This is a genomic window from Tateyamaria sp. (assembly GCF_039940735.1).
Taxonomy (GTDB): domain Bacteria; phylum Pseudomonadota; class Alphaproteobacteria; order Rhodobacterales; family Rhodobacteraceae; genus Tateyamaria.
On the sequence record NZ_JBDVGB010000061.1, the window covers coordinates 57,088 to 111,934 of the forward strand.

The 54,847-nt window shown below is 55.5% G+C and carries 65 protein-coding genes (2 of these 65 running past the window's edge); 39 read left to right on the plus strand and 26 right to left on the minus strand.

Annotated features, from left to right (window positions below; translation table 11 throughout):
• The 4 genes from rimO to trhA form a co-directional block, all read left to right on the plus strand.
• Nucleotides 1-106, plus strand: the 3' portion of a protein-coding gene (gene rimO / locus ABJF76_RS13315) for a 30S ribosomal protein S12 methylthiotransferase RimO (RefSeq protein WP_413819632.1). It extends 1,292 nt beyond the left edge of the window; 106 of the gene's 1,398 nt are visible here — the last part of the coding sequence; its start codon lies beyond the left edge, outside the window; its stop codon occupies nt 104-106.
• Nucleotides 107-263: 157 nt separating this feature from the next.
• Nucleotides 264-611 (plus strand): hypothetical protein, encoded by a 348-nt coding sequence (locus ABJF76_RS13320; protein ID WP_413819631.1) that lies wholly within the window; start codon nt 264-266, stop codon nt 609-611.
• A gap of 60 nt (nt 612-671) precedes the next feature.
• The gene (locus tag ABJF76_RS13325) at nt 672-1,052 is read left to right on the plus strand and encodes a thiol-disulfide oxidoreductase DCC family protein (RefSeq protein WP_413819630.1); all 381 of its coding nucleotides are present in this window, start codon (nt 672-674) and stop codon (nt 1,050-1,052) included.
• Nucleotides 1,053-1,100: 48 nt separating this feature from the next.
• Complete coding sequence (trhA, locus tag ABJF76_RS13330) at nt 1,101-1,733, plus strand: PAQR family membrane homeostasis protein TrhA (RefSeq protein ID WP_413819629.1); 633 nt, start codon at nt 1,101-1,103, stop codon at nt 1,731-1,733.
• Here the strand turns inward: trhA and ABJF76_RS13335 are convergent.
• The 3 genes from ABJF76_RS13335 to ABJF76_RS13345 all read right to left on the minus strand — a co-directional run bounded on the left by ABJF76_RS13335 (nt 1,716) and on the right by ABJF76_RS13345 (nt 3,234).
• Complete coding sequence (locus tag ABJF76_RS13335) at nt 1,716-1,985, minus strand: DUF6455 family protein (RefSeq protein WP_413819628.1); 270 nt, start codon at nt 1,983-1,985, stop codon at nt 1,716-1,718. The two genes, trhA and ABJF76_RS13335, sit on opposite strands and share 18 nt — an antisense overlap.
• An 83-nt stretch (nt 1,986-2,068) precedes the next feature.
• Nucleotides 2,069-2,419, minus strand: a complete 351-nt coding sequence (locus ABJF76_RS13340) for a YigZ family protein (RefSeq protein ID WP_413819627.1) — start codon at nt 2,417-2,419, stop codon at nt 2,069-2,071.
• 98 nt (nt 2,420-2,517) lie between these two features.
• The gene (locus ABJF76_RS13345) at nt 2,518-3,234 is read right to left on the minus strand and encodes a M48 family metallopeptidase (protein WP_413819626.1); all 717 of its coding nucleotides are present in this window, start codon (nt 3,232-3,234) and stop codon (nt 2,518-2,520) included.
• Nucleotides 3,235-3,397: 163 nt separating this feature from the next.
• Between ABJF76_RS13345 and ABJF76_RS13350 the strand changes: the two genes are divergently transcribed.
• The 13 genes from ABJF76_RS13350 to ABJF76_RS13410 all read left to right on the plus strand — a co-directional run bounded on the left by ABJF76_RS13350 (nt 3,398) and on the right by ABJF76_RS13410 (nt 13,976).
• Entirely contained in the window at nt 3,398-3,652 is a 255-nt protein-coding gene (locus ABJF76_RS13350; RefSeq protein ID WP_413819929.1) for a hypothetical protein, read from the plus strand.
• A 43-nt stretch (nt 3,653-3,695) separates the two neighbouring features.
• Entirely contained in the window at nt 3,696-4,556 is an 861-nt protein-coding gene (locus ABJF76_RS13355) for a branched-chain amino acid aminotransferase (protein ID WP_413819625.1), read from the plus strand.
• A gap of 73 nt (nt 4,557-4,629) precedes the next feature.
• Nucleotides 4,630-5,085 (plus strand): universal stress protein, encoded by a 456-nt coding sequence (locus ABJF76_RS13360; RefSeq protein ID WP_413819624.1) that lies wholly within the window; start codon nt 4,630-4,632, stop codon nt 5,083-5,085.
• A gap of 85 nt (nt 5,086-5,170) precedes the next feature.
• Complete coding sequence (locus ABJF76_RS13365; RefSeq protein ID WP_413819623.1) at nt 5,171-5,734, plus strand: NifU family protein; 564 nt, start codon at nt 5,171-5,173, stop codon at nt 5,732-5,734.
• 15 nt (nt 5,735-5,749) lie between these two features.
• A complete protein-coding gene (gene tsaB / locus ABJF76_RS13370; protein WP_413819622.1) occupies nt 5,750-6,325 on the plus strand; it encodes a tRNA (adenosine(37)-N6)-threonylcarbamoyltransferase complex dimerization subunit type 1 TsaB in 576 nt (191 codons plus the stop codon).
• Nucleotides 6,322-6,732, plus strand: coding sequence for a GNAT family N-acetyltransferase (locus tag ABJF76_RS13375; RefSeq protein ID WP_413819621.1), 411 nt, complete (start codon nt 6,322-6,324; stop codon nt 6,730-6,732). Before tsaB ends, ABJF76_RS13375 begins: the two co-directional genes overlap by 4 nt.
• Before the next feature lie 206 nt (nt 6,733-6,938).
• The gene (locus tag ABJF76_RS13380; protein WP_413819620.1) at nt 6,939-7,943 is read left to right on the plus strand and encodes a BMP family lipoprotein; all 1,005 of its coding nucleotides are present in this window, start codon (nt 6,939-6,941) and stop codon (nt 7,941-7,943) included.
• Between the two features lie 77 nt (nt 7,944-8,020).
• On the plus strand, nt 8,021-9,550 hold the full coding sequence (locus ABJF76_RS13385) for an ABC transporter ATP-binding protein (RefSeq protein ID WP_413819619.1): 1,530 nt from the start codon (nt 8,021-8,023) through the stop codon (nt 9,548-9,550).
• Nucleotides 9,547-10,095: a hypothetical protein gene (locus ABJF76_RS13390; protein WP_413819618.1), complete on the plus strand. Its 549-nt coding sequence runs from the start codon at nt 9,547-9,549 to the stop codon at nt 10,093-10,095. The genes ABJF76_RS13385 and ABJF76_RS13390 overlap by 4 nt, the downstream gene beginning before the upstream one ends.
• Nucleotide 10,096: 1 nt before the next feature.
• A complete protein-coding gene (locus ABJF76_RS13395; RefSeq protein WP_413819617.1) occupies nt 10,097-11,212 on the plus strand; it encodes an ABC transporter permease in 1,116 nt (371 codons plus the stop codon).
• A gap of 5 nt (nt 11,213-11,217) precedes the next feature.
• A complete protein-coding gene (locus ABJF76_RS13400) occupies nt 11,218-12,192 on the plus strand; it encodes an ABC transporter permease (protein ID WP_413819616.1) in 975 nt (324 codons plus the stop codon).
• A gap of 117 nt (nt 12,193-12,309) precedes the next feature.
• Nucleotides 12,310-13,224: a sulfite exporter TauE/SafE family protein gene (locus ABJF76_RS13405; RefSeq protein ID WP_413819615.1), complete on the plus strand. Its 915-nt coding sequence runs from the start codon at nt 12,310-12,312 to the stop codon at nt 13,222-13,224.
• Nucleotides 13,224-13,976, plus strand: coding sequence for a TIGR02186 family protein (locus ABJF76_RS13410; protein WP_413819614.1), 753 nt, complete (start codon nt 13,224-13,226; stop codon nt 13,974-13,976). Before ABJF76_RS13405 ends, ABJF76_RS13410 begins: the two co-directional genes overlap by 1 nt.
• 26 nt (nt 13,977-14,002) lie before the next feature.
• Here ABJF76_RS13410 and ABJF76_RS13415 read toward each other — a convergent pair whose 3' ends face one another.
• The 6 genes from ABJF76_RS13415 to ABJF76_RS13440 form a co-directional block, all read right to left on the minus strand.
• Nucleotides 14,003-15,535, minus strand: coding sequence for an ATP-dependent DNA helicase (locus ABJF76_RS13415; RefSeq protein ID WP_413819613.1), 1,533 nt, complete (start codon nt 15,533-15,535; stop codon nt 14,003-14,005).
• Nucleotides 15,536-15,610: 75 nt separating this feature from the next.
• Nucleotides 15,611-16,246 carry an acyl-homoserine-lactone synthase gene (locus tag ABJF76_RS13420; RefSeq protein ID WP_413819612.1) on the minus strand — a complete coding sequence of 212 codons (636 nt, stop codon included), beginning with the start codon at nt 16,244-16,246 and terminating at the stop codon, nt 15,611-15,613.
• Between the two features lie 113 nt (nt 16,247-16,359).
• On the minus strand, nt 16,360-17,091 hold the full coding sequence (locus ABJF76_RS13425) for a helix-turn-helix transcriptional regulator (protein WP_413819611.1): 732 nt from the start codon (nt 17,089-17,091) through the stop codon (nt 16,360-16,362).
• Nucleotides 17,027-17,233: a hypothetical protein gene (locus tag ABJF76_RS13430; protein ID WP_413819610.1), complete on the minus strand. Its 207-nt coding sequence runs from the start codon at nt 17,231-17,233 to the stop codon at nt 17,027-17,029. The genes ABJF76_RS13425 and ABJF76_RS13430 overlap by 65 nt, the downstream gene beginning before the upstream one ends.
• Before the next feature lie 215 nt (nt 17,234-17,448).
• The gene (ccrA, locus tag ABJF76_RS13435; protein WP_413819609.1) at nt 17,449-18,729 is read right to left on the minus strand and encodes a crotonyl-CoA carboxylase/reductase; all 1,281 of its coding nucleotides are present in this window, start codon (nt 18,727-18,729) and stop codon (nt 17,449-17,451) included.
• 108 nt (nt 18,730-18,837) lie between these two features.
• The gene (locus ABJF76_RS13440; RefSeq protein ID WP_413819608.1) at nt 18,838-20,211 is read right to left on the minus strand and encodes a 1-acyl-sn-glycerol-3-phosphate acyltransferase; all 1,374 of its coding nucleotides are present in this window, start codon (nt 20,209-20,211) and stop codon (nt 18,838-18,840) included.
• A gap of 145 nt (nt 20,212-20,356) precedes the next feature.
• Here ABJF76_RS13440 and ABJF76_RS13445 point away from each other — a divergent pair, with 145 nt between their 5' ends.
• The 4 genes from ABJF76_RS13445 (at nt 20,357) to deoD (ending at nt 24,051) form a co-directional block, all read left to right on the plus strand.
• A complete protein-coding gene (locus ABJF76_RS13445) occupies nt 20,357-20,692 on the plus strand; it encodes a hypothetical protein (protein ID WP_413819607.1) in 336 nt (111 codons plus the stop codon).
• A 70-nt stretch (nt 20,693-20,762) separates the two neighbouring features.
• The gene (locus tag ABJF76_RS13450) at nt 20,763-22,724 is read left to right on the plus strand and encodes a methylmalonyl-CoA mutase family protein (protein WP_413819606.1); all 1,962 of its coding nucleotides are present in this window, start codon (nt 20,763-20,765) and stop codon (nt 22,722-22,724) included.
• Between the two features lie 203 nt (nt 22,725-22,927).
• Nucleotides 22,928-23,251, plus strand: a complete 324-nt coding sequence (locus tag ABJF76_RS13455) for an H-NS family nucleoid-associated regulatory protein (protein WP_413819605.1) — start codon at nt 22,928-22,930, stop codon at nt 23,249-23,251.
• Nucleotides 23,252-23,343: 92 nt separating this feature from the next.
• The gene (gene deoD / locus ABJF76_RS13460) at nt 23,344-24,051 is read left to right on the plus strand and encodes a purine-nucleoside phosphorylase (protein WP_413819604.1); all 708 of its coding nucleotides are present in this window, start codon (nt 23,344-23,346) and stop codon (nt 24,049-24,051) included.
• Between the two features lie 58 nt (nt 24,052-24,109).
• Here the strand turns inward: deoD and ABJF76_RS13465 are convergent, their stop codons facing one another.
• The 10 genes from ABJF76_RS13465 to ABJF76_RS13510 all read right to left on the minus strand — a co-directional run bounded on the left by ABJF76_RS13465 (nt 24,110) and on the right by ABJF76_RS13510 (nt 31,894).
• Nucleotides 24,110-24,952: an urea carboxylase-associated family protein gene (locus ABJF76_RS13465; protein WP_413819603.1), complete on the minus strand. Its 843-nt coding sequence runs from the start codon at nt 24,950-24,952 to the stop codon at nt 24,110-24,112.
• A 113-nt stretch (nt 24,953-25,065) separates the two neighbouring features.
• The gene (aqpZ, locus tag ABJF76_RS13470) at nt 25,066-25,758 is read right to left on the minus strand and encodes an aquaporin Z (protein ID WP_413819602.1); all 693 of its coding nucleotides are present in this window, start codon (nt 25,756-25,758) and stop codon (nt 25,066-25,068) included.
• 149 nt (nt 25,759-25,907) lie between these two features.
• Nucleotides 25,908-26,687 (minus strand): succinate dehydrogenase iron-sulfur subunit, encoded by a 780-nt coding sequence (locus ABJF76_RS13475; protein ID WP_413819601.1) that lies wholly within the window; start codon nt 26,685-26,687, stop codon nt 25,908-25,910.
• A 13-nt stretch (nt 26,688-26,700) separates the two neighbouring features.
• The gene (locus ABJF76_RS13480) at nt 26,701-27,030 is read right to left on the minus strand and encodes a hypothetical protein (RefSeq protein ID WP_413819600.1); all 330 of its coding nucleotides are present in this window, start codon (nt 27,028-27,030) and stop codon (nt 26,701-26,703) included.
• Nucleotides 27,027-27,845: a hypothetical protein gene (locus ABJF76_RS13485; RefSeq protein WP_413819599.1), complete on the minus strand. Its 819-nt coding sequence runs from the start codon at nt 27,843-27,845 to the stop codon at nt 27,027-27,029. The genes ABJF76_RS13480 and ABJF76_RS13485 overlap by 4 nt, the downstream gene beginning before the upstream one ends.
• A gap of 18 nt (nt 27,846-27,863) precedes the next feature.
• The gene (gene sdhA / locus ABJF76_RS13490) at nt 27,864-29,669 is read right to left on the minus strand and encodes a succinate dehydrogenase flavoprotein subunit (RefSeq protein ID WP_413819598.1); all 1,806 of its coding nucleotides are present in this window, start codon (nt 29,667-29,669) and stop codon (nt 27,864-27,866) included.
• Between the two features lie 75 nt (nt 29,670-29,744).
• Nucleotides 29,745-30,116: a succinate dehydrogenase, hydrophobic membrane anchor protein gene (sdhD, locus tag ABJF76_RS13495; RefSeq protein ID WP_413819597.1), complete on the minus strand. Its 372-nt coding sequence runs from the start codon at nt 30,114-30,116 to the stop codon at nt 29,745-29,747.
• 11 nt (nt 30,117-30,127) lie between these two features.
• Nucleotides 30,128-30,511, minus strand: a complete 384-nt coding sequence (gene sdhC, locus ABJF76_RS13500) for a succinate dehydrogenase, cytochrome b556 subunit (protein WP_413819596.1) — start codon at nt 30,509-30,511, stop codon at nt 30,128-30,130.
• A 151-nt stretch (nt 30,512-30,662) separates the two neighbouring features.
• Nucleotides 30,663-31,328 carry a DUF1194 domain-containing protein gene (locus ABJF76_RS13505; protein ID WP_413819595.1) on the minus strand — a complete coding sequence of 222 codons (666 nt, stop codon included), beginning with the start codon at nt 31,326-31,328 and terminating at the stop codon, nt 30,663-30,665.
• Nucleotides 31,329-31,444: 116 nt separating this feature from the next.
• Complete coding sequence (locus tag ABJF76_RS13510; protein ID WP_413819594.1) at nt 31,445-31,894, minus strand: hypothetical protein; 450 nt, start codon at nt 31,892-31,894, stop codon at nt 31,445-31,447.
• 388 nt (nt 31,895-32,282) lie between these two features.
• Between ABJF76_RS13510 and ABJF76_RS13515 the strand changes: the two genes are divergently transcribed.
• From ABJF76_RS13515 to ABJF76_RS13535, 5 genes are read left to right on the plus strand one after another with little or no spacing between them, the layout of a single operon-like run.
• The gene (locus tag ABJF76_RS13515) at nt 32,283-33,413 is read left to right on the plus strand and encodes an ABC transporter substrate-binding protein (protein ID WP_413819593.1); all 1,131 of its coding nucleotides are present in this window, start codon (nt 32,283-32,285) and stop codon (nt 33,411-33,413) included.
• A 51-nt stretch (nt 33,414-33,464) separates the two neighbouring features.
• On the plus strand, nt 33,465-34,385 hold the full coding sequence (locus tag ABJF76_RS13520) for a branched-chain amino acid ABC transporter permease (RefSeq protein WP_413819592.1): 921 nt from the start codon (nt 33,465-33,467) through the stop codon (nt 34,383-34,385).
• Nucleotides 34,382-35,368 (plus strand): branched-chain amino acid ABC transporter permease, encoded by a 987-nt coding sequence (locus ABJF76_RS13525; RefSeq protein ID WP_413819591.1) that lies wholly within the window; start codon nt 34,382-34,384, stop codon nt 35,366-35,368. The genes ABJF76_RS13520 and ABJF76_RS13525 overlap by 4 nt, the downstream gene beginning before the upstream one ends.
• Complete coding sequence (locus ABJF76_RS13530) at nt 35,361-36,110, plus strand: ABC transporter ATP-binding protein (protein WP_413819590.1); 750 nt, start codon at nt 35,361-35,363, stop codon at nt 36,108-36,110. The genes ABJF76_RS13525 and ABJF76_RS13530 overlap by 8 nt, the downstream gene beginning before the upstream one ends.
• Entirely contained in the window at nt 36,107-36,793 is a 687-nt protein-coding gene (locus ABJF76_RS13535; RefSeq protein WP_413819589.1) for an ABC transporter ATP-binding protein, read from the plus strand. Before ABJF76_RS13530 ends, ABJF76_RS13535 begins: the two co-directional genes overlap by 4 nt.
• 146 nt (nt 36,794-36,939) lie before the next feature.
• On the opposite strand, the gene ABJF76_RS13540 is transcribed toward ABJF76_RS13535, so the two are convergent.
• The 4 genes from ABJF76_RS13540 to ABJF76_RS13555 are packed head-to-tail and all read right to left on the minus strand — an operon-like array spanning nt 36,940 to nt 39,605.
• Nucleotides 36,940-37,989, minus strand: a complete 1,050-nt coding sequence (locus tag ABJF76_RS13540; RefSeq protein WP_413819588.1) for a MaoC family dehydratase — start codon at nt 37,987-37,989, stop codon at nt 36,940-36,942.
• Nucleotides 37,989-38,192 carry a DUF1737 domain-containing protein gene (locus ABJF76_RS13545; protein WP_413819587.1) on the minus strand — a complete coding sequence of 68 codons (204 nt, stop codon included), beginning with the start codon at nt 38,190-38,192 and terminating at the stop codon, nt 37,989-37,991. Before ABJF76_RS13545 ends, ABJF76_RS13540 begins: the two co-directional genes overlap by 1 nt.
• A 4-nt stretch (nt 38,193-38,196) precedes the next feature.
• Nucleotides 38,197-38,745: an NnrU family protein gene (locus tag ABJF76_RS13550; RefSeq protein WP_413819586.1), complete on the minus strand. Its 549-nt coding sequence runs from the start codon at nt 38,743-38,745 to the stop codon at nt 38,197-38,199.
• Nucleotides 38,745-39,605 (minus strand): HpcH/HpaI aldolase/citrate lyase family protein, encoded by an 861-nt coding sequence (locus tag ABJF76_RS13555; RefSeq protein ID WP_413819585.1) that lies wholly within the window; start codon nt 39,603-39,605, stop codon nt 38,745-38,747. The genes ABJF76_RS13550 and ABJF76_RS13555 overlap by 1 nt, the downstream gene beginning before the upstream one ends.
• A 343-nt stretch (nt 39,606-39,948) precedes the next feature.
• Here ABJF76_RS13555 and ABJF76_RS13560 point away from each other — a divergent pair, with 343 nt between their 5' ends.
• Nucleotides 39,949-40,281, plus strand: a complete 333-nt coding sequence (locus ABJF76_RS13560; RefSeq protein WP_413819584.1) for a hypothetical protein — start codon at nt 39,949-39,951, stop codon at nt 40,279-40,281.
• A 102-nt stretch (nt 40,282-40,383) separates the two neighbouring features.
• Here ABJF76_RS13560 and ABJF76_RS13565 read toward each other — a convergent pair whose 3' ends face one another.
• The gene (locus ABJF76_RS13565) at nt 40,384-41,139 is read right to left on the minus strand and encodes a sulfite exporter TauE/SafE family protein (RefSeq protein WP_413819583.1); all 756 of its coding nucleotides are present in this window, start codon (nt 41,137-41,139) and stop codon (nt 40,384-40,386) included.
• Nucleotides 41,140-41,305: 166 nt separating this feature from the next.
• Between ABJF76_RS13565 and mdh the strand changes: the two genes are divergently transcribed.
• Together mdh and ABJF76_RS13575 are read left to right on the plus strand one after the other, a co-directional pair.
• Nucleotides 41,306-42,268 carry a malate dehydrogenase gene (gene mdh, locus ABJF76_RS13570; RefSeq protein ID WP_413819582.1) on the plus strand — a complete coding sequence of 321 codons (963 nt, stop codon included), beginning with the start codon at nt 41,306-41,308 and terminating at the stop codon, nt 42,266-42,268.
• A gap of 72 nt (nt 42,269-42,340) precedes the next feature.
• Nucleotides 42,341-43,132, plus strand: a complete 792-nt coding sequence (locus ABJF76_RS13575) for an adenylate/guanylate cyclase domain-containing protein (RefSeq protein ID WP_413819581.1) — start codon at nt 42,341-42,343, stop codon at nt 43,130-43,132.
• A 50-nt stretch (nt 43,133-43,182) separates the two neighbouring features.
• On the opposite strand, the gene ABJF76_RS13580 is transcribed toward ABJF76_RS13575, so the two are convergent.
• Together ABJF76_RS13580 and ABJF76_RS13585 are read right to left on the minus strand one after the other, a co-directional pair.
• Entirely contained in the window at nt 43,183-43,776 is a 594-nt protein-coding gene (locus ABJF76_RS13580; protein ID WP_413819580.1) for a LicD family protein, read from the minus strand.
• On the minus strand, nt 43,770-44,411 hold the full coding sequence (locus ABJF76_RS13585) for a class I SAM-dependent methyltransferase (RefSeq protein ID WP_413819579.1): 642 nt from the start codon (nt 44,409-44,411) through the stop codon (nt 43,770-43,772). The genes ABJF76_RS13580 and ABJF76_RS13585 overlap by 7 nt, the downstream gene beginning before the upstream one ends.
• Before the next feature lie 383 nt (nt 44,412-44,794).
• On the opposite strand from ABJF76_RS13585, the gene sucC reads away from it, so the two are divergent.
• The 10 genes from sucC to ABJF76_RS13635 all read left to right on the plus strand — a co-directional run.
• The gene (gene sucC, locus ABJF76_RS13590) at nt 44,795-45,988 is read left to right on the plus strand and encodes an ADP-forming succinate--CoA ligase subunit beta (protein ID WP_413819578.1); all 1,194 of its coding nucleotides are present in this window, start codon (nt 44,795-44,797) and stop codon (nt 45,986-45,988) included.
• Between the two features lie 5 nt (nt 45,989-45,993).
• Entirely contained in the window at nt 45,994-46,458 is a 465-nt protein-coding gene (locus ABJF76_RS13595) for a hypothetical protein (protein WP_413819577.1), read from the plus strand.
• Nucleotides 46,459-47,163 carry a hypothetical protein gene (locus ABJF76_RS13600; protein ID WP_413819576.1) on the plus strand — a complete coding sequence of 235 codons (705 nt, stop codon included), beginning with the start codon at nt 46,459-46,461 and terminating at the stop codon, nt 47,161-47,163.
• Complete coding sequence (locus tag ABJF76_RS13605; protein ID WP_413819575.1) at nt 47,154-47,639, plus strand: hypothetical protein; 486 nt, start codon at nt 47,154-47,156, stop codon at nt 47,637-47,639. The genes ABJF76_RS13600 and ABJF76_RS13605 overlap by 10 nt, the downstream gene beginning before the upstream one ends.
• A gap of 78 nt (nt 47,640-47,717) precedes the next feature.
• The gene (sucD, locus tag ABJF76_RS13610) at nt 47,718-48,602 is read left to right on the plus strand and encodes a succinate--CoA ligase subunit alpha (protein ID WP_413819574.1); all 885 of its coding nucleotides are present in this window, start codon (nt 47,718-47,720) and stop codon (nt 48,600-48,602) included.
• Nucleotides 48,603-48,780: 178 nt separating this feature from the next.
• The gene (locus ABJF76_RS13615) at nt 48,781-49,449 is read left to right on the plus strand and encodes a hypothetical protein (protein WP_413819573.1); all 669 of its coding nucleotides are present in this window, start codon (nt 48,781-48,783) and stop codon (nt 49,447-49,449) included.
• Between the two features lie 13 nt (nt 49,450-49,462).
• Nucleotides 49,463-52,426, plus strand: coding sequence for a 2-oxoglutarate dehydrogenase E1 component (locus ABJF76_RS13620; protein WP_413819572.1), 2,964 nt, complete (start codon nt 49,463-49,465; stop codon nt 52,424-52,426).
• A gap of 4 nt (nt 52,427-52,430) precedes the next feature.
• Entirely contained in the window at nt 52,431-53,909 is a 1,479-nt protein-coding gene (gene odhB, locus ABJF76_RS13625; RefSeq protein WP_413819571.1) for a 2-oxoglutarate dehydrogenase complex dihydrolipoyllysine-residue succinyltransferase, read from the plus strand.
• A gap of 9 nt (nt 53,910-53,918) precedes the next feature.
• Entirely contained in the window at nt 53,919-54,584 is a 666-nt protein-coding gene (locus ABJF76_RS13630; protein ID WP_413819570.1) for a hypothetical protein, read from the plus strand.
• Nucleotides 54,581-54,847, plus strand: the 5' portion of a protein-coding gene (locus tag ABJF76_RS13635; protein WP_413819569.1) for an MAPEG family protein. It continues 144 nt past the right edge of the window; only the first 267 of its 411 coding nucleotides appear in the window; it begins with the start codon at nt 54,581-54,583; its stop codon lies beyond the right edge, outside the window. Before ABJF76_RS13630 ends, ABJF76_RS13635 begins: the two co-directional genes overlap by 4 nt.

Here is a 54,847-nt window from a genome sequence, read left to right on the forward strand (position 1 = left end):
CAATCTGTTCATCGACGAAGGATTCGAGCACCTGACCCCCGGCGACATCGTCACCGTCAAAGTGGACGAAGCGGGTGAATATGACCTTTGGGGGCAACTGGTCTAGATCACCGCTAAACCTATTTTTGCGGCGGTTGCGTGCTGGGCATGCGCATACCGCAAATGCCTTTCAAAATTCTGATTGGGCCCGAAAATGGCCCTCCCCTTGCATTTTTGCATAAATGTTCTATATTTGTTCTCAAACTTGAGAACGGAGAACATCCATGTCCTATCACGCACACCAACTCGGCCTGTTTGATCCCGCTCAAGGGGCATTGGCCATCGAACCGCCTGCCCCTGCGACGGAAAAGCAAATCGCTTTTGCCCGCGCGTTGGCTGCAAAGACCGGTGAAAAGCTCCCCTCAGGCTTGCTGCGTGACAAGACAGGGTTGTCGGCATGGATTGACCGCGTAAAGCAAGCACCGACAGGTAAGTTTGCCGCCTATCCCAGTGCCAAACAGGTGCAGTTTGCCGAACGCATTGCGCGGCTGAAACGGCGTCAGATTCCGGCAGAGTGTTTTAAGGATAAGGTGATGATGTCGCGTTGGATCGACGGCAATAAACCGCGCTAAAGCCGGGCCTGCGACGCATTGCCACTTTAGCGCGGGCGATGAGCCACATACTTACCCCTTATGCCTGATGAAACTCGCGTCCTTTACAATGCCGACTGTCCCGTATGCAGTTTTGAGATCGATCACTATGTGTCCTATGCAGGGCGCAAAGGTCTGCCCATCCGGTTTGAGGACCTGAACGAAGACATCGCAAATGACTGGGGGCTGACCCAAGATGCTGCCGCGCGCAGGCTTTATGTTCTGAAAGACGGCCAGCTCCATTCCGGTATCCCCGCCTTTATCGTGTTGTGGAAAGACATGCCCCGGTATCGCTGGTTGGCTCGGCTTGTCGCCTTGCCCGGCCTGCACTGGCTATCGAGTTTTGCCTACGATCATATGCTTGCGCCGCTGATTTATCGCTGGCACCTGCGCCGCCGTGGCGCAACGTCAACACAATTGTGAGGGTTTTAGGCCTAGACTGCCCGCAAAATTCAAACCAGCGTGAGACCCATGTCATACCCCTATTCAATACGTGAAACGCTCGCCGACGCATCCATCCATTTGATTGGCATCATCGCAGTCTCCGTCGCGGGGATCGCTTTGATGATCTATGTCATTCAGACGCAAGACGCGCCTCAGATCGCAGCGACAAGCATATACGCAGGCCTGTTGGCACTGTCGCTTGTGATCTCGGCGCTGTACCACATGACGCCGTGGGATCGTTGGCGTCCGGTGTTCCAGCGGTTTGATCATGCGGCGATCTATCTCAAGATTGCGGGCACTTACACGCCACTTGTCGTTCTTATTGGATCCGCTTTCGCCTATGCCGTCTTGGCTGGTGTGTGGCTGGTCGCGCTTTTCGGTGTCGTCGGAAAACTTAGTTTTTGGAGCACGGAATCGCGCCGTTCCTTGCCGGTTTATTTGGGCATGGGATGGGCCAGCGTTCTTTTAATCTGGCCGATGACACAGGCCCTTCCACCCTTATCTGTCGGCCTGATCGTTGGCGGCGGATTGCTTTATACGCTTGGCACGCTGGTCTATCGCTACCCCGACATGCGCTATCAAAACGCTGTCTGGCATGCCTTTGTACTGGCCGCATCAACCTGTTTTTTCTGCGCCGTTTGGTTAGGTATCTCGAGCTGAGGCAACCGCCAAAGCCTTGAAAGCATGCGCATTTCGGCAGTAGTGCGGCGTGTCAGAGGCTGTCCCAACTTGATCCACAAGCCAGTTTTGGCAGGTCTGCGTCTGGGTGCACCCCGCGCAGCGCAATACCAAATCCGAGATCTCATCGGTGCTGATATCCCCGCGCAGCGCGGCCTGTTCAAGGTCGACCCCGCGCGTGTGCGCCATTTGATCGACAATAGCAGCATGCAGTTTCAAACGATTTGTGGTCATCGGCTTGGTGCCTTTTCGGTTGGGATGAGTTGCCCCTACCTTTCCACCTTTCCACCTTTTGCCCGAACGTGCCTTGATCCAGATCAAAGCGCGTCCAAATAACTGCGCACACAGGTCTGTACGTGGCGAAACCGATCTCCGCCCAGATGTTTACCGCCGTACCAACGCGTCACGACAATCAAATGATCGCGCAGCCCTTCGCGTTCTAACATCCGCAGAATAACCATACCGGCACCGGATTCGCCGTCATCGCCTTTGATCAACCCACCATCCGCGAGGTTCGCACCCCACGTATTGTGGGTAGCCTTGGCATAGGCGCGATCTTGTTTCAGCGACTTGAGGGCAGCGTCAATCGCGGCGCGGTCTTTTACAGGGCACCCTGAAACCGCGTATTTTGACCCTTTATCCGTCAGGATTTGCCCAAGCTGCTTCACCCACGCCCCCCTGCCGAAAAGTCGTATCCGTTGACGGCAGCATCGGAAAAGACTGTGTCAGCCGTCCCGCGATTTTTACGCTGCAAAACCAGTGCCAATCAAAGCCCAGCCGCTGTCCGTCGCACAATTTCGATGCGCTGTGCATTGGGGGGATGCGTGCCTAGGAACTGATCCCCGGGATCAGGGATGCGGTTGAAGAATTCAGAACCTCGCACCGGATCATACCCCGCTCGCGCGGTGATCACGGTTCCTAACGCGTCTGCTTCCAGCTCAAAGTCCTTGGAATAGCTGCGCGCACCGACCTGTGCACCGATCCGTTGCGCGGACTCAATCGCGCTGGGGTCACCCCCGGAAATCGACGCCAGCCCGCCAAAAATCACCGCCCCTGCCGCGGCATTCTGCTTTTGGCGCGCGATGTGGCCCGCGACATGGTGCGCAGCTTCATGGCCCATGACAAAAGCAATTTCATCGGCATTTCGCGCCTCTTCCAGAAGCCCAAGGGTGAAAACCAAAAGGGGGCGTTGGTTTTCATCCAATGTTTGGAACGCATTGGCCGGTTGGTTGGGGCGATCATCGATCAGAATGCGGAAGTCGCAATTCACGCCCGATGTCTCTGCGCGGCACACGCGCTCTGCGACCGGTTCCAGACGGGACACAACGGTCGCAAAGGCACGCCCGGTTTGATCTGCTGTGCGCAACTCGTCGGGCACTTCGCCTTGCGCGAGCGGCGGCGCAATCGGTGCAGAATTTGTCGTCACGTCGTCACAGGCCGCTGCGAAAACCATTAGAGCCATGGCAGCCAACATACGGATCATAATTTTTGTTCCTTTTTTCACGTGGCACTCGAAAGCCGCTAATTCCACAACCGTTACAACCCAAGCGTATCATGGGCGCATTCGGCTTACAGCCCCGATCATGCCCAGTTTGAGCCATCACACAGCGCTTCGCGAATCTCCGCTCATGGCCTATTCTAAAGTCATGTTTACGATTGAGCACGAATTCGACGCGACTGTTATAACGCTGGTGGACGAGGGCGCGACCCCTTTGCAAGAAGATGTGATCGTCAATACGTTCGCTGAATGCATCACAGTTGAACAGTTTGATCCCCGCACCGAACGCATGGTGCGCGTTACGCTTTCACTTGAACAGGTGCGCGATCTTGCAGCGGCGCTTGATCTGCCAGAGGGGGCGTATCAACTGGCCCCTGCCGACGGGAAAGGTCTGGACCTGTGACCCACCTATGGTAGCCTGACGCGCGCGCAACAAAGGATACCATATGGCAACCGGCACAAAAATCCGCACCTTCTTCAACGGTGCATGGCATGACGAAGATTTGGCGATCATGCGCGCCGCGGACCATGGGTCGTGGCTTGGGACCACTGTATTTGACGGCGCGCGTTTCTTTGACAACCGCGCCCCTGACCTAGAGGCGCACTGCGCCCGCGTGAACCGTTCCGCCGAGGCCTTGATGATCACCCCAACGATGGCCACGGCCGACATCATCACAGCCGCCCGCGAAGGGTTGAAGGCCTATGGCCCTGAAGACGCTGTGTATATTCGCCCGATGTATTGGGCGCTGGATGGTGACGCGTCTGGCATCGTGCCAAAGGCCGACGCGACCGGATTTGCCATCAGCCTTGAGGCAATCCCGATGGCTGATCAAAACGCGTCGACCACGCTGGGCCGCACACAATTTCGCCGCCCCGTGCTTGAAGATAACGTGGTAAATGCCAAAGCCGGCTGCCTTTATCCCAACAACGCCCGTATGCTGACAGAGGTTCGCAAACGCGGCTTTGGCAACGCATTGGTGGCGGATGCTATGGGCAATGTGGCTGAATCCGCCACCGCGAACGTTTTTATGGTTAAGGACGGCGCGGTCTTTACGCCCATCCCGAACGGTACGTTCCTGGCGGGCATCACGCGAGCACGCCACATATCCAACCTGCGCGCTGACGGCACCGAAGTACATGAAGCCGTGCTAAGCTTCGCGGATTTCGCTGATGCCGACGAGGTCTTTTTGTCAGGAAACATGATGAAGGTGACCCCTGTTACCGTCTTTGAGGACACGCAATATCAGATCGGTCCTGTGACCCGCCGCGTGCGCGAAATGTATTGGGACTGGGCCGCCTCAAGTTAACGGCGCGCAACTTTCGATTGCCAGAGCCTACGCGCGGCGTCATGTTGATCGCGCAGATCACAAGGGGCCTGTCATGCGGAAATTTCTGGTCGTTCTGGACGACAGCCGAGAATGCCTGAACGCGATGCGCTTTGCCGCGATGCGGGCAGCGCGCACCGGGGGCGGTGTTGCGATCGTTTCCATTATCTCTCCGGACGAGTTCAATCACTGGATTGGCGTCGGTGCCGTCATGCGTGAAGAGGCACGTGAACGTATTCAAGCCCACTTCGAAGTCTTCGCCAAATGGATGCGCGACAAACAAAACGTGGACCCCGAGCTGATCATTCGCGAAGGCCAGCCCGTGGATGAAATCATGACCCATGTGCGCGAAGATCCTGAAATCGGCGTTCTGGTTCTGGGTGCAGGCACCCATAAAAAGGGCCCCGGCCCGCTGGTTACGCAATTGACGCGCAATGCGGGTAACCTGCCGATCCCCATCACCATCGTTCCGGGTGATCTTAGTAAAGAACGGTTAGAAGCGATCACGTAACCGTCCACCACTTTAGAATCATTCCAAACCTTGACTTGGCGAACGTGCGGGCGCATATCTTAGTGTAACACTCAGGAGATCGCCAATGTTCATCCAGACCGAATCTACACCCAACCCCGCCACGCTTAAGTTCCTGCCGGGCCAGACAGTGCTTGAAATGGGCACCGCAGATTTTCCGACGGCTGAGGCAGCAGTGAAATCTCCGCTCGCAAATCGAATCTTTGCGGTCGACGGTGTTACGGGTGTGTTTTTTGGCACCGATTTTGTGACTGTGACCAAGGCCGACAACGTCGATTGGGATCACATCAAACCCGCACTCTTGGGCGCGATCATGGAACACTTCCAATCCGGCCAACCGGTCATGGATGAAGGTCACGCCCCCGCATCCGGCCATGCAGACCACAATGGCGAAGACGAAGCCGTGGTTGGTCAAATCAAAGAACTTTTGGACAGCCGCGTGCGACCAGCCGTTGCCCAAGATGGCGGCGACATCACGTTTCACGGCTTTGACCGCGGTGTCGTATATTTGCACATGCAGGGCGCGTGCGCCGGTTGCCCATCGTCAACTTTGACGCTGAAAATGGGCATCGAAAACCTGCTTCGCCACTATATTCCTGAAGTCACCGAAGTCCGCCCTGTCGCGGTCTGATGCGCTGACGCGGACATGAAAAACGATCCGCTGATCTTGGGCTTTGACACCTCTGGTCCATACTGCGCGGCCGCCCTTGTGCGCGGGGGTGATGTGATCGCTTGCGTTGCCGAAGATATGACTCGCGGACAGGCCGAACGACTTATTCTCTTGCTTGAAGAAACGCTAACAAGCCAAGGCGTTACGTGGTCCGACCTTGACGCGCTGGCTGTGGGCACAGGCCCGGGTAATTTTACGGGCATCCGCATCGGGGTCTCTGCCGCGCGTGGAGTCGCCTTGGGCCTTGCGATCCCGGCTTATGGCGTAACAGGGTTCCAATCCCACGCGCGCATCGCTTTGCCCGGCACCACCGTCACCATAGGCGCCCCGCGCGACATGGTTTACATAAGTGATGCACAAGGCCCACGGCTTGTTCCAAAAGACGAGTTGCCAAATCCGGCACCGCAACCGACCCCGTCTGCCTTAGCAAAAGCTATCGCGCAACATGCGGCGTCACTTTGGCCTGCACCCTGCCCGGCCCCTGCCCCTTATTATGTGCGTGCGCCCGATGCCGCCCCAGCCCGAGACGCGCCGCCCAAGGTTTTGTCGTGACACCGGGCGACCTTGCCACCTTGCATCACGCTGCATTCACCGCAGACCGATCATGGAACGCCCAAGAGTTCCGCGACATGCTTGATAGTCCGCATTGCCATCTGACAGGCGCACCACATGGTTTTGCCCTTTGGCGCGCCGTCGCGGGCGAAGCCGAATTGCTTACAATTGCGACCCACCCCGATCACCAAAGGCGCGGGATCGCGACCTGCTTAATGACCCGGTGGATGACGACAGCAAGCGCCTCCGCGCAAACCGCCTTTCTTGAAGTTGCAGCCGACAACGCCCCCGCCATCGCGCTTTATGAACGCCACGGTTTCGACCTGATCGCGCGCAGACCGGGCTACTATTCCAGACCTACGAGCAAAATTGATGCGTTGGTGATGCGCGCGCCCCTGCCCGCTTGAAAATCCACAGCACACAAAGGCGACGCAGAAACCCACGCCTAAGGCTTGAGCGCGGCGCACTATCAGCCCACCTGATGCACCCCGACGCGTTAAAAAGCGGTTGACCCCAACCCGCCCCTGCGGCCTAATCCCGTATGATCACTGCGATCCCGGGCGTGCCGTGCTGCTGGCACCGCCCCAACCATAAACTCGGGAGACCTGAAAACATGACACTCATGCAGAAATTTCTCGGCGCAAGCGCCGCACTGGCATTGTCCGCCGGTGCCGCATTGGCCGACCCTGCCCTGATCTTTGATCTTGGTGGTAAGTTCGACAAATCCTTCAACGAAGCTGCTTTTAATGGTGCCAAACGCTGGGCCGAAGAAACCGGCGGCGAGTTCTTTGAAATCGAACTCCAATCCGAAGCACAACGCGAACAAGCCCTGCGCCGCTTTGCCGAATCCGGCGCAAACCCCGTCATCACGACTGGCTTTGCCTTTGCCGATCCCGTCAGCGTTGTTGCCCCTGACTATCCCGATACAAAATTCGTCAACATTGACGGATGGATGCCCGAAGTGCCGGCCAACGTTCAGTTGATTGGCTTTCAGGAACACCAAGGATCGTATCTGGTCGGTATGATGGCCGCTATGGCGTCAGAATCAGGCACAGTCGGTTTTATCGGCGGCATGGACATCCCGCTGATCCGCCACTTTGGCTGTGGCTTTGCGCAGGGTGTTAAGGCAGTTAACCCCGACGCGACCGTCATTGCCAATATGACCGGCACAACGCCATCTGCTTGGAATGACCCGGTAAAAGGGTCCGAGCTGACCAAAGCGCAAATCAGCCAAGGCGCTGATGTTGTATACGCCGCTGCGGGCGGTACAGGCGTTGGCGTTTTGCAAACGGCCGCTGACGAAGACATCTTGTCGATCGGTGTGGACAGCAACCAAAACTATTTGCACCCCGGTAAGGTTCTAACATCGATGCTGAAACGTGTGGATGTTGCAGTTTATGATTCAATGAAGGCGGGCGCCGCGATGGAAACCGGTGGTTTCACAACGCTGGGTCTGGCGGAAGAAGGCGTGGGTTATGCGCTGGACGAGCACAACGCCTCTTTGGTTTCGGACGACATGAAAACCGCTGTTGACGCAGCGCGCGAACAGATCATTTCGGGCGATCTTGAAGTTGTGGCCTATTACGCCAACGACAGCTGCCCCGCTCTGGACTTCTAAGTCGGCATCACAAACGTTTTGGCCGCGCCGCATTTCCTGTGGCGCGGCTTTTTTGACGAGACGGGAACTACATTCACATGACCGCCCCCGCGATTGAACTCAAAGGCATTTCCAAAGCCTTCGGCCCGGTGCAAGCCAACAAAGACATCTCGATTCGCGTGATGCCCGGCACGATCCATGGCATTATCGGTGAAAATGGCGCTGGCAAATCGACGCTTATGTCGATCTTGTACGGATTTTACAAAGCTGACGCCGGCGAAGTGTTTATTTCTGGCAAAAAGACCGAAATCCCTGACAGCCAAGCCGCGATTTCCGCAGGCATCGGCATGGTGTTCCAGCACTTCAAACTGGTTGAAAATTTCACCGTTCTTGAAAATATCATCCTTGGTGCAGAAGACGGTGGCTTGCTTAAGCCATCCCTCGCCAAGGCCCGTAAATCGCTGATCGAACTGGCCGCTGAATACGAATTGAACGTCGATCCTGACGCCTTGATCGAAGAGATCGGCGTGGGCATGCAACAGCGTGTCGAGATCTTAAAAGCGTTGTATCGCCAAGCCGACATTCTCATTCTCGACGAACCAACCGGCGTGTTGACGCCTGCCGAAGCGGATCAGCTGTTTCGCATCCTTGGCCGTCTGCGCGAAGAAGGCAAAACCATCATCCTGATCACCCACAAGCTGCGCGAGATCATGGACACCACCGACACCGTCAGTGTGATGCGCCGTGGTGAGATGACGGCAACCGTAAAAACGTCTGAGACCTCTCCTGAAGAGCTGGCAGAGTTGATGGTTGGCCGCAAAGTGTTGTTGCGTGTCGACAAGGTGCCAGCCACGCCGGGCGACGTGGTTCTTGATATCAAAGGGCTTCGGGTGGTCGACGAACAGAACGTGGAACGCTTGCGCGGTATCGATTTACAGGTTCGGGCTGGCGAAATTTTGGGAATTGCGGGAGTCGCAGGAAACGGACAGTCCGAATTACTTGAGGTCTTGGGCGGCTATAGCAATGGCGCCGGAACCATCACGCTCAATGGGCAACCGATTGACCTGACAGGCAAACATTCTGACGGTCGATCCCGTCGCGCCCGTGGCATTGCCCACGTTCCCGAAGATCGCCAACGTGAGGGTCTGATTATGGACTTTAGCGCGTGGGAAAACACCGCCTTTGGCTATCACCGTGATCCCAGCTATCTGAAAGGCATTCTAAGCAACAACGCCGCCATCAAAACCGAAACCCAAGCCAAAATGGATCGCTTTGACGTGCGCCCGCCGCATCCGCATTTGGCGGCCAAGAATTTTTCTGGTGGGAACCAGCAAAAGATCGTGCTGGCGCGCGAAATCGAACGTAATCCGGATCTTCTTTTGATCGGACAACCAACGCGTGGCGTCGATATTGGGGCCATCGAATTTATCCACCAACAGATTGTCGCGCTGCGGGATCAAGGCAAAGCCATCTTGTTGGTATCAGTCGAATTGGAAGAAATCCTAAGCCTTGCCGACCGCGTCGCCGTCATGTTTGACGGCCGTATCATGGGTGAACGGGCCCCTGCGGACACGGACGAAAAAGAATTGGGCCTGCTTATGGCTGGCGTCGAAGGAGACGCGGCATGAGACGCCTGTTTTTGACTTGGATGTGCCTGATTTTGCTGCCCATTGCCGCCGCAGCACAAGAGCAGGTCGATCGTTTTGACATCGTCATAAATGTCGAAAACGAAGAGGACAAAGCGGTTGTCTTTAACCTTGGCAACACGTTTGCGATGCTGGCACCGCGCACATCTGGCGTGCGGCGCGCCTCGCGTTTGGATTTCAGGTCTGGCAGCGATCTTGTTCAAAGCGGAGCCCCGACAGACAAGTTGAACACCGCTTTGCCCCAGGCATTGGCTGTGTCTGCGCGGCGCCTTAAGAATATGCGCGATACCTGTGATGTCTCGCGTCACCGGTTCGCGGATACGGATGTGTTGTTGGTCGTGCACAACACCGATACGGCACAGGCACAAGACGCATTGCGCTGTTTTGTTTCTGGGCTATGGATCTATCATGCAGGCGGAAGTGACATCGTGAATACGGACGACTGGCGTGTTCCTTATGCTCGCATCATCAGCTCTGTTGCAGGTGGACGCCCTGCATTCGCCGGCTTTGAAACAAAGGAAAATTGACATGGACGTGATGCCCAAGTGGGCCGAGGTGGTCCTTGTTCCGTTGATATCACTTCTGCTGGCAGCAATCCTGTCGGCCTTGGTGATTTTAGCCATCGGAGAAGACCCGGTCGAAGCCGTCAAGATCATGGTAAGCGGCGCGCTGGGGTCGACGTATGGCTGGGGCTACACGCTTTATTATGCGACGAACTTTATGTTTACCGGCCTTGCCGTGGCGGTCGCCTTTCACGCCGGTCTGTTTAACATCGGCGGCGAAGGCCAAGCGATGCTGGGCGGTCTTGGCGTGGCCCTTGTTTGTCTGTTCATTCCCTGGCCGCACTGGACCATCGCAGTGTTGGCAGCCGTTGTTGCATCCGCGTTGTTCGGGGCCCTTTGGGCTGCGATCCCGGCCTATCTGCAAGCCAAGCGCGGCAGCCATATCGTGATCACCACGATTATGTTCAACTTCATCGGTGCTGCGGTGCTTAACTACATGTTGGTGAACGTTTTACGCCCCGCCGGCGCAATGGACCCTGCCACCGCCCGCTTTCCTGAGGCCGTGCATCTGCCCAATCTAAATGAATTACTTGCGCCGTTTGGTATCGCGTTTTCTAAAAGCGCGCCTGCCAACGTGTCGCTTGTCATCGCGATGATCGCCTGCGTGTTGGTCTGGCTGTTGATCTGGCGCACCCCTCTGGGCCTTGAAATCCGGTCTTATGGCAAATCCCATCGCGCAGCGCGTTATGCTGGCATCGGATCTGTTCGCATCACCATGATCGCGATGCTGATTTCAGGCGGTCTTGCCGGGATGATGGCAATCAACAACGTCATGGGCGAAGCCGAGCGTCTGGTGCTAAACGCCGTCGAAGGTGCCGGTTTCATTGGCATCGCTGTGGCTTTGATGGGCCGTAGTCACCCTTTAGGGGTGTTTCTGGCCGCAATTCTGTTTGGTTTTTTGTACCAAGGCGGGGCCGAATTGGCGCTTTGGACGTCTATCCCACGCGAGTTGATCGTCGTCATTCAAGCGCTGGTGATCCTATTTACTGGGGCTCTCGATAATATGGTTCGTATGCCACTTGAGCGCATATTCTTGGCAGTCCGCCGCGCGCGTACGTCACAATCACAGGCGGCGGAGTAAAGCACATGAGTTTCTTTGCACTCTTTGATCTGTCTGTCCTTGATACAGCTGTTCGTTTTGCCACACCTTTGCTGTTGGCCTGTCTCGCTGGTCTATTCTCAGAACGTGGCGGCATCTTTGACATTGGGCTTGAGGGCAAAATGCTGGCCGCTGCATTTTTCTCGGCTGCGGTGGCGGCTATGACCGGGTCTGTCTGGGTTGGTCTTTTGGCCGGGATTGGTGTGTCACTGGCCCTTGCTTTGTTGCATGGTCTTGCATCGATCACATTCAGAGGCAATCAACTGATTTCAGGCGTTGCGATTAACTTTCTTGCCGCTGGACTGACTGTTTTGATCGCCCAAAGTTGGTTTCAGCAAGGTGGGCGCACACCGTCTTTAGGTGAGGGCGCGCGGTTCGAGGACATCACCCTGCCCTTTGCCGATGCGCTTAGCGCGGTTCCAGTCTTTGGCCCGATTTATTCCGAACTCATCTCGGGGCACTCGATCCTTGTGTACGTCGCACTGCTGTGTGTGCCGGGAACATGGTATGTCCTGTTTCGCACGCGTTTTGGTTTGCGCCTGCGCGCCGTCGGGGAAAACCCTGCCGCTGTAGACACGGCGGGGGTTTCCGTCGTTGGCCTGCGCTTTGCGGCTGTCTGCATTTGTGGCATCTTATGCGGAATTGCAGGAGCTTACCTGGCGACGGGCCTGCAAGCTGGATTTGTCAAAGACATGACAGCCGGGCGCGGTTTCATCGCCTTGGCTGCATTGATTTTTGCCAAGTGGCGACCATGGCATGCACTTTGGGCGACGTTGCTATTTGGGTATTTGCAAGCGATCGCGTTGCGTCCAGACATCATCGAAGGCGCGTTGGGCTTTAAAGTACAGGTGCAATTGCTGGACGCGTTACCTTACATCCTGACGGTCGTGATTCTCGCGGGCTTTGTCGGCAAGGCAATCCCGCCACGGGCCGGCGGTGAACCATATGTTAAAGAACGCTAAGCACAGTGCATGATATGGGCCACGTCTAAGTCCAGATTCTTGTAGCCAACCTAACCAGTTCGTTGCACGGCGGCGTGACACCTTGATTTACAGGCCGACGCGCGCCAAAGAGGATGTATGCAAATCTACCTCCCCATTGCCGAGGTTTCGGTCAACGCCTTCCTGCTTTTGGGGTTGGGCGGAATGGTGGGCATTTTGTCAGGTATGTTTGGCGTGGGCGGCGGCTTTTTGATGACGCCGCTTTTGTTTTTCATCGGCATCCCCCCAGCTGTGGCCGTCGCGACCGAAGCCAATCAGATTGTGGCGTCGTCCTTTTCCGGCGTGCTGGCGCATCTCAAGCGAAAAACGGTCGACCTCAGGATGGGGTGCGTGCTGTTGATCGGGGGCTTGGTTGGCGCGGCACTTGGGGTGGTGTTGTTCAACTACCTTAAGGCGTTGGGCCAAGTCGATCTGCTGGTCAAGCTGTGTTACGTGCTGTTTCTGGGCGTCATCGGCGGGTTGATGTTTGTGGAATCGCTGAACGCTATTCGCAAAACCAAACGCGGCGTTGCACCGACCCGCAAGAAACACAATTGGATCCACAAGTTGCCGTTTAAGATGCGGTTTCGGGTGTCTGGGCTTTATATCTCGGTCATTCCGCCACTGCTGGTGGGTTTGCTTGTGGGTATTTTGGCCGCGATCATGGGTGTGGGCGGTGGATTTATCATGGTCCCTGCCATGATCTATCTGTTGGGAATGCCGACCAAGGTTGTTGTTGGCACATCGCTGTTCCAAATCATTTTTGTCACGGCCTTTACCACCATGTTGCACGCCACCACGAACTTTACCGTCGACATCGTTCTTGCTGTTTTGTTGCTGATTGGCGGCGTGGTTGGTGCACAGATAGGCACCCGCATCGGCGTCAAGATGAAAGCCGAACAATTGCGCATTCTGCTGGCCGTTATGGTATTAGCGGTCTGCGGAAAACTGGCGTTTGATTTATTGGTCACGCCAAGCGAGCTTTACAATGTTGCCGCGGCTGGAGGGCACTGATGCGCTGGCTGCTGCCTTTTTTGTTTCTCGCGCTTCCTGCTTGGGGCGAAAGTGTCGTGCTTGGGTTAAGCCAAGACGAAATTGCGATCACCACCAGCTTTAATGGGTCCGAGATTTTGGTCTTTGGCGCCGTAAAGCGCGAAGAACCCCTGCCTGACGGCCCCGAGCTAGAAGTCATCGTAACCGTTTCGGGCCCATCAGAGCCTGTCACAGTGCGGCGAAAAGATAAGCGGCTGGGCATCTGGGTGAACACGGATGCGGTCGAAGTCGACCATGCGCCCAGTTTTTACGCCGTCGCCACCAGCGGTCTTTTACGCGACGTCCTGCGCGACACTGAAGATTTGCGTTATCGCATATCGGTGCCACGCGCGATCCGCTCTGTGGGCGCGCCCATGTCGATCGCCGATGCGTCTAAATTCACCGACGCGCTGATCCGCATTCGCACGGAAGCAGAACAGTACCAACTGCAGGAAAACCATGTGGTCGTCGACGAACAAACCCTGTTCCGAGGGCGTATAAAATTGCCTGCTGCCTTGAACGAAGGTGCTTATGTTACGCGCATCTTTTTGACCCGCAGTGGCAACGTTGTTGCCGACTACGAAACCACAATCGACGTGCGTAAAGTCGGGTTAGAACGATGGCTCTTTAGCCTGAGCCGGGAACAGCCGTTTCTATATGGGCTGATGTCTTTGGCTATTGCGATTATGGCCGGTTGGGGCGCTTCGGCGGCGTTTTCACTGCTGCGCAATTGACCTATATCTAAAAACGTCGGTCGCGTTCACAGATCAAGGTCTGGCGCATCCAACGTCAAAGGTGCCGCCGGTTTACTGCGCAAATCATCCACCGACAACGGCCCGCTGGGTTTGGCCAACCGGTTGCGGACCACCCAAATCAGGCGTTCTTGCGCGCGCGTAATCGCCACATAGGCCAAGCGTTTCCATAACGGTTGCCCAGCCTCGCTGCGCCCCATGCGAGCGGCGACAAACAGGTCAGGGGCGAACACTTGAACAGCATTCCATTGACTCCCTTGCGCCTTGTGGATCGTGACCGCCGCCCCGTGTAAAAACGTGGCCCCCATGCGGGCGGCAAAGGGGATAAAGGGTTCTTCTTCGTCCGGTTTTTCGATTTTCACAATCGAGGCCGCCGAAATTTGCGGATCTTCGGCACCCATCACATGCAGACGCGAAAAGCCCGGTTTACGGCCCTCGCCCAAATAGATGACTTGCGCCCCTTTGATCAGGCCACGCGCCTCAAGGTCGAGCCGTTTTTTGCGATGCTTTAAGGGCAGTTCCAACCCATCGCAAATCAACGGCTCCCCCTCTAGCAACGCATCTTCGGGCGCGCCGTGCACGTTGCGAAAAGCATTGATCAGCCGAATGCGCGTATTGTTCCGCCACACCAGCACCGGGCTGCGCGCCATCAAATCCACTTCAACCCGCTGGCCCCACACCACGCGTTCGTCGCGTTTGGCGGCCTCTTCAATCATTTTCTCAAACGTGTGGAATTCAAGGTCTGGATCCGCCAGTGCATGCGCCAGATCAAGGATTGGGTTGTCCGCCGCCTGCCGGTGGACGCGGCTAAGGTTAAGAACGCGTGGCGCAGGCAGTTTTTCGAACACCATAGCGCCCGATTGCTTGACCGGGGCCAACTGCGCCGGGTCGCCAAACAGCAAAAGCGTCGGAAAGATTTCCTTGAGGTCTTCGAACTGTTTGTCATCCAGCATCGAGGATTCGTCGATAAAGCCAACATCCAATGGCTCTTCGCGCCGTTTCCAGCCCGTGATAAAATCAGAACCGCGCAAACCCGCAGCCGCAAGCGCGCCGGGAATCGATTTGTTGTTCTGGTAAAATCCAAAAGCACGATCGAGCGCGAGTTCTGTCAGACCTTCGACTTCTGGCCTCTCGCCGTTGCCCGCCAGCCATTCCGCGATGCGTTCGTATTCCGGATCATAAACGGGCGTATACAGGATGCGGTGAATGGTCGTAGCTGGCACGCCACGAAAGCGCAAAACGCTAGCCGCTTTGTTCGTGGGGGCAAGGATTGCAAGAGTGCGCTTGTCACGTCGTTTTTTGGATTCGTAGTCACCCGAAACGATATCGACGCCCGCATTTTCCAAGGCCTTGTACAACTCTGCCAACAGCAGGGTTTTGCCCGATCCCGCCTTGCCCGTGATCGCCATAACGGATGTGGCCGTCGACTTCGGTGGCATCAACAGTGAATCGTCCAGATCAATCCCAGCGCCGCGCAACATCTCTGTCACAGCGTCATAGGCATTGGCCTGATCATCAGAAAGGGAAAGAACTGTCGTCATAGCGCGACCCTACAGGGGGGGCGGGCCGCGGGCCAGCGCGTTTAGCGCTGCGCCCCATGATCTTGTGTCACGTGTTTAGGCGCTGCGGGCGAATTTTTCCTGATGTTCCGCGCCAAATGCGTGATCAAACCATTGACGCGAACGCTCAAGCGGCACACCCGCACGTTCTGCAACTTTGGCAGCCGCCGAAGGATCAAAGTGCCACAACCCCACGCTGATTTGATCGCCGCCTGTTCCGGCGCTGCCCAGAACGTCAGGGGACGAACCAATCATGCGGTAAATCCGCACCATGCGAGCATCAAAGACACCAACAAAATGTTCGACCCCAAAGTTCTGCATAATTTCACCCCCGCCAAGCATCAAAGCCGCAGCGACATGGCTGCCGGCACCTCGGGTAAGGCAAAACCGCGTGCATTCCCAAATGATCGGGCTAGTAATCGGACCAGAGATCATGTCGCCAAAATGTTCATTCACCATTGTCCGGCCCGTCGTCGGCAAAAACCGCATGGATCCACCATGACTGCCATCGGGTTCTTCCCAGATCACATACAAGGGATTCAAATCGTCGTATTCGTCGCGTTCATACCCGTCAGCATCTATCGTCACATCCCATCCAAGGCGGGTTTTGAATTGATCCGCACGATCGCGAAACATAGTGTGTGCAAGTTTCGGGTGATCTTTCAGATCAGAGGCGTAAACGTAACGTAGCATTATAGTTCTCCTTGTCAGACCGCGGCGGGAATGACCGAAACACTACTTATGCGTGCGTTAATGTTCAAACATACACCCGAGCGCTGAGTGCGACACCTGCGCAACGGGCATTGTCAGACGACAATCAATCCGCGACTCATGGCCCGGGCGACGGCATGAGTGGTGTTCATTGCACCAAGCTTGAACCGCGCGCTTTCAATATAGACGCGCAATGTATGTTCCGAGATCGACAACGTATCCGCCACCTGCGCGCGACTGTATCCCATCGCCAACAATGTCATCGCATCGACCTCACGCGGGCTAAGCGCTTGGGACTGCTCGGGAGTGCGCTCTGGTTCGAAATCCAAAGCTTTTTCGTTGAAGTAGTGAGCGATCAAGATCAAATCGCGTCGATGCGTGTTGGTCCATTCTGCCCAGGTCGTGTCGTCGCATGAGTGGCTGACTGTAAAAAGTGCGAACTGTCCGTTCGGTCCCCTGATCGGAACGGAAAATCCCTGATTGCCGACGCCGTGTGCGATGGCTTCGGCTTGAAACGCGCGGGCAGCTTTGCTTGACCAATCCAAGCGTTTCCAATCAACGGGATGAAAGCGTTGAAAACACCCGATAATAACGGGATCAACGCGTAGGTAATTCTGTTCTAGGTAGCGTTGCCGCCAAGTGTCTGAATATGTTCCGCATCCATATTGATCCCCAGCTGAATCAACCCAATGGTATACCACATGATCGATGTCATAATGGTCACGGAACGCCTCGGTCGCGGCTTGAAGCGACCCAAGTCCTTCAGCTTTTTCCAGCTCCTCCAAAATGAATTCCAACGGCCGTATCGCCGTCATGGCGGTGAGCATTGTGCTTATCCTTCATCGCAGCGATCTCGGCCATCGCGACGATTGCGGAGTCATCCAACTGTTCTGCCAAAATAGGCATATCGTTGGCGCGGGCAAATGTCTTGAGGTCCGTAAGAACGTCTAGTATCCAGTCACTTCTCATGCTCAGACTCTCTTCCAAGTGGTTAATGAATCGTTAACTCAACTATAGCATGTGTCAACTCAGCCTGAAAATTCACCTATTTCTACTCCCCAGAAATAGCGAGGGGTCGGATTTTAACTCCTTGAAGGCAAACAATGCCGTTTCAAAATTAAAAACACCCACGACACCTAAGGGTGATTCGCGGGCGTTCATATTCAACCTGGAAGTGTTCTAGGTTAACGACGAGCCTCTAATGCGTCTTCCAATGTGCGCAGACCAGTCTTGGGCGCTTGCACCAACACCGACATATTGCCCGGCTTATGTTCATTGCGCAGCATTTTCATATGCGCCGCGCGCAAGTCGTCCCATGCGAACACTTCGGACATGCACGGATCAAGTCGGCGTTCGACCATGAGGTTGTTTGCGGCACTTGCCTGTTTGAGGTGGGCAAAGTGACTGCCTTGCAGGCGTTTTTGATGCATCCACATATAGCGCACATCAAAGGTCAAGTTATAGCCCGTCGTGCCCGCGCAGATCACAACCATGCCGCCCTTCTTGCATACGAAGGTGGACACCGGGAATGTGGACTCGCCAGGATGTTCGAACACCATATCGACGTTCACGCCCTTGCCGGTGATGTCCCAGATGGCTTTGCCGAATTTACGCGCCTCTTTGAACCATTCGTCATATTCAGGCGTGCCGACGGTGGGCAGCTGCCCCCAACAGTTGAAATCCTTGCGGTTGATGACGCCCTTTGCGCCAAGCTCCATCACAAAATCACGCTTGGTTTCGTCCGAAATCACACCGATCGCATTTGCCCCGGCCGTGTTGATTAGCTGGATCGCATAAGACCCCAAGCCGCCTGATGCGCCCCAAACCAAAACGTTCTGCCCCGGCTTTAAGTCGTGTGGTTCGTGGCCAAACAACATACGATAAGCCGTCGCCAGCGTCAGCGTGTAGCACGCGCTTTCTTCCCAAGTCAGATGTTTGGGGCGGGGCATCAACTGCTGGGCCTGCACATTCGTGAACTGCGCAAACGATCCGTCCGGCGTTTCATACCCCCAGATGCGTTGGCTTTCGGAATACATTGGATCACCGCCATTGCAGTGCTCGTCATCGCCATCATCTTGGTTGCAGTGAATCACCACTTCGTCGCCGACGTTCCAGCGTTTAACCTTGTCACCCACGGCCCACACGATGCCGGATGCATCAGAACCCGCGATGTGAAACGGTTTGCCGTGCCCATCAAACGGACTGATGGGTGTGCCAAGCGACGCCCAAACACCATTATAGTTAATGCCCGCGGCCATCACCAAAACAAGTACTTCGTTGCTGTCGAGCGTCGGCACATCCACCACTTCTAGCTGCATCGCAGTTTCGGGTTCACCGTGACGCTCGCGTCTGATCGCCCATGCATACATCTGCTTAGGAACAAAGCCCATCGGTGGGATTTCCCCCAACTCGTACAGATCCTTTTCAGGTGCTTCATATGGAAAGATGGTCGTGTCGAGTGCCATGTCCGCCTCCGGTCAAAATATGTACCGCAGTGCAGAACCACAGCATCTGCTCGTTGAATATGACTCGTCACGAAATAATGCAATCAAAAATGATCTTGTATTGAAATTTTATTTCTTTGCGCGCGCAGCATTTTTTAACGGAGGACAATCAGGATAAAGCTCAGCGATCGAATTTGCGTAAAACTGCAACATCGCGCGTTCTTCCGGCGCTATGATCCAACCTGCACGCGTGTCTGTGATCATCCCACGTAGTTCCATGTCTTGGCAGGCCCGGACGACATCAGGCGCCGACCCCGGTTCATCTTTCCCACCAGATGGCCGTGCGTTCAGAACCTGTTTGATCAAATCCTCTTGGGTCATCGGCCCATCCGCCTTCAGTAGAACACGCGCGACCAATGGAACGTTCAAGACCGGCGTCACGTCATTGATGCGACTGCGCAACGTGTCAGCCAACGTATCGATGTTGATGTCACGGCCAAGACCCGCAAGCGACACCGGTTCTCCAAAGGCGACCGAAGCCACCCCAAACTTGCGATACCGCCGCCGGAGCCAGCTCCAAAGCAGGCGTACAATCGCCGCCATCACCACAGAAATGCGCGCACCGAAACGTCGATCACCGCGTTGATCCGCAGCGATAAGCACCCTGTCCTCCAACACTCGGTCGTAATTAATCGACACGGGCACAAAGACGATATCACGCCCATCAGGGTCAAAACCGTCGACGGCATAGGACAACAAGCCCATCTTTAGGTGCATCAATCGGCCCGTCACACTTAGCCCACCTTCTGGGAAAATGGCTTGGGTCACGCCCCCTTGAACCGCCATCTGCACATAGCGCGCCAGAACCTTGCGATAAAGCTGCCCACGCGATGTGCGCCGAATGAAATACGCCCCCATCGCCTTGATCAGTAAACTTAACGGCCAAACCCGCGCCCATTCCCCAACGGCATAACTTAACGCCGAGGCGCGCGCGGCCAGATAGGTCACCAGCATGTAATCCATATTGCTGCGATGGTTCATCACGAACATCACCGCCGCTTCAGGATCAATTTGTTTCAACGTCGCCTCGTTGTTCGGACTGGTGCGCACATCATAAAGCGCATTGGCCAACCAGCGCGCCACGCGCGTGCCAAAGCTGAAATAGGCAACCGCGGAAAAGCTGGGCACGGTTTCGCGCGCATAGCCTCGCGCTTTCTCAAAGGCGACGTTTTCCGGCACATCGTTTTCCCGAGCATGCGTGACGATCGCCTTGGTCACTTCGGGATCATAAATGATACGTTGAATCATGTCGTGCCGCCGCGCCAGTTTGAACGGTTCAATCGGGCGGGTCAGGCGTTTGTTCAGCTTTTTAACAGCGCGCTCAAGCCGGCGGCGAAAGAACCAGCGCACCGATGGGAACAAAAAATGCGACGCAAAGGTGACGGTCGCAAACAGCACCATCATCACAAAAAGCCACAGCGGAATTTCTACATTCGACGTCATCGTGCAAACCCTGTCAGGCGCATGCCTTGTGGTAAACAGAAAGTTGTGACTGGCCAAACCGGCCCGCCTAGAGTTCAGTTGCGCCATGTATGATGGCGACTCCTTTTATACTCTCACTTTGTGGGGGCGCATCGGATTATTGGCAGTGTCCGTTTTGTTCGCGCTGGCCGCGCTTGCATTAACGCGGGTGATGGTTTTGCGCAAACCCCTGCTGATCAAAGTGCCAATTTGGGCTTTTCTGTTCATTCTTTTCGTGTGGGCGTCGCCGCAAGGCTATTACACATACTATCGCATGATTTTTGACGGGCTGCCTGCGCAATCTGTGCTCGGCGCGCTGCCTCCGCCAGATCAAATCATCGCTTTGCTGACCTTTCAGCACCAAACCACCCTATCCGCGCACAGTGTCGGCATTTTGGGTTGGGCCATGCTGGTCGTCGCACTTTTGCCGCAGCGCCGCAAATGCCGCGACGCGGCGAATTGACAAAGCCATATTATTTCTTGTAACAAATCTATAGCGCAACTTTATTGCTTGATGGATTTACGAGGCCTCCATGACACCAAAAGACCGCCCCTGGCTAATCCGCACGTATGCCGGTCACTCCACGGCCTCGGCATCCAATGCTTTATACCGTGCCAACTTGGCCAAAGGGCAAACCGGCTTGTCCGTCGCTTTCGATCTGCCAACGCAAACTGGGTATGACAGTGATCACGTACTGGCACGCGGAGAAGTTGGCAAAGTTGGCGTACCTGTTTGCCACCTTGGTGACATGCGCGCACTGTTCGCGGATATTCCGCTGGATCAAATGAACACATCGATGACGATAAACGCCACGGCCCCTTGGTTGCTGGCGCTTTACATTGCCGTCGCCGAAGAACAGGGCGCGGATATCGCCACGTTGCAAGGCACTGTTCAAAACGACCTTATCAAAGAATACCTGAGCCGCGGAACCTACATCTGTCCGCCTGCGCCTAGCCTTAAAATGATCGCTGATGTGGCCGAGTATTGCTATACGCACGTGCCAAAATGGAATCCGATGAATGTGTGTTCCTATCATTTGCAAGAAGCAGGGGCGACGCCCGAACAAGAATTGGCATTTGCATTGGCAACGGCGACGGCCGTGCTTGACGCGTTAAAACCCCGCATTGCCCCCAAGGATTTTCCGGCTGTGGTTGGGCGCATATCTTTCTTTGTGAATGCCGGTATTCGGTTTGTCACTGAGATGTGTAAAATGCGCGCCTTTGTCGATCTTTGGGATGAAATCTGCGAAACCCGCTATGGAGTTACGGATCCGAAATACCGCCGTTTCCGGTACGGCGTGCAGGTCAATTCACTGGGCCTGACCGAACAACAACCCGAAAATAATGTGTATCGCATTCTGATCGAAATGCTTGCCGTTACGCTTTCGAAAAAGGCCCGCGCGCGCGCCGTGCAATTGCCGGCTTGGAACGAGGCGCTTGGGCTGCCTCGCCCTTGGGATCAGCAATGGTCAATGCGTATGCAGCAAATTATGGCGTTCGAAACAGACCTTTTGGAATTTGACGACCTGTTTGATGGCAACCCGGCCGTTGATGCGAAAGTCGAGGCTCTTAAAAATGGGGCGCGGCAGGAATTGGCACAGCTGGACGCGATGGGAGGCGCCATTGCTGCCATTGATTATATGAAGGCGCAATTGGTTACGTCCAATGCCGAAAGGTTGGGTCGCATTGAACGGGGCGAAACCGTGGTTGTCGGCGTGAATAAATATCAAGCCGGAGAACCCTCGCCATTGATGACCGGAGACGGCGGCATCATGGTCGTGGACCCCGCAGTCGAACAAGATCAAATTGATCGTCTAAATACATGGCGCAACGCACGTGCCTCGGGTGACGTCCAAACGGCGTTAACCAATTTACGCCGCGCCGCAGCCGCAGGTGAAAACATAATGCCTGCATCAATTGCCTGCGCGCGCTTTGGTGTGACAACCGGCGAATGGGCAGCGCAAATGCGCGCGGTCCACGGGGAATACCGCGGACCAACCGGCGTATCGGCATCCCAATCCAATATGACCGAAGGTTTGGATGAATTGCGCGATGCCGTGAACACCGTAAGTGACCAACTGGGGCGGCGGTTGAAGTTTCTGGTGGGCAAACCCGGGCTGGATGGGCATTCAAACGGCGCTGAACAGATTGCCGTGCGGGCACGTGATTGCGGCATGGACATCGCCTACGAAGGCATTCGCCTCACCCCCGAAGAAATCGTGCAAGCCGCGCAAAAAGACGCAGCGCACGTGGTAGGCCTTTCGATCTTATCGGGCAGCCATATTCCCTTGGTCGAAGATTTGATGCGAAGAATGCAATCTGAAAACCTTGGGCATATCCCTGTCATTGTGGGCGGCATCATTCCAGACGAAGACGCAGAACGTTTACGCGCAATGGGCATCGCACGCGTCTATACGCCCAAAGACTTCGAATTAAATACAATCATGCTCGACATCGTGACACTGGCAACCCCGCAGAACGTCGCCGCGCAATAGCTTTGCAATGGAAAAGTTCGATTAAGGGCAGCTCGACCTCAATAAAAGTGGAATAAATTGTTCCATTTTTCCACTTTTGGTCGAAGAAATCTCTTATGCCGAGCACCCGACCGCCGATGACACAAATCAGTGCAAAAACTCTATTGAAATTTTCCACGCATATGGAAAAGAGGCGATACCACTCAAAGAATTGGAGACCTTCAATGGCGATCAAACTCGATACCATGAACCGCAAAGAGCTCGAAGAGCTACGCGTGGACATTGATAAAGCGATCGTTGATTTGCACAAAAGAGAAAAACAAGAAGCACTGTTGGCAGCGCAAAAAGCGGCCGCAGAGTTTGGGTTTTCTTTAGACGAATTGACGTCGAAACGCGGCGCACGTGCTGGTGCAAAAGGCACCGTTGCAGAACCCAAGTACGTGAACCCTGAAAACGCGACACAAACTTGGACCGGAAAAGGACGTCAACCCAATTGGTTCAAATCCGCGGTTGCAGCGGGCACGTCAGCAGATGATTTGTTGATCTGAAACTAACGATACGAGGGCGTGTTCTATCGCCCTCGTAACACCCTGCCTTTTTACGGTAACATGGTCCGACTCGTACATAGATCGGAACAGACATGACCGTCCATATCGGCGCCAAACCCGGACAAATTGCCCCTACCGTGCTGATGCCCGGTGACCCCTATCGTGCCAAATGGGCCGCAGAGACATTTTTGGACAATGCCGAGTTGGTTAATGAGGTCCGAGGAATGCTGGGCTTTACCGGCACGTGGCGCGGGCATCCCGTGACGATCCAAGGTTCGGGCATGGGCATGCCGTCCCTATCCATCTACGCCAATGAATTGATCAGTGAATACGACGTCCAAACCTTGATCCGCATCGGATCTTGCGGCGGCATGCAACCGCATGTGGATATCCGCGACGTTATTATCGCAATGACCGCAAGTACGATCACCTCGCCATCATCCGGCATTTTCCGCGAGGTGAACTATGCCCCCTGCGCGGATTACGCGCTGTTGTCGGCAGCCGTTAAAGCGGCTGAAAACAAAGATGCTAAGACCCACGTGGGCGGCATCTATTCGTCGGATGTGTTCTATGCCGAACGTCCTGACTTGGACGAACAGATGGTGCGCCACGGGATACTCGCGGTCGAGATGGAGGCCGCCGAACTGTATACTTTGGCCGCGCGCCATGGACGGCGCGCCTTGGCAGTTTTGACCGTCAGTGATCATCTGCAAACAGGCGCTGCGTTGCCTTCCGAGGAACGCGAGCGCAGTTTTGGTGACATGGTCGAGATTGCGTTAGAAGCTGCATTTTCAAGCTAAAACCAGTGTCACAGCAGGTGTTCACACCGTGCAATTGCTGTAACAGCCGGTCACCGCATCAACGCCCGTGTGTCCCATCATAAGCGTTCGGCGCAGGGCTGCTCCACCCGTCAAGCGCACCAGCTGTTGGGGCAAAGACCTCGATCTTTAGCGGATGGCAGGCAGCCGTATCTGAGGAATGCTCGGAACTGCAATCGCCACCCGGACAAGCGCTGAGCGCACCAAGCAGATCGATCTCGGCAAACAGGTCAAGGTGATCCCCCGGCCGCACCGGCGATGCCTTCATGAAGTATTGCCCGGTGTCGCGCGTAAAGCCCGTGCACATGAAAACGTTCAGAACATCATGGACATAGGGTTCTGCTTCGGCCAGCGACAGACCTTGATGATCCGCAAGCGCGCGCGTGAGGTTTGAGTGGCAGCAGTGATGGTAATGCCCGCCTTGCAAAAGGTTGCCGGTATAAGGATCGCAGCGCGTGCCGATCACGTCATGGACCGAACCGCCATAAGGATCGATCCCATACCAGCCTAAACTATCATGGATCACGGTGGCCATCGGGCGCAAAGCTGGGAGACTGCTCCACATCCGTTCCCCGGTTGTAATGTGGGTGCCATGCAACGCGCGGGTCTTACCGGAATAAAAACGTTCGTTCAGATCGTGTGCGTTCCACAGATTAAGGTCGCCGACCTGTGGCCCATCAACGCTTGAGATACGAAAAATATGCCCTGCGGGCACTTCGAAACAGGCAGCTTCGCGCGGCGCGGCAAGGATTTCGCTGACTTTGGTCATGCCTTCGCGCGCAGCGGCGTAGCGATCCATATCCGGCGCAGGCAATGTGTTGGTAGGATAGCAGATCACCGGCTTAATTGCGCGCCGCGCCTCTGCGTCACTTGGCTTGGTCATGATCCGTCCCCTACTTGGTGTTGTCGGATCATACGTGCTGCTTTGGCAATTACCACACTCAGAACAGCACAAAAGGCCCCCGGTATCGGGGACCTTTTGCGATTTTTAATCGTTTATGCGTCAGCTTCGGTTGGGTCCAAAAGACCTTTGCGGAACACAAATCCGGCAGCAACGCCACCGATGACCGGTGCCACGATGAACAACCACAATTGCGCCAAAGCAGTCCCGCCAACAAACAATGCAGGGCCAACCGAACGCGCCGGGTTGACCGATACGCCCGTGACGTTGATGCCGACCAAGTGGATCACCACAAGTGTCAGACCAATCGCCAGCCCAGCCATCGCAGCTGGTGCGGTCGAACCGGTGGCCCCAAGGATCACAACAACAAAAAGGAAGGTCGCAACGACTTCAAAGATGAAGGCCGCAACCATTGCATATTCACCCAAGTAGCCTGTGCCCCAGCCATTTTGGCCCAAACCGTTACCGGCGACCGTATAGTCAGCCTTACCGCTTGCAATCAAAAGCAAAACCAAAGCACCGGAAACGCCGCCCGCGACTTGGGCGATCATGTAGGGAATCGCGTCTTTCATTTCCATCCGCCCTGCGGCAACGACACCCAAGGTGACAGCCGGGTTGATATGGCAGCCCGATACGGGGCCAATGCCATAGGCCATAGCAATAAGGGCAAGACCAAAGGCAAAGCTGATGCCTGTTAATCCGATATCCCCGCCTGCAAGTACGGCGGCGCCGCAACCAAACAAGACAAGGGTGAATGTGCCAATAAATTCAGCGAGTGGTTTTTTCATGATTATTCCTCGTTTTTGCCGCAGGATGCGACTTATTTAGGCACGTTAAGTAAAATTCCGGTGATTTCACGGGGAAAAACGATCATACGCACACCCCATAAAAAAAGCCCCGCAACTCGCGAGGCTTTTCATAGGTCGTGGTGTGCAGATCAAACGGTGCGTTCAACCATCATTTGTTTGATGTTCGCAATAGCAGCCGCCGGGTTCAAACCCTTAGGGCAGGTCTTGGCACAGTTCATGATTGTGTGGCAGCGATACAGTTTGAACGGATCTTCAAGGTCATCAAGACGCTCTCCTGTCGCCTCGTCGCGGCTGTCGATGATCCAACGATAGGCGTGCAACAACGCGGCTGGCCCAAGGTAGCGATCGCCGTTCCACCAATAGCTTGGGCATGATGTCGAACAGCACGCACACATTACGCATTCATACAGACCGTCCAGCTTTTCACGGTCATCAATGGACTGCCGCCATTCTTTAGCAGGGCGGTTCGTCTTGGTCTCCAACCACGGCATGACAGATGCGTGTTGAGCATAGAAGTGCGTCAGGTCGGGGATCAAATCTTTGACCACAGGCATGTGCGGCAAGGGGTAAATCTTGATGTCGCCATCGACCTCGTCAGTGCCATAAATGCATGCCAAGGTGTTGATCCCGTCAATGTTCATCGCACAGGATCCGCAAATCCCTTCACGACATGACCGGCGGAACGTCAGCGTCGGGTCAATCTCGTTTTTGATCTTGATCAGTGCATCAAGCATCATTGGTCCGCAGGTATCCATATCAACGAAATAGGTGTCGACTTGGGGGTTTTTGCCATCATCCGGGTTCCAGCGATAAATCTGGAACTTACGCACATTGGTGGCGCCTTCCGGTTTAGGCCATGTCTTGCCCGTTTGGATGCGGGAATTTTTCGGAAGTGTCAGTTGGACCATTTTGGGTCTCCTCTCACAGCGTAAAGGCGGCGCGGCCGGCCTGTATGATGCATGTTTGTGTTTCAGGGCGTTCGATCACGGTGCGCACAAGGGCGGCGGTCGTGTCGGTAACGCCAATGACGGCGTCGCGGGCGAATTGGCCGATTTCACCGGCCGACGAATTGTCGATCACGCAGTCCGTAAACGGAGTGACTGCTTGTGTGGGGATGGCGGGAAAGCGCGTATTGATGGCTTCGTTCACTGCCACTTTAGCGCTGCGTCGGGCTGCGTCGTCGACCACTTGGGTCGCTTGATCGCATGCAGTCAGCGCTACAAACGCGGTAAGCATTAAAGTACGGATCATGAGAGGGTCACCTGCGCGGTTGCTGTTTCAAGAAGTTTGGACAGCCGTTCTGCGTCCTTTGGAAATACGTCAGCGAGACGGAGCATAAAGTCCAGATCACGTGCCGCAGTCCACAGAACCAACTGGTATTCGAGGTCTGCTGCCATTTGCATGCTGCGTTCTGTCGTCGCGAGGTCTGCAACTTCGGCTTTGCGGCCCTGAAAGGAAGACCCGCCGCCATAGCGCTGCACTTGACCCAAGCCCAGATTTCGACCCGGCAATCCAATACGATCAAGGGCCGTGCGTCGATAGGTTTCATCACTGACCCAATCATCATAGCACAACGGCACCACATCCGTGTCACGCACACGCCCGAGCATTTGGTTATAGGTCCGCATGGCCTGCATCATCACGCGCATGCGTTCCAGCGGGCCATAGCCTGCGTTGCCTTGGATTTTGCGCAGCAAAGACGCCGACCAATGCAGAAAGCTTCGGTAAATAACGATGCACTGTTCGGGCGCGTCATAAAGCGGCTTTCGTTCTTTGGCTGGCATCGCGTCTTCATAGCTGACAACAGCGAATGGAGCGTTGCCAGCTTTCTGCAACTTGGCGCGGAGGTTCTTTGCTTCGACTTCCTTGCCGTTTTCAAACAAAGACAGCGCGCTTTTGCTTTTCATTGGATCGCGGCCGGGGCGGCAGTTGTTCAAGAACACCCCTGCCCCACCTTTCGCGTTGCGCATAATCCAGTCGATCAACGCGTGATTGCCCGAGCGTCGCATGCCATAGACCCGCAGCACCTGCCCGGGGGCAAATGCAATCTCAGTTGGGGTACGCAACGCTTGGGCCATGCGCGATTAATACACGCGCGCTTTAGGAGCGATCTTTTTCAGGTCAATCCCGCCATCATTGTGGCTGATCAAAGGCTGTGTATGCACACCGCGGAACCCTAGCGAAGCTTCGTCGCCCTTGAACCAGATCAGGCTGTGCTTGCGCCAGTTTTCATCGTCGCGATCAGGATAATCTTCGTGCGCGTGCGCGCCACGGCTTTCCTTGCGCGCTGCCGCGGCTGTGATTGTGGCCACAGCGTTGGGCATCAGGTTTGTCAGCTCTAGCGTTTCCATCAGATCAGAGTTCCAGACGAGCGATGTGTCAGATACTTTAAGGTCGGATTGTTTGGCCGACACTTCTTTCATCTTTTCTTCGCCTTCAGCCAGCGTCTTGTCGGTGCGGAACACGGCAGCGTCCTGCTGCATGGTCTGCTGCATCTCAAGGCGCAATTCTGCGGTCGGCACGTGGCCCTTCGCGTAGCGCAACCCATCAAAGCGCGAGAACGCCGCTTCGATCGAACGTGGGTTCGGTGTTGGTACCGGCGCGTTTGCGTCCACGACATCCTTGGCGCGGATGGCGGCTGCTCGGCCAAACACCACCAAATCGATCAGCGAATTCGAACCCAAACGGTTTGCACCGTGCACAGAGGCACAACCTGCCTCGCCCACAGCCATTAGACCCGGCGACACGTTGTCTGGGTTGTCTTTCGTCGGGGCCAAAACTTCGCCCCAATAGTTCGTCGGAATGCCGCCCATGTTATAGTGCACGGTGGGCAGAACCGGGATCGGTTCTTTGGTCAGGTCGACGCCTGCAAAGATGCGCGCGCTTTCGGTGATACCGGGCAGACGCAGATCCAACGTTTCTTTGGGCAAGTGGTTCAAGTGCAGATGGATGTGATCGTTTTTGTCACCCACACCGCGCCCTTCGCGGATTTCCATCGTCATACAACGGCTGACAACATCACGCGAAGCCAAGTCTTTGTAGGTCGGCGCATAACGTTCCATGAAACGCTCGCCTTCAGAGTTGGTGAGGTAACCGCCCTCGCCCCGCGCGCCTTCGGTAATCAAGGTGCCCGCACCATAGATGCCGGTTGGGTGGAATTGCACAAATTCCATATCCTGCAATGGCAAACCCGCACGCGCGGTCATGCCCGCGCCATCGCCGGTGCACGTGTGCGCCGAAGTCGCGCTGAAATACGCACGGCCATAACCGCCCGTCGCCAGAACAACCATTTTGGCGCTGAACAGGTGCATGGTGCCGTCATCAAGCTTCCAGCACAGTACGCCCTGACACACGCCGTCTTCGGACATGATCAGGTCGATGGCGAAATATTCGATGTAGAATTCCGCGTTATTTTTCAGTGACTGCCCATAAAGCGTGTGCAGGATCGCGTGGCCGGTGCGGTCCGCAGCGGCACAGGTGCGTTGCACGGGCGGGCCTTCGCCAAATTCAGTAGTGTGACCGCCAAAGGGACGCTGGTAAATCTTGCCCTCTTCGGTGCGTGAAAACGGCACGCCGTAATGCTCCAACTCGTAAACCGCCTTGGGCGCTTCACGGGCCAAATATTCCATGGCATCCGTATCACCCAGCCAATCCGAGCCTTTGACAGTGTCATACATGTGCCACTGCCAGTTGTCGGGGCCCATGTTGGACAGGGACGCCGCGATGCCGCCTTGGGCCGCGACCGTGTGGCTGCGCGTCGGGAAGACTTTCGTCACGCAAGCGGTGCGCAGACCTTGTTCGGCCATGCCAAGTGTGGCGCGCAGTCCGGCTCCGCCAGCTCCGACGACCACGACGTCATATTCATGCGTCTCGTAATCATATGCAGCCATTTCTAGGCCTCCTATTTCAAAGCGTCGTCGCTATGCGCGCTTGTGTCATGTCAAAGCGCGGCGCGCTTTGGGTGTTTACAGTGCCATCCGCGCAAGGGCGAACAAACCGACGGCAATCAACCCGTAGGCGAATGCGCTCGTGGCAATCAAAGTGAGCTTACCAGCCGTGCCGTGAACGTAGTCTTCGATTGCGGCATGGGCCTCGCGCATCAGATGCACGATGATCACGACCAAGGACACCGCAAGAATGATGGCTGGCCATGGGCGGCTAAGGTAGGCAACGACGTCTTCGTAAGTGCCGCCCAGCGCAGCATCAAAGACAAAGACAAACAGCGGCACAAGCGGCACAAGCAGAACCGAGCTGACCATCATTTGCCAATGATGGTGCGTCCCTTCGCGGCCAGAGCCAAGGCCCGCGACACGTTTGCGATCAGTCAAATAACGCATCTGTATTCTCCTTATACAAAAATGGCGACGAACAAAGTCAGCACAGTTGCCAACCCAAACATCCCAACAGCCATCTTTTCAGAAATCTCGACTTCTACGAAATAGCCAAAGTCCCAAAGCACGTGCCGCAAGCGGCCAAGCATGTGATAGAAAATGGCCCAGGTCGCAGCCAGCATGATCAGCTTGCCAAGCACACTGCGCAGCAGCCCATCAACAACAGCGAAAGCTTCGGGCGAACTGGCCGCCGCGACAAGCCACGCTACAACAAGCAACGCAGCCCCAAGGCAAGCGATCCCGGTGATCCGCACCATGATCGAAGAAATCGAAGTCATCTGCGGGCGATAGATTTGCAAGTGCGGCGAAAGTGGGCGATTGCCCCGATTGACGTCGGCCATGATGCGTCCTTTTTTATCTCTGCACTCTGTTTAACGGCTTTCACTAGAATGTCACGTGGCCCGCCATCACAATTGGCTCGGTTAATTGGCACATTTGTATGTTTTACAACACTTGTGATCACAGCATAAACACGTGTGATCACAATTAGCGTTATTTTAACCTTTGCGTCACTTGTCGCGTCGTTTCGCGCTGCAATTTGCGTTTGATCTGTTCGGGGTAATCCGCGAATCCGTTGGCTGTGACCACAAAAGCGCCGGGACCTGTGATAAGATTCTCGAAAAAATAACCAGTTAGGTCCGTCTTGTCCGTTTCGATCGCAATCGCATTGACTGTGATTTCAGCCGCCCGCAAACCTGCGTGTTGGGTTTTGGGTTCGATCCCTTCGTTGGAAATACCATCACCTGACACATCGATCACGTGGCGCACACAATAACTAACCGGCACAAATGCGGACCGCGCGACTTGCAACGCTTCCCCGATAGCTGTCGAGAAGTTGCGCCAGATGCGCGTGTCATTTTCGATTGTGTCAGCAAGTGCCAAAACATCAGCATGATCGTGCATCGACGTCCAAGCAACGGTCTGGCGTTGGCGTGACGACCCCGTCCATTGGATCAGCGCCACTTCGGCTTGTTGTTCAACAAGCGCATCCGCCACAATCCCGTCCCGCAGCGCCGTTGCCAGCCCGTCCATCTGAATACGGTATTCCTGCGGATCAACGGACCCCGAGACATCGACAGCCAATAAAAGCGCCAGTTCACAGGCAAAGACCGTGGTCGGGGCAACACAGGCGCAGGTTAGGATAGGCAATCGCAGCATACCAAGACCCTAACAGAGCATGCAGGATGTAAATGTGAAATTTTGGTGAGACCGCGCAAAATCAGGCCTTGATCGAAGATGGATTTGAACCTGAGATGTTTTCGACGCCATTCCGATTAAGGCGCCACGTTCTTTGGTTCGGTGACGTCGTCCAACGCTTCCGCGTCTTGATCGACAACGGTTTTTCCCGTCTTGGGCGTCATGCTACGTTCAAGATCACGCAGGACCTTACCGGCCTTTTTCAATCGTTCCGTATGCACAGGAAGGGCCACATCCTTTGCCCCACCGATAGGAACCATTGGATTTGAGGCAGCGACCAAAGCAACCCGGACACCAACAGATCGGGCACCGACACCTTGGATTGCCGCATTCGACAAGCCCATGCTGCGCGCCGCGCCCGCAAATTTAGCAGCAGACCCCGACTTGGCATAAATGCCACTCCACAGCGCCTTAGAGACCGACCCGTTGACCGCCCCCACTGCGGGCGTCGGCAATCCGGGCAGCAGCGGCGCAACTCCGGCGGCGCTTAAAAATTGCAGAAACCCACGGCGATTGAAATTTGGCATAGTAGACCCTCAGTACACTCACACGATTTAGAAACACTCGTTAACCTTGAACATAATGTAGTGGCGGATTGGCCGAATTTTAAGCCCCTCAAAATTGATGGCCGCCCTAAGACCTACTGCAGATTGCAGTTTCATTCGCTTGGTATGGCTTGACCGAAGCGGTTTCGAGTAGGTCAAACCATGAGATTTACCCCACCTTTTGGTTCGCGAATGCAAATTGCGCCTTGAAATCAAGAGCGCTCTAAACGACGCTTTGTCATCAACTGGAACGACACGAAAACGATTATGCCGGGACGCAACCCAGCGCACGAACGCCCCAAAGAGGGCTTGGCACAGATGTTAAAGCCACCAAGCTTGATCTGTTCCATCCAACCAACGGAGAAGATGTATGAAAAAAGTTCTAACAGCAGTGTCCCTCGTGGCCCTGTGTGCAACTGCGGCCTCTGCCGAGGTCAAAGTCGGCATGATCACGACGTTATCGGGCGGCGGTGCAGGTTTGGGCATTGATGTGCGCGACGGCTTTATGCTGGCGATTGCACAATCGGGGCGCACAGACATCGACGTTGTCATCGAAGACGATCAACGCAAACCAGACATCGCAGTTCAATTGTCCGACCGCATGATCCAATCCGAACGCGTGGACGTCATGACCGGCATCATCTGGTCCAACCTTGCCATGGCTGTCGTGCCGTCCGCTGTGAACCAAGACGTCGTTTACCTTTCACCGAATGCCGGACCATCGGCTTTGGCGGGCCAAGGCTGTCACGAAAATTATTTCAATGTCGCATGGCAAAATGACAACCTGCACGAAGCGGCAGGTGCCTATGCCAATACAGCAGACTACGCCAACAGCTTTATCATGGCGCCAAATTACCCCGCCGGTCAGGATGCGTTGACGGGTTACAAGCGCATGTATGAAGGTGAATTGGCGGGCGAAGTCTTCACCCAACTTGGTCAAACCGATTACGCCGCTGAAATCGCTCAAATCCGTGCAAGCGGCGCGGACAGTGTGTTTTTCTTCTTGCCCGGCGGCATGGGGATTTCGTTTCTCAAGCAATACGCCAACAGCGGTGTGGACATTCCCGTCGTTGGGCCAGCCTTCAGCTTTGATCAAGGGATTTTGCAGGCGGTCGGTGATGCGGCCCTTAATGTTGTGAACACCAGCCAATGGAACAAAGACATCGACAACGCGACGAACGCCGCGTTCGTGGATAGCTTTCAGGCCGAATACGGGCGTCTTCCGTCGCTTTATGCCAGTCAGGGTTTTGACACAGCGAACCTGTTGATTTCGGCCCTAGACAAAGCCGATCCATCGGACCAAGACGCGTTCCGCGACGCGTTGCGCGCTGCGGATTTTGATAGCACACGCGGCGATTTCGCCTTTGGACCGAACCAACATCCGATCCAGACGATCTATGCGCGTGAAGTGGTCAAGGAAGGCGACGTTTATACCAACAAAATCATCGGTGTCGCCCTAGAAAACCACTCGGACGCTTATGCATCGCAATGTAAGATGTAATGAACATACGGCGCGCGCTGACTTCAGTGCGCGTCGCTCTAAGGGGTCTCCATGTCTTTTGTCCTTATCGCCGAGCAGATCCTGAATGGGCTGCAATCTGGCGTCATGCTGTTTTTGATGGCCGCTGGATTGACCTTGGTCTTTGGCGTTATGGGGCTGATCAATCTGGCCCATGGGTCTCTTTATATGATCGGTGCCTTTGCCGCTGCCGCCGTTGCGGGGATGACCGGCTCGTTTTTTCTGGGTCTTGTTGCGGCCCTAACCGCAGGCGCGATTGCCGGGGTCATTATAGAAACGGTCGTGATCCGAAGGCTGTACAAAGCCGCACACCTTGATCAGGTGCTGGCCACCTTTGCTCTTATATTGATCTTTTCCGAAGGCACCCGCTGGGTTTTTGGGTCGTTCCCACTGTTTCTGGATATTCCCGATGCCTTATCCGGTCCCGTCACTTTGCCCGGCGGCATCCAATATCCGCTGTATCGCCTGACTTTGATTGCTATCGGCTTGGCCGTCGCGGTTGGGCTTTGGGCGCTTATTGAACGCACACGGGTCGGTATCCAAATCCGCGCGGGCGAAAATGATCGCGAAATGATCGGTGCTTTGGGTGTTGATATCTCAAAACTGTATACGTTGATCTTTGCGCTTGGTGCTGCGTTGGCCGGGCTGGCGGGGGCCTTGGTGGGAGCCATCCAATCCGTTCAAGTCGGAATGGGCGAACCCGTGCTGATCCTTGCCTTTGTTGTCATTGTGATCGGCGGCATCGGTTCCATCCGAGGCGCGTTTATCGGCGCCTTGCTGGTTGGCTTGACCGACACTTTGGGCGGCGTGTTTTTACCTGAACTGTTGAAACTGTTTATGGAAACCGGGGCCGCGCAGAAAAGCGGGGCCGCATTTGCGTCAATGAGCATCTATGTGTTGATGGGCCTGGTGCTGATCTGGCGACCCACCGGCCTGTTCGGAGCCCGCTCATGAGGTTGAAAGAACCGCACATCAATGCGCTGGTCCTATTTGGTTTACTGGCCATTCCGCTGTTTGCGCTGGTGACGGATGAACCGTTTACAATCACCCTTGTGACGCGGGCCGTCATCCTTGCGCTGGCGGCAGTTGGGTTGAACATCATCCTTGGCATTGGCGGGCTGGTCAGCTTTGGGCACGCGTTGTTCTTTGGCATTGGCGGCTATGCGATGGGCATTCTGGCGCACCATGCGCAAACCTACACGGCCCTTGATCTGGGCTTTTTCAGCACAAGTGGCACAAAGTTCATGCCTATCATTTGGGTTGTCGCGATGCTGGTGTCGGCTGGTGTTGCCTATGTCATTGGCCTACTGACACTGCGCACATCAGGCGTCTATTTTATTATGATCACCCTCGCCTTTGCGCAGATGTTTTATTACTTCGCGATCTCTTGGCCGCAATATGGCGGCGAAGACGGGTTGTCGATTTATGTGCGCAACGACTTTCCCGGTTTGAACACACTGGTACCGATCCAATTCTTTGGCATCTGTTTTGTGATCCTGTGCATCGTGCTGTTTTTGAACGCGCGCTTGCAGGCCTCCCCTTTTGGCCTTGCGTTGAATGCGACCCGTCAAACGCCTACGCGTGTGGAAGCAGTGGGTCTGAATCCAATGAAACTAAAGCTGTTGGCATTCGTAATCTCTGGGGCAATCACAGGGTTGGCGGGCGCTCTTTTTGCCGACCTAAACCGCTTTGTTTCACCCACAATGTTCAACTGGCATTTGTCGGGCGAATTGATTGTCTTGATCGTCATCGGCGGAGTTGGCCGATTGATGGGGCCCGTCATTGGGGCCTGTGTGTTCGTCGCACTTGAGTACTTTTTAGGGGGACTGACAGAGTTTTGGCACATCTACCTCGGCTTGATCTTGCTCTGCATCGTCCTGTTCGGCCGGGGCGGCATTCTGGGGCTTCTGACCGGAAAGGAAGGGGCGCATGTCTGACACAGTGCTTTCCACTCACGGATTAAGAAAGAGCTTTGGCGCGTTGAAGGCCACGGACGACGTTTCGATTAATCTGCGCGCCGGTGAAATCCACGCCATTATCGGCCCCAACGGGGCTGGCAAGTCTACGTTGATCAAACAAATTTGCGGCAGTTTGAAACCCGATGCTGGCAGTGTTTCACTACTTGGCCGCGATGTCTCGGGCCTTGGAACAAGCGCGCGGGCGCGGGCTGGTCTAGGCCGTACGTTTCAAATTTCCGAACTCGCAATGGAAGACAGTGTTTTAGAGAATACTGTGCTGGGCGCGATTGGTGCAGATGCGGGCCCATGGAAGTTTTGGAAAAGCGCGTTGAAGACGCGGGAATTGACGGAACGTGCCGATGCCGCGCTGGCCCGTGTCGGGTTGCTCAATCAACGAAACATGACCGTGGCCAATCTTAGCCATGGCCAACGCCGCCAGCTTGAGGTGGCGATTTCCCTGACCCTATCGCCCAAAGCCTTTATCATGGACGAACCTATGGCCGGGCTTGGGGCTGAAGGATCAAAAACGTTGACACGGTTTTTGGACGGATTGCGAACCGAGGCCCCAATTCTTTTAGTTGAACATGACATGGACGCAGTGTTTGCCTTGGCCGACCGGATCAGCGTGCTTGTTTACGGCAAGGTCATTGCCGCGGGCTCTGCGGACGAGATTCGGAGCAGCCCTGCCGTGCGAAACGCTTATCTCGGAGAAAGCGCGTGACTCTTTTGTCCGTAAGCGGATTGGAAGCGAGCTATGGCAGTTCAAAGGCGCTGTTTGGCGTCGACCTGACCATGTCCGAGGGCGAAGTCACCGCCCTGATGGGCCGAAACGGAATGGGCAAATCAACGACCGTGAAAGCGATCTGTCGTTTGATAAAATCAACTGGCACGCTTCGAGTGTTTGGCCAAGACGTGCATCGCTTGCCCAGTCACAAAGTGGCCCGCCTTGGCGTCGGGCTTGTCCCCGAGGGACGTCGATGTTTCGCAAGTTTAACAGTCCGCGAAAACCTGATTGCCGCAGCCCGCCCCGGGGATTGGACGATGGCAAAGGTGTCCGCACTGTTCCCAAGGTTGGGTGAACGCGCGCATCAACGCGCGGCCTCGCTTTCTGGCGGAGAACAGCAAATGCTGGCAATCGGGCGCGCGTTGATGACCAACCCACGCCTGTTGATCTTGGACGAAGCGACCGAGGGCCTTGCCCCCATCATCCGCCAAGAAATCTGGGCCGCTATTGGCCGCGTCAAACACGAAACCGGAATGGCGATCCTTTTGATCGACAAATCCCTAAAAGAGCTTTCAGCCGTTTCAGACAAAGCCGTCATTCTAGAGCGTGGGGCAACGGTTTGGTCCGGGGGCATGAACGCGCTGCCTTTAGACATTCAGGAAAAGTACCTTGGCGTTTGATACGATGCCAGCCACGTCGCGCCGCAGCCCAAGGTGTCTCGGGAAACCCGGTCTTGCAGCAATGGGCCGGTTCGGTTTGACCCAGTTTCCTTCACAGGAATAGCGCGTTTGGGCCTTCATTTTGCGTCCTTGAGAACCCGTAGGTTTCAGGTCGGCATCAAAGCCCAGTAATCCAGATCAAGCAGCACATCGGACCGATATTTGCCGTCCTCCTTGCGCAACGCAAACGGCGCGCCGCCCTTGGTCGCAACCAGTCGCAACCGGATCGCGCCAACACCGGGGGTCGTGGTTTCCGCCGTGTCCAGCACTTCGCTCCATGCGCGAATTGTGTCGCCTGACAGGCACGGATTGGCGTGCGCGCCAGCGTTCAACCCCACCACCATTTGCGCATTGGCCAACCCGTTAAACGACAACGCGCGCGCCATCGAAATCACATGACCGCCATAGATCAGCCGGTTGCCATCCGGGCGCGCAGACGTATCGAAATGCACTTTGGCCGTGTTTTGCCACAAGCGCGTGGCTAGCATGTGCTCGGCCTCTTCCACGGTGACACCGTCCACATGATCGATCTTTTCGCCGACGTTGTAATCGCCCAACCGGTGGCCTTCGCCTGCCAGCTCAAAATCGTAAGTATCAAATGTCAGCCCCTGCGGCACAACAAGGTCAGACGCGTCGATCGCAGATGCAAGATCGGGCACAGTTGTGTCGGGCGCAGGCGCATCCAAGTGCTGTTTGCGCACCATCACCCAGCGCACAAATTCCAGCACTGTCGTGCCGTGTTGATTAAGCCCACGGGTGCGCACATAGACCACGCCCGTCTTGCCGTTCGAATTCTGCTTGAGGCCGATCACCTCACTTTCGCTGCGCAGCGTATCGCCGGGCCAGACCGGCGCCAAAAACCGCCCTTCGCCGTAACCAAGGTTTGCCACCGCATTCAACGACACATCCGGTACAGATTTGCCAAACACCGTGTGAAAGACAATCATATCGTCCAAAGGGCTGGCTTTCAGCCCCGAGGCGCGGGCAAATTCATCGGACGAATATAGCGCATGCCGCGCCGGGTAGAGCATATGATAAAGCGCGCGTTCCGCGCCCGACAGAGTGCGCGGCACGGCGTGCCGGATCACGTCACCAAGACGGTAATCTTCGAAAAAACGGCCCGCATTGGTCTTACCCGTCTTGGCGCGCTCGCCCATTACTGTGCGCCCAACTTGGTATCCGGTGTATAGGTGCCTTCCACCTCTTTTGTGACGGCCTGCCCGCAACGCATAATGCCTGCCGCGTGATCCCATGTTTGGGTCGGGCTTCCGTGCAGTTCCCAACCTTTGTTCAACGCCTCTGTGACCTTGTGGCAAAAGGCTGACGTGTCCTCTTCGGACAGAAAACGATATAGTTTCATATTCTTACCTCGGGAATGGCCATGGTCCGGCCCAGATGTGAATGGCCGCAACCACGCTGAACATAACCAGTGTGATGACAACCAAGATGATGTCTTTTTTGGCCTCACCCGGAACGGGACGTTGCCAGTCAGGTTCGGATTTATTGATCAGAACGACCGACCCAATGGCCCATGTCAACATTCCCCCAAACAGCAGGATCGACGCCAAGTCCCCGTTGACCAGCAGGTGCGCAACGGCCCAAATTTTAACCGCCGTCAGCTGCGGATGGCGCAGTTTACCACGCAAACGACCAGTGGTGGCCGACATCCCATAAACGAAAAAAGCAATCAGCATCGCAAGGTTATTGATGTGCACCATAAAACCGGGCGGCGACCAAACAGGAATGACGGGTGCCCATTTATAGCCAAAGATCATCGCCAGAACGCTTGCCACGATCAGCCCCGCGATAAGCGGTCTGCCACCCTTGCCCATGCCCGCGCGAATGTCAGGGGCCAGACGTTTGAAATAATGTGCCGCAATCCACAGAATTATGCCGAGGATAAGAATGGTCATTAGGTCGTCTCCGCTGTCAGGGCTGCGATTGCGTCGGCCTTGGCCAGTGTTTCACGCGCGGACACGATGTGCAGATTCTCTACGATACGTCCATCGACGACGGCAACGCCTTGGCCTGCGGCTTCGGTTTCTTCAAACGCTATGATTTGGCGGCGCGCAAGGTCTATGTCCGCTTTTGATGGCGAAAACACCTCGTTGGCGACGGGAATTTGCGCGGGATGAATCAACGTCTTTCCATCAAACCCCATGTCTCGGCCTTGTTCGCATTCGGCCTGCAACCCGGCATCATCTTTAAACGCGTTGTAAACACCATCAATGATCGCCAAGCCGTGCGCCTTGGCAGCCAACAAACAAAGACCCAACCCCGCTTGCAACGGCAAGCGGTCCGCCCGGTTTCGGGCGTGCAAATCCTTGGCCAGATCGTTTGTCCCCATAACCATGCCTTGCAACTTCGGATGCGTGGCAATTTGGGCCGCATTCAGCATCCCCAATGGCGTTTCCATCATGGCCCAAAGTGGCGTGTCGCCCGTCATGGCCGCAAGCGCATCAAGATCACCGAGGGTCGACACCTTGGGCAAAAGGATCGCGTCAGCCCCCGTGTCGCGCGCAGCATTTGCATCATCAGCCCCCCATTGCGTGTCGAGGCCATTGATACGGATGATTTTCATGCGTGCCCCATATCCGCCCGCCGCCAAAGCGCCGGCCAACGTGTCGCGCGCGGTGTTTTTTTCTTCGGCCGACACCGCGTCTTCGAGGTCAAAAATGATCGCATCGATGGGCAAACCCCGCGCCTTATCCAAAGCACGTGGTTTTGAACCCGGGATATACAAAGTTGAACGCAGCGGACGGGCAGTGATCATGGATCTGAATCCTAAAGGTTATAATGTTGCGCGAAGATGGGCATTTTTTACCAGATAGTTCAAGAAGCATTGCGCCGCAGCGCAGAAAAAATGTGGCGTCATACAGGTGCCAATCAAATGCAAATTAACTACGCGCGCTCGATTAACCATTAATTTAGGGCCTAAGCGCACCCTGTATTCGTTCCATCCTTGCAGGAGGGCCGTTTCAGCTGGGCCGCTGAACAGTTTGCGGAAAGCAAGGATCTGGAATGTTCTATGAACCGGGTTGCCCGGTCATCGCCGGGCAACCGGTTAGGCCAGATGACCAGAGGTGACGCCTTCCATATGTGAAAGGCTGAACGTGATGACACGGAATACAACTTTGATGGCGATGGGCGCTCTGGCCGCGGCCACAGTACTGAATATGATGGCAACGGGGGCAGCCATGGCCCAACAGGTGCGCAATTGCGGACCACGCGAATTGGTGGTGAACCGGTTGGCCGATCGGTACGGCGAAACGCGTCAATCGATGGGGCTGGGTGCGAATAACGCGGTGCTCGAAGTGTTTGCCTCGGACGAAAGTGGCACATGGACCGTAACTGTGACTTCGCCAGAGGGTATGACCTGTTTAATCGCAAGCGGGCAAGCCTTTGAGGAGCTGGTAGAAGCGTTACCCGCCAAGGGCAACGACGCCTGAAAACGCGACGTTTTGAACAGATGGGCGCACTTCGGTGCGCCTTTTTTGTTGCTCAAAATGCAGAACGTGTTTTCTTGTAAGGCGCAGCCTGCTGCGCCCACATCACGCCAGCCCATCCCAAATCAGTTTTGTTCCCGTCACAATCAACAACACATACGTCAGCATAAAAAACGCACGTTCCGGCACCAAATGATGCGCTTTGACCCCTAGCCACGTCCCAAACACAGCAAAAGGCGCAAGTACAAGATTTGCAGTAAATGTTTGCAGCGTGAACATGCCCAAAAAGGCATACGGAACAAACTTAAAGATGTTGATGGCGGTAAAGATCAGCACCGTATTCGCCTGATACTGAGTTTTGGAGAATTTGAGCGACAGCAAGTAAACCGCGGCCGGCGGCCCGCCTGCATGACTGACAAAGCTGGTGAAGCCAGCCACACAACCAGTGACCACCCCCAGCCAATGCGGCAAGGCTTTTTCACCCAATCGGACCCACCCGCGCGCGCGCGCCAGCTGCCAGGCCACAAACATCAACGATATTGCCCCGATCAACACCCGAACTGCATCCGGTTCGGTATGCGAAAACAACCACGCGCCCAGCGCCACGCCCGGCAACCCTCCCGCAATCATCAGCCCAGAAACACGCCAGTCCCACTTGCCCCAAAAGGGGCGCAAGGACGCTGCGTCAATCACCATGTAGAGCGGCAACATTACCCCAAGCGCCAGCGCCGGTTCGATCACCAATGCCAGAATCGATGCCGCCACAAAGGATGCGCCTGACCCAAAACCTCCCTTGGAAACACCTGCAAAGATGACGGCGGGGGCGGCCAGTGCGAAAAACCAAAAGTCTAGCTGCAACATGGCCTAGTCCTTGAAAAGCCCCAACTTCCTAGCCTTTTAGCCGATATAACGCGACGCGGCCAGCGATCACGAATGCGGTCGCCGCGGCGCAGCAGGCTTGCACGGCGCTTTGATGCGCGCTACGCACCGCGCCAACGAAAACCCCAAGTGCGGAGAACTTCACACCATGGCCAGACCTAAGATCGCGCTCATCGGCGCCGGACAAATCGGCGGCACACTCGCCCACCTCGCAGCTATCAAAGAGCTGGGCGACGTGGTCCTGTTCGACATTTCCGAAGGCACGCCAGAAGGCAAAGCCCTCGATATCGCCGAATCCGGCCCTTCCGAAGGCTTTGACGCCAAAATGAGCGGCACACAGTCCTACGCCGACATCGCAGGCGCGGATGTCTGCATCGTCACAGCCGGTGTGCCCCGCAAACCAGGCATGAGCCGCGACGACCTGTTGGGCATCAACCTGAAGGTTATGAAATCTGTTGGCGAAGGCATCCGCGACCACGCGCCAAATGCGTTCGTGATTTGCATTACCAACCCGCTGGACGCGATGGTTTGGGCCTTGCGCGAATTTTCTGGCCTGCCCCACGAAAAAGTATGCGGCATGGCCGGTGTTCTGGATAGCGCACGCTTCCGTCACTTCTTGGCCGATGAATTTGGCGTTTCCATGCGCGACGTCACTGCCTTTGTTTTGGGCGGTCACGGTGACACGATGGTGCCACTGACACGCTATTCGACTGTTGGCGGCATCCCGCTGGACGATATGGTCAAAATGGGCTGGACGAGCCAAGAAAAATTGGACGCCATTGTTCAACGCACTCGTGATGGTGGTGCCGAAATCGTTGGCCTTTTGAAAACAGGTTCAGCATTTTATGCCCCTGCCACGTCCGCGATTGAAATGGCCGAAGCCTTTCTAAAAGACCAAAAGCGCGTGCTGCCTTGCGCAGCCTATGTTGATGGTGCTTTGGGCCTGAAGGGCATGTATGTTGGTGTTCCAACCGTGATTGGCGCCGGTGGTGTTGAAAAGGTGATCGACATCCAGATGACCAAAGACGAACAAGCGATGTTCGACAGCTCAGTCGCAGCCGTTAAGGGCTTGGTTGAAGCGTGCAAAGGCATCGATGACTCTCTGACTTGATTTCCCTGAAATCGAAAAATAATTGGCCGGTCGCCGTCGCGTCCGGCCATTTTTTATGCCTATAAGCATCTTATGCCTGACCCACGTCCCATCCAACGCAAGTTGACCACCATTTTGGCAGCTGATGCGGCCAATTATTCAGGTCGCATGAACCAAGACGAAGAAGGCACCGTGCGCGCCTTACGCGCCGCGCGAAACGTGATCGATACCGCGATTTCAGATGCCAACGGACGCATCGCGAACACGTCCGGAGACGGGCTCATCGCCGAATTCCCTTCTGTCGTGGATGCTGTGCGCTGTGCAATCCGTATCCAAACAACCCTGAACCGGACCGACAAGATGCTACCGTTTCGCCTTGGCGTGCATTTGGATGACGTAATCATCGAAGGCCCAGACTTATTGGGCGACGGTGTGAACCTAGCGGCGCGCTTGCAAGAAATGGCCGAAATCGGAGGCGTTTTGATCTCGCAACAGGTCTTTGACCATGTGCGCAGCAAAATCACAGACGCCGAATTGCGTCCCTTGGGCCCGGCAACGCCCAAACATCTGACCGAAGTTGGCCTTTACGCCGTTGTGGCTGACGGGGTGAACGCCCCACGTTTGCCTGACAATTTAGGTCCAAAAGTTGCCCCCGTCCCCGATACTCCAGACACTGAACCCGTCGCGACTGCTGCAACCGTAGAAATGCGCGCAAAATTTAAAAAGAGCCGCTGGCGGATTGGCGGGTCCATTGTCGCATTGGCACTCGCGGACATCATCTTTGGCTTGGCACCTGGCATCACATTGGTGCCGACCCTTGTGTTGATATGGGTGCTTTACCGCAAATGGAAAAAACTACGCGACGCAGAGGCCGCGCAAGTCTGATCTGCAAAAAGCGCCGCTTAGATTGGCCAAGCGTTTGTAAGCATCAAAGGTTAGGATTTGGGCCGAAACACTGGCGTATGATTAACGATTTCCATCACATAGCCTTCGGATTTGCGCACAGGCGTGGACCAACTTGGGCCATACAAAAATTCACAAAGGGCCTCTGGTTGCGCGGGCACCCTGATTGCGATGCCCTGCATCTCAGCATCCTTTAGCGGAAAAACCAGATCCTTGGGCACATGAAGAGCAGTTGCAGGATCTTTCCATGCCCCTTTAAAGTTCCACTTTTCCAGCAAGTAATCCGCAGGAACATCATCATACAAATAGAAATCGGCATAGGTTTCGACACCGTCTTGCAAACGCGTTGCCTGAACGATCAGCGGCGGTTTTTGTCTGTGGTACCATTTCTTTCGGATCGGCAACACGTTGACATTGAACCCACTGCCTTCCAAGGCCGTTAACAACGGGTTTAGGTCTGTGGCGTTAACATAAACATCGATGTCATCATCATACTCAATGATATTGCCTTCGCGCACATAGCCAAGCAAAGTGCCAAAAAAAATAAATGCGTCGATCCCTTGCAGAACGTCAAAAACAAGCGCGAGGTTGTTCAGGTTCAATTCACGGGAAACAGGGTTCAGCATCGTTTTTCAAAAACGATGCGGGCAACATAAGCATCATCCGATTTGTATTTCGCAAAACCAAAGCCTTCGGCCATATACGCACAATCCAACCCATGCTTATCCGCTTCGAGGATCAACGCAATCGGATCGACATAGCGGCGATAGTGGGCTGCCGTCACTTTAGTTTGAAACTCATCCCGCGGCGTTCGGAATTCCAGGCACACACGGCCGTTTTCCCCGATTAACGATGCGGCCAATGTCAGAAAATTCTCCTGCGCAGTCTCGTTGATGGCGTGCAAAAAGAACCGCGCATAGACGATTGCATCCTGTGGCGACGCATCGCCCTGCTGCGCAAAAGTCTGAATTGCGTTGGCATGATCAAGGTTCAGGGTGTCAAAAGACGCAGTACTTAGACCACGGTCTGTTGCCGTTTTTGTACAGAACTCAACAGCAGAGGAAGAACCATCAAGCCCCAAAACTTCTTTGCCATACGTTGCAAAAAACAGGCTATCACGGCCGTCACCGCAACCGATGTCAATGAAACGTTCAATATGGGAAAACTCATTCAGCACAAATGTCGCAAATTGAGACGGAACCGCTGGTTTTTTCTTTTCAGCATAGTACGCGTTCCAATACTCTTCGGTAACGTTGCTCAAATCGGTTCTCCATAATTTCAGGCAACACTTCAGGCTGGCCTTAATTTTTGCTTTGATACGAGGAAACCCTCACGAGTTGCAACACTGGGCCATTGGCTGGCAAGGCATGCCCTGTCAATTTTTCAAACGTCTCCCAACCACGAATAAAGTTTGACGGTGGTGCATCCTGTCCGATGTCCGAGAAAATCAGCTTCGACTCGGACCCAGCACGCGGCGATTAGGTCTCCGTACAGGTTTTGTGATCACAGCTATTTTTCTAGTGATCACAAATTCAACTTTTATGCCCTCAAAACCCCTTAAGGTCATTTTGTCCGTTTAACCCGACGTTCAGTCCTGTTCGTATAGGGGCAACAACAGATGCATCAATACGGGATCCAACGCTCATGAACATCCACGAATATCAGGCCAAAGCTCTTTTGCGCAGCTACGGGGCACCTGTCTCGGACGGGCGCGTCGTTTTGCGGGCCGAAGACGCAAAGACTGCTGCAGGCGCCATGGACGGGCCGATGTGGGTGGTAAAAGCGCAGATCCACGCAGGTGGACGCGGCAAAGGCACTTTCAAAGAAGCCGACGCTGGTGAAAAAGGCGGTGTGCGCCTGACCAAATCCGCCGCCGAAGCTGCCGAGGAAGCCAAAAAGATGTTGGGCCGCACGTTGGTCACGCACCAGACCGGCCCTGCAGGTAAGCAAGTCAACCGCATCTACATCGAAGATGGCTCGGGCATCGAAACCGAACTTTACCTAGCGCTTCTTGTGGACCGTCAGACCAGCCGTATCAGCTTTGTCTGTTCAACCGAAGGCGGCATGGACATCGAAGAGGTTGCTGCTGCGACCCCCGAAAAGATCCTGAGCTTCAGTGTTGACCCGGCCACGGGCTACCAAGCGTTCCACGGCCGCCGCATCGCGTTTGCGTTGGGCCTAAAGGGCGCTCAGATCAAACAGTGTGTTGGATTGATGGGGCTGCTTTACAAAGCCTTCACCGAAAAAGACATGGAGATGCTGGAGATCAATCCATTGATCGTCACCGACAAAGGCGACCTCAAGGTGCTTGATGCCAAGGTCAGCTTTGACGGCAACGCCATGTATCGCCACGGCGACATCAACGAATTGCGCGACGAGACCGAAGAAGACCCCAAGGAACTCGCCGCCTCCAAGTACGATCTGAACTACATCGCACTTGATGGTGAAATCGGCTGTATGGTGAACGGTGCGGGTCTGGCGATGGCCACCATGGACATCATCAAGCTTTACGGTGCCGAACCGGCCAACTTCCTTGATGTCGGTGGCGGGGCCACCAAAGAGAAAGTGACCGAGGCGTTTAAAATCATCACCTCTGACCCGCAGGTCAAAGGCATTTTGGTCAACATCTTCGGTGGCATCATGCGTTGTGACGTGATCGCAGAAGGCGTGGTTGCTGCTGTGAAAGAAGTCGGGCTGAAAGTGCCGCTGGTTGTACGCCTCGAAGGCACGAACGTCGAAGAAGGCAAAGCCATCATCAACAACTCCGGACTGGACGTGATCGCGGCAGACGACCTGAAAGACGGCGCACAGAAGATCGTGAAAGCCGTAAAGGGGTAAGAAGAATGCGGGCGTGTCTTGCCAGCTTAGCCATGATGGCCCTTGCTGCCTGCCAGACTGATGTATCTGGCGGTCAGGCAGTTCTTGTTGCCCCACCCAGTGATGACGTGGTCCCTGTCGCCTTTGCGGCAGGGCCCGGACGTCGCGCGGTGACGCAGCAATTGGGGACGAATGTGGTAAAGTCTGCTTGCGTCGACACCCGCCCGCGCTTCACTCGCACGCCCGAAACATTGGCGCGCCTTGGTGGCTTTGTTCAGAACGCCCAGACACTGACATATTTCCACCAAACCTATGATTTGTCCGTCAAATTGATCGATGGGCGATGTTCCGTTGTGATGGGTGGACTCAAGAGTACAGACGCAGCAATTGCCCTGCGCGATCAAACGGGACCGGACGGTGTGGTCTCGCTTAGCCAACCGCGCCGAATTGACGGCCGTCTGTATGTTCGTTTTTTGACGAAAGGTGGATAGATGCGACGCATAGCTTTTGTATTAACAGTTGCGGCGGCTGTGGCCGCGTGTTCGAACACGCGCCCAGACATTCCGACAACCAATGAACATTTCCCACCTCTTGGGCTGGCGTCCACTGCCCGCTGGCTGGATGAGCGCGAAGCAAACACCTCGCGCACGCCAACGGCCCGCGAAGTCCCCACCTCGCAAATTCGCGACGTCGCCTCGGGCGGCAGACCCGTCGCACCGACCCCTGTGGCATCTGTGCCCTCACGCGCGGCACCTAACGGCACTATAGCTTTGGCCGCGCAAGCCTTTGCTGACACCTGTGTGGCGTCATTGCCTGACATGAGCGGGGTTGAAAGTCGGCTCACTCAGGTCAGCCAACGCGATTTTGGCGTTGCCCCGGGCAAGATCGGCTCTGACATTCTCCTCACCGGGCAACGACCCGGCAACATCGCTCTGACCACGGCCCGGAATGCAGGCCGGTCAGGGGTCAACCAATGTTCCATGTCGGTGCGCCGTGAAGATCCACGCGTGGTTTCACAGACCCTTGTCAACACAGTCACTGATGCAGGTTTTGCCCTGCGCCCGGTTACTCCTGAAGGGAATGCGCAACAGGCTTGGGCCATCGTGGGCGCGCCTACAGGCACTGTGCTTAAGACTGGCGGGAAACGGAATGCATTGGGCCAGCAAGTGACAGGTGTGTGGATCACATGGCGCTAAAAAGTGCACATATCGCAGCTTTCATGCTGATGACGGGTGGCGCGCACGCGCATCCCGCAATCGATGCGTTCACTGTGTTCTGCTTTAAGGCAGGCCAGACACCTGCGCAGGCCCACGCCAATATGGCCAGTGTTGCAGGCAATCCTTTGCCCTTCACCCTTACCTTTTGGGATAAGACAATTGTGCCTGCACCCGGTACACCCGAAATCACCGAACGACGTTGCGAAGTCACCTTTGACGGCGACCACGCGGACGACGCTCTGCGCGATGTGCAGGCTAAGATGGCAACGCCCCCAGTCTTTGGCACTTCGATCCCTTTGACGCCGCCTTATGTGGCGACTGACACCACCGTCTATATCGATGCGCGCGAATTGCTGCGCAAACGCGTGGCTGTCGTACATATCGGCACGAAAGGCGCGCAAACCTTTATACGTGTGGACCGGCTGCCTGCCGGAAAGGGGCTGCCCAATGGCTAACCTGTTTCCACACCCCCTCACGCACCGCACCTTTTGCGGTCCCGCTAATTCCAGACATACCCCAAGGAGACGCCCCAAATGGCCGTACTGATTGACGAAAACACCAAGGTGATCTGCCAAGGCCTGACCGGCTCGCAAGGCACATTCCACACCGAACAGGCCATCGCCTATGGCACCAAAATGGTCGGCGGCGTCACACCCGGCAAAGGTGGCCAGACCCATCTGGATCTGCCTGTTTACGATTCCGTTCACGAAGCGATGTCCGTAACCGAAGCCAACGCGTCCGTGATCTATGTTCCTCCGCCATTCGCTGCGGATTCGATCCTCGAAGCGATTGACGCCGAAATGCCTCTGATTGTGTGCATCACCGAAGGCATTCCAGTTCTGGACATGATGCGCGTGCAACGTGCGCTTGAGGGATCCAAATCCCGCCTGATCGGCCCCAACTGCCCCGGCGTTATCACACCAGATGCGTGCAAAATTGGCATTATGCCCGGCCACATCCACAAACGTGGGTCATGTGGTGTTGTGTCCCGCTCGGGCACGCTGACTTATGAAGCCGTCAAGCAGACGACAGATTTGGGCATCGGCCAATCCAGCGCCGTTGGTATCGGCGGCGACCCTATCAAAGGGACCGAACACATCGACGTGCTGGAAATGTTCCTTGCGGACCCCGAAACCACATCAATGATCATGATCGGTGAAATTGGCGGCTCTGCCGAAGAAGAAGCCGCACAGTTCCTTGCCGATGAGAAAAAAGCAGGCCGTTGGAAACCAACAGCTGGTTTCATCGCGGGTCGCACGGCCCCTCCCGGCCGCCGCATGGGCCACGCTGGCGCGATTGTTGCGGGCGGCAAAGGCGGTGCCGAAGACAAAATCGAAGCCATGCGCGCCGCTGGCATCGTGGTAGCCGATAGCCCGGCAACGTTGGGCGAAGCCGTGATGGAAGCGATCAACGGCTGATGTCTACTCGGGCCGCATATCTGACGATGTCTGTCCTTTGCACCGCAATCCTATCCGGTTGCGTTGCGCGGACGGCTGTCAAAACCACAGGTGCTGTGGTCCGCACCGCTGTCAAAACAACCGGCGCCATCGTCTGCGAAGGCGTCGACCTAGCTGTCCGCGATCCAAGGTGTAAAGAATGAGCACACGACGCTGGACTTTTGCATTGGCCACGAGTTTTTTGGGTGTCTGCGCCATGCCGGCCACCGCAAGCGACCAAGCCATATTTGGAACGATGGCAGCATGTCGCGCTGCGAACGCGTCTCTGGCAACAACCATGTCCCAATTGGGCCAACTGGGTTGGCAACAGATCACTCGGCGCGCAAACCGCTCTAAAATCGCTGCACATATGGCCGCAGGCGTGCACCACACCAAGCGCGGGTTCGATCGCTCCGATTACAGAAGCATGCAACAGAACTTACTTGGAAACGCTGGCCGATCATCTAGCAAAACCGGACAAAATACGTCACAACTGACTATCGTCTACTATTCGCTTGGCGGATCATTGAACCACCAATTGGTGCTTTGGGATCGAAAGAACCAGGCACCCAATGGCGAAACAGTCGTACATGCGCGCACCTGCTACATTGCCAGTCAAAAGTATCCGTCGATCACCGCTTTTGCAGCATTGGCAGAACCGGTCCCGCACTTGGGCTTCCGACGCATGAAAGGTCAGTGGGTTGACCCACGGATCCGCCGCTATTGGGTGACTGCTAGCCATCGACAGTACCCCGACTCAGGCCTGCCCTTTCGTCCAATAGCCACTGATTTTATCCGGATTGAAGCTCAAACGGCTCGATCCAATTGAAAGGGAACGCGAAATGACTGACCAATCCCCAAACGACCAATTCCACGCTTCCTCCTTCATGCAGGGGCACAATGCGGAATATCTGGAACAGATGTACGCCCGCTATGCCAACGATCCAAATGCGGTCGACGATGCGTGGCAGGCCTTCTTTAAGGCAATGGGCGATGAAGAATTATCGGTAAAACGCGAGGCGGAGGGCCCAAGCTGGGCACGCACCGATTGGCCGCCGATGCCGGGCGATGATCTGACCCAAGCCTTAACCGGCGAATGGGCCGCCCCCGCCGAAGTCAAAGGCGCCGGCGACAAGATCAAAGCAAAGGCGTCCGAAACCGGAGTCGAACTCAGCAACGATCAAATCAAACGCGCTGTACTGGATAGTATCCGGGCACTGATGATCATCCGCGCCTACCGTATCCGGGGCCACTTGGTCGCCGACCTTGACCCATTGGGCATGCGCAGCACCGAACCACACCCGGAACTTGATCCAAAATCATACGGCTTTACCGACGCCGACATGGATCGCCCGATTTTTATCGACAAAGTGCTGGGCCTTGATATCGCGACGATGCGCGAAATCATCGATATCGTGAAACGCACCTATTGCGGCACCTTCGCGTTGCAATACATGCACATTTCCGACCCAGAAGAAGCCGGTTGGCTGAAAGAACGCATCGAAGGGTTGGGCAAGGAAATCCAATTCTCCCGCGAGGGGCGCAAAGCGATCCTGAACAAAATGGTCGAAGCCGAAGGTTTCGAAAAATTCCTGCACGTCAAATACATGGGTACGAAACGCTTTGGCCTGGATGGTGGCGAATCCCTGATCCCTGCCATGGAACAGATCATCAAACGAGGTGGCGCACTGGGTGTACGTGATATCGTGATCGGCATGCCGCACCGTGGACGTCTGTCCGTGCTCGCCAACGTAATGCAAAAACCCTACCGCGCGATTTTTAACGAATTTCAAGGCGGTTCCTTCAAACCAGAAGATGTCGATGGTTCAGGCGATGTAAAATACCACCTCGGGGCCAGTTCGGATCGCGAATTTGACGGCAATTCCGTGCACCTGTCGTTGACCGCCAACCCGTCTCACCTTGAGGCTGTGAACCCGGTGGTCTTGGGCAAAGTCCGCGCCAAACAAGATCAAAACAACGACCATGACCGCACAAGTGCGATGCCTATCTTGCTACACGGTGATGCTGCCTTTGCGGGCCAAGGCGTTGTGGCTGAGTGTTTTGCGCTGTCGGGTCTGCGTGGGCACCGCGCCGGTGGAACCATGCATATCGTGGTGAACAACCAAATCGGGTTCACCACTGCGCCGCACTTCTCGCGCTCAAGCCCCTACCCCACCGACAACGCGCTGGTTGTTGAGGCCCCGATTTTCCACGTCAACGGCGACGATCCGGAGGCCGTGACACACGCCGCTAAAGTCGCGACCGAATTCCGCCAAAAATTCCACAAAGACGTGGTCATCGACATCTTCTGCTATCGTCGTTTTGGACACAACGAGGGCGACGAGCCCATGTTCACCAACCCGGTGATGTACAAAAAGATCAAGAAACAAAAGACAACCCTCACGCTCTATACCGAACGGCTGGTCAAAGACGGCCTGATCCCAGAGGGCGAGATCGAGGATATGAAAGCCGCGTTTCAGTCCAAGCTGAACACGGAATTTGAGGCCGGTAAAGAGTACCGCCCCAACAAAGCCGATTGGCTGGATGGCAAGTGGTCACATATCGATCGTGCGAAAGAACAGAAATACCAGCGCGGTAAGACTGCAATCCCCCAAGAAACCTTTGATGAGGTCGGAAAGGCGCTTTCAACAGCGCCAAACGGCGTGCCTTTGCATAAGACAGTCGAACGCTTGCTTGATGCCAAGGCCAAGATGTTTGAAAGCGGGGCGGGCATCGATTGGGCCACTGGTGAAGCCATGGCTTTCGGCTCATTGCTCACCGAAGGGTTCCCTGTGCGCTTAGCAGGCCAAGACAGCACGCGCGGCACATTTAGCCAACGCCATTCTGGACTGGTCAACCAGGAAACCGAAGAACGTTACTACCCCCTCAACAACGTGAAAACAGGGCAAGCGCAGTACGAAGTCATCGACTCGATGCTATCTGAATATGCGGTTCTCGGCTTTGAATATGGCTATTCCTTAGCCGAACCAAACGCCCTGACCCTGTGGGAAGCGCAGTTTGGCGATTTTGCCAACGGCGCGCAGATCATGTTCGACCAGTTCATCAGTTCGGGTGAAAGCAAGTGGCTGCGTATGTCCGGCCTCGTCGTGCTGCTGCCACACGGTTACGAAGGGCAAGGGCCCGAACACTCTTCGGCCCGTTTGGAACGGTTCTTGCAAATGTGTGGGCAAGACAACTGGATCGTTGCCAATTGCACGACACCGGCCAACTATTTCCACATCTTGCGTCGCCAAATCCACCGTGATTTCCGCAAACCACTGATCTTGATGACGCCGAAGTCGCTGTTGCGTCACAAGTTGGCAGTATCACGCGCCGAAGAATTCCAAACCGGCAGTTCGTTTCACCGGATCATGTGGGACGACGCGCAGCACGGCAATTCGGACACCAAGTTGGTGGCTGATGACAAAATCAAACGCGTGGTGATGTGTTCGGGCAAGGTCTACTACGATCTGCTCGAAGAACGCGATGCGCGCGGCATTGATGATGTGTACCTAATGCGCTTCGAACAATTCTATCCGTTCCCTGCGCAATCCGCCGTGAAAGAACTGGAACGCTTTAAAAAGGCCGAAATGGTTTGGTGTCAGGAAGAACCCAAAAACCAAGGGGCCTGGACCTTTATCGAACCCAACCTTGAATGGGTGCTTGGTCGTATCAAAGCCAAGCACACGCGCCCCGTTTACGCCGGCCGCACCACATCTGCCTCGCCCGCGACGGGTTTGGCCAGCAATCACAAAGCCCAACAAGCCGCTCTCGTCGACGAAGCGCTGACCATCAAAGGGAAATAATCCAATGACAACCGAAGTCCGCGTCCCAACATTGGGCGAAAGCGTCACCGAAGCCACCGTCGCCACATGGTTCAAGAAACCCGGCGACAGCATCGCTGTTGACGAAATGCTGTGTGAACTGGAAACCGACAAAGTCACCGTCGAAGTGCCCAGCCCCGTGGCAGGCACCCTTGGCGACATCATCGCTGCCGAAGGCGAAACCGTCGGCGTCGATGCCCTTTTGGCCACGATTTCCGAAGGTGCCGCAGGTGCAACAGCCGCACCAAAAGCAGATGCACCTGCTGAAAGCGCAGCACCTGCTGGCGGAGAATCTGTTGACGTGATGGTCCCAACTTTGGGCGAATCCGTAACCGAAGCAACAGTCAGCACATGGTTCAAAGCCGTCGGTGACACCGTCGCCCAAGACGAAATGCTTTGCGAGTTGGAAACCGACAAAGTCAGCGTCGAAGTCCCCAGCCCCGCCGCAGGCGTACTGGCCGAAATCACTGCCGCCGAAGGCACAACAGTCGATGCCACCGCGAAACTGGCGGTGATTTCGCCCTCCGGCGCGGTCGCATCGGCCCCCAAAGCTGCCGCGGCACCTGCCGCCTCTGGCAAAGACGTCGAAGACGCCCCTGCCGCCAAGAAAGCCATGGCCGAAGCCGGGATCAGCCGCGATGCCGTCACAGGTACGGGCCGCGATGGCCGCGCAATGAAAGACGACGTCGCCAAAGCCGTTGCAGCCGCCGCATCTGTGCCAGCGCCCGCAGCAGCACCTCGCGCACCCGTTGCAGCCGGTGACGCCGCCCGCGAAGAACGGGTCAAAATGACCCGCCTGCGCCAGACCATCGCGCGCCGCCTCAAGGACAGCCAGAACACCGCCGCCATGCTCACCACCTATAACGAGGTCGACATGACCGAGGTGATGGCCCTGCGCAACGAATACAAAGACCTGTTCCTCAAGAAACACGGCGTCAAACTGGGCTTTATGTCTTTCTTTACCAAGGCCTGTGTGCATGCCCTGCGCGAAGTGCCTGAGGTAAACGCCGAAATTGATGGCACCGACATCGTTTACAAGAACTTTGTCCACATGGGCATCGCCGCTGGCACGCCCACGGGCCTTGTGGTGCCTGTGATCCGCGACGCGGATGGCATGGGTTTTGCAGACATCGAAAAAGCCATCGCCGAAAAAGGCGCGCGCGCACGCGACGGCAAGCTGAGCATGGCCGAAATGCAAGGCGGCACGTTCACCATTTCAAACGGCGGCGTCTACGGCTCGCTCATGTCTTCGCCGATCCTGAACCCACCGCAGTCCGGCATCCTTGGCATGCACAAAATCCAAGATCGCCCGATGGCGATTGGCGGTCAGGTCGTGATCCGTCCAATGATGTATCTCGCCCTGTCCTATGACCACCGGATCGTGGATGGCAAAGGGGCGGTAACGTTCCTTGTGCGGGTCAAAGAGGCGCTTGAGGATCCACGGCGGTTGTTGATGGATTTGTAAAGGCCTTTGATGGAAACAGAACTCGCATCTGAATTAATTGTCGACCCCGACAAAGTTGAAGGGGTCGTCGCCGTTATTGGCGCATTGGAAAATCCGGTACGCCTTTTAGACGGGTACATCTCGGAGAAAAGTGTTCGTTGTGCATTTTGCCAACAACGGCAGGCACACAATAGAGGATACTTTGTGGAACTCGACTCAGGTTCAATTGCTCTGGCTGGTCATTGCTGTGCTCTGAGAATTGGTGGGCAACAATCCATCGACAAGATTTCTAAGTCTGTCACAAGAAAGAAGAAGACTGCTGATCTGGTAAAGGAAAGAGATTGTTTCGCAGCCGCAATCGATGTTCTAGCAAGCTATGTCGAAAACGATCTGGGATGCTTCCAAGTAACAATTGAAACGTCTGCGCGAGAGGCGAACCTGCCATTGCATCAATATCCGCGCCTAACTGATGATTTAGTTTCCCTCTGCCGCAAACTCAGAGATGCTGCCAGTCTCTGTCGGCGAGACTATCATCACCAGAAAGAAGGTTTATTGAAGAAATGGCCGATATGGCTTGCAACAGCAGAACGCTTGGAATCTTCGTTGGTGCAAAGCCTTACAGAACTTTCACCGCAAAATGGTGCGTTTGTTTTACCGAAACGTCGGATCAAAGATTTGGGTCTGGAAAGCCAATGACCCCCGAACTCACCGCCCTCACCCTCGCGGCCCTTCTCCAAGTCGTCCAATTCGCCCTCATGGCGATCCCCGCCAACCTCGAACTTGGCCATGGCAAAACACTGTCCTCGCGCGACCGTGACCGCCTTGGCGGCAGCATGGAGGACATGCTCAGCACCCGCACGGCCCGCCGTTACCGCGCCATGAACAACCACTTCGAAGGGCTGATCCTGTTCACAATCGCCTGCGTTGTGGTGACACTGGCCGACAAATCCACCACCGTC

Bases quoted from the DNA above. Each gene is read 5' to 3' on its own strand.
- ABJF76_RS13320 (WP_413819631.1), top strand. From the start codon at position 264: ATGTCCTATCACGCACACCAACTCGGCCTGTTTGATCCCGCTCAAGGG.
- ABJF76_RS13325 (WP_413819630.1), top strand. From the start codon at position 672: ATGCCTGATGAAACTCGCGTCCTTTACAATGCCGACTGTCCCGTATGC.
- trhA (WP_413819629.1), top strand. From the start codon at position 1,101: ATGTCATACCCCTATTCAATACGTGAAACGCTCGCCGACGCATCCATC.
- ABJF76_RS13335 (WP_413819628.1), bottom strand. From the start codon at position 1,985: ATGACCACAAATCGTTTGAAACTGCATGCTGCTATTGTCGATCAAATG.
- ABJF76_RS13345 (WP_413819626.1), bottom strand. From the start codon at position 3,234: ATGATCCGTATGTTGGCTGCCATGGCTCTAATGGTTTTCGCAGCGGCC.
- ABJF76_RS13350 (WP_413819929.1), top strand. From the start codon at position 3,398: ATGTTTACGATTGAGCACGAATTCGACGCGACTGTTATAACGCTGGTG.
- ABJF76_RS13355 (WP_413819625.1), top strand. From the start codon at position 3,696: ATGGCAACCGGCACAAAAATCCGCACCTTCTTCAACGGTGCATGGCAT.
- ABJF76_RS13360 (WP_413819624.1), top strand. From the start codon at position 4,630: ATGCGGAAATTTCTGGTCGTTCTGGACGACAGCCGAGAATGCCTGAAC.
- ABJF76_RS13365 (WP_413819623.1), top strand. From the start codon at position 5,171: ATGTTCATCCAGACCGAATCTACACCCAACCCCGCCACGCTTAAGTTC.
- tsaB (WP_413819622.1), top strand. From the start codon at position 5,750: ATGAAAAACGATCCGCTGATCTTGGGCTTTGACACCTCTGGTCCATAC.
- ABJF76_RS13380 (WP_413819620.1), top strand. From the start codon at position 6,939: ATGACACTCATGCAGAAATTTCTCGGCGCAAGCGCCGCACTGGCATTG.
- ABJF76_RS13385 (WP_413819619.1), top strand. From the start codon at position 8,021: ATGACCGCCCCCGCGATTGAACTCAAAGGCATTTCCAAAGCCTTCGGC.
- ABJF76_RS13390 (WP_413819618.1), top strand. From the start codon at position 9,547: ATGAGACGCCTGTTTTTGACTTGGATGTGCCTGATTTTGCTGCCCATT.
- ABJF76_RS13395 (WP_413819617.1), top strand. From the start codon at position 10,097: ATGGACGTGATGCCCAAGTGGGCCGAGGTGGTCCTTGTTCCGTTGATA.
- ABJF76_RS13400 (WP_413819616.1), top strand. From the start codon at position 11,218: ATGAGTTTCTTTGCACTCTTTGATCTGTCTGTCCTTGATACAGCTGTT.
- ABJF76_RS13405 (WP_413819615.1), top strand. From the start codon at position 12,310: ATGCAAATCTACCTCCCCATTGCCGAGGTTTCGGTCAACGCCTTCCTG.
- ABJF76_RS13410 (WP_413819614.1), top strand. From the start codon at position 13,224: ATGCGCTGGCTGCTGCCTTTTTTGTTTCTCGCGCTTCCTGCTTGGGGC.
- ABJF76_RS13415 (WP_413819613.1), bottom strand. From the start codon at position 15,535: ATGACGACAGTTCTTTCCCTTTCTGATGATCAGGCCAATGCCTATGAC.
- ABJF76_RS13420 (WP_413819612.1), bottom strand. From the start codon at position 16,246: ATGCTACGTTACGTTTACGCCTCTGATCTGAAAGATCACCCGAAACTT.
- ABJF76_RS13425 (WP_413819611.1), bottom strand. From the start codon at position 17,091: ATGCTCACCGCCATGACGGCGATACGGCCGTTGGAATTCATTTTGGAG.
- ABJF76_RS13430 (WP_413819610.1), bottom strand. From the start codon at position 17,233: ATGAGAAGTGACTGGATACTAGACGTTCTTACGGACCTCAAGACATTT.
- ccrA (WP_413819609.1), bottom strand. From the start codon at position 18,729: ATGGCACTCGACACGACCATCTTTCCATATGAAGCACCTGAAAAGGAT.
- ABJF76_RS13440 (WP_413819608.1), bottom strand. From the start codon at position 20,211: ATGACGTCGAATGTAGAAATTCCGCTGTGGCTTTTTGTGATGATGGTG.
- ABJF76_RS13450 (WP_413819606.1), top strand. From the start codon at position 20,763: ATGACACCAAAAGACCGCCCCTGGCTAATCCGCACGTATGCCGGTCAC.
- ABJF76_RS13455 (WP_413819605.1), top strand. From the start codon at position 22,928: ATGGCGATCAAACTCGATACCATGAACCGCAAAGAGCTCGAAGAGCTA.
- deoD (WP_413819604.1), top strand. From the start codon at position 23,344: ATGACCGTCCATATCGGCGCCAAACCCGGACAAATTGCCCCTACCGTG.
- ABJF76_RS13465 (WP_413819603.1), bottom strand. From the start codon at position 24,952: ATGACCAAGCCAAGTGACGCAGAGGCGCGGCGCGCAATTAAGCCGGTG.
- aqpZ (WP_413819602.1), bottom strand. From the start codon at position 25,758: ATGAAAAAACCACTCGCTGAATTTATTGGCACATTCACCCTTGTCTTG.
- ABJF76_RS13475 (WP_413819601.1), bottom strand. From the start codon at position 26,687: ATGGTCCAACTGACACTTCCGAAAAATTCCCGCATCCAAACGGGCAAG.
- ABJF76_RS13480 (WP_413819600.1), bottom strand. From the start codon at position 27,030: ATGATCCGTACTTTAATGCTTACCGCGTTTGTAGCGCTGACTGCATGC.
- sdhA (WP_413819598.1), bottom strand. From the start codon at position 29,669: ATGGCTGCATATGATTACGAGACGCATGAATATGACGTCGTGGTCGTC.
- sdhD (WP_413819597.1), bottom strand. From the start codon at position 30,116: ATGCGTTATTTGACTGATCGCAAACGTGTCGCGGGCCTTGGCTCTGGC.
- sdhC (WP_413819596.1), bottom strand. From the start codon at position 30,511: ATGGCCGACGTCAATCGGGGCAATCGCCCACTTTCGCCGCACTTGCAA.
- ABJF76_RS13505 (WP_413819595.1), bottom strand. From the start codon at position 31,328: ATGCTGCGATTGCCTATCCTAACCTGCGCCTGTGTTGCCCCGACCACG.
- ABJF76_RS13510 (WP_413819594.1), bottom strand. From the start codon at position 31,894: ATGCCAAATTTCAATCGCCGTGGGTTTCTGCAATTTTTAAGCGCCGCC.
- ABJF76_RS13515 (WP_413819593.1), top strand. From the start codon at position 32,283: ATGAAAAAAGTTCTAACAGCAGTGTCCCTCGTGGCCCTGTGTGCAACT.
- ABJF76_RS13520 (WP_413819592.1), top strand. From the start codon at position 33,465: ATGTCTTTTGTCCTTATCGCCGAGCAGATCCTGAATGGGCTGCAATCT.
- ABJF76_RS13525 (WP_413819591.1), top strand. From the start codon at position 34,382: ATGAGGTTGAAAGAACCGCACATCAATGCGCTGGTCCTATTTGGTTTA.
- ABJF76_RS13530 (WP_413819590.1), top strand. From the start codon at position 35,361: ATGTCTGACACAGTGCTTTCCACTCACGGATTAAGAAAGAGCTTTGGC.
- ABJF76_RS13540 (WP_413819588.1), bottom strand. From the start codon at position 37,989: ATGGGCGAGCGCGCCAAGACGGGTAAGACCAATGCGGGCCGTTTTTTC.
- ABJF76_RS13545 (WP_413819587.1), bottom strand. From the start codon at position 38,192: ATGAAACTATATCGTTTTCTGTCCGAAGAGGACACGTCAGCCTTTTGC.
- ABJF76_RS13550 (WP_413819586.1), bottom strand. From the start codon at position 38,745: ATGACCATTCTTATCCTCGGCATAATTCTGTGGATTGCGGCACATTAT.
- ABJF76_RS13555 (WP_413819585.1), bottom strand. From the start codon at position 39,605: ATGATCACTGCCCGTCCGCTGCGTTCAACTTTGTATATCCCGGGTTCA.
- ABJF76_RS13560 (WP_413819584.1), top strand. From the start codon at position 39,949: ATGACACGGAATACAACTTTGATGGCGATGGGCGCTCTGGCCGCGGCC.
- ABJF76_RS13565 (WP_413819583.1), bottom strand. From the start codon at position 41,139: ATGTTGCAGCTAGACTTTTGGTTTTTCGCACTGGCCGCCCCCGCCGTC.
- mdh (WP_413819582.1), top strand. From the start codon at position 41,306: ATGGCCAGACCTAAGATCGCGCTCATCGGCGCCGGACAAATCGGCGGC.
- ABJF76_RS13575 (WP_413819581.1), top strand. From the start codon at position 42,341: ATGCCTGACCCACGTCCCATCCAACGCAAGTTGACCACCATTTTGGCA.
- ABJF76_RS13580 (WP_413819580.1), bottom strand. From the start codon at position 43,776: ATGCTGAACCCTGTTTCCCGTGAATTGAACCTGAACAACCTCGCGCTT.
- sucC (WP_413819578.1), top strand. From the start codon at position 44,795: ATGAACATCCACGAATATCAGGCCAAAGCTCTTTTGCGCAGCTACGGG.
- ABJF76_RS13595 (WP_413819577.1), top strand. From the start codon at position 45,994: ATGCGGGCGTGTCTTGCCAGCTTAGCCATGATGGCCCTTGCTGCCTGC.
- ABJF76_RS13600 (WP_413819576.1), top strand. From the start codon at position 46,459: ATGCGACGCATAGCTTTTGTATTAACAGTTGCGGCGGCTGTGGCCGCG.
- ABJF76_RS13605 (WP_413819575.1), top strand. From the start codon at position 47,154: ATGGCGCTAAAAAGTGCACATATCGCAGCTTTCATGCTGATGACGGGT.
- sucD (WP_413819574.1), top strand. From the start codon at position 47,718: ATGGCCGTACTGATTGACGAAAACACCAAGGTGATCTGCCAAGGCCTG.
- ABJF76_RS13615 (WP_413819573.1), top strand. From the start codon at position 48,781: ATGAGCACACGACGCTGGACTTTTGCATTGGCCACGAGTTTTTTGGGT.
- ABJF76_RS13620 (WP_413819572.1), top strand. From the start codon at position 49,463: ATGACTGACCAATCCCCAAACGACCAATTCCACGCTTCCTCCTTCATG.
- odhB (WP_413819571.1), top strand. From the start codon at position 52,431: ATGACAACCGAAGTCCGCGTCCCAACATTGGGCGAAAGCGTCACCGAA.
- ABJF76_RS13630 (WP_413819570.1), top strand. From the start codon at position 53,919: ATGGAAACAGAACTCGCATCTGAATTAATTGTCGACCCCGACAAAGTT.